The sequence below is a fragment of the Paraburkholderia diazotrophica genome (assembly GCF_900108945.1).
Lineage (GTDB): Bacteria > Pseudomonadota > Gammaproteobacteria > Burkholderiales > Burkholderiaceae > Paraburkholderia > Paraburkholderia diazotrophica.
Genome location: NZ_FNYE01000029.1, coordinates 1 through 56,636, shown reverse-complemented (window position 1 = coordinate 56,636; position 56,636 = coordinate 1). Strand labels below are relative to the sequence as shown.

At 63.7% G+C, this 56,636-nt stretch carries 50 protein-coding genes (1 of these 50 running past the window's edge); 23 read left to right on the top strand and 27 right to left on the bottom strand.

The features are described 5' to 3' along the window. The 4 genes from BMW76_RS28460 to BMW76_RS28445 all read left to right on the top strand — a co-directional run. Nucleotides 1–1,938, top strand: the 3' portion of a protein-coding gene (locus tag BMW76_RS28460) for a lytic transglycosylase domain-containing protein (protein ID WP_090871326.1). It extends 36 nt beyond the left edge of the window; 1,938 of the gene's 1,974 nt are visible here — the last part of the coding sequence; its start codon lies off the left edge, out of view; the stop codon is at nt 1,936–1,938. A gap of 89 nt (nt 1,939–2,027) precedes the next feature. Further along, a complete protein-coding gene (locus BMW76_RS28455) occupies nt 2,028–2,984 on the top strand; it encodes a complex I NDUFA9 subunit family protein (protein ID WP_090871325.1) in 957 nt (318 codons plus the stop codon). A 44-nt stretch (nt 2,985–3,028) separates the two neighbouring features. Further along, nucleotides 3,029–3,676, top strand: a complete 648-nt coding sequence (locus BMW76_RS28450) for a glutathione S-transferase family protein (protein WP_090871323.1) — start codon at nt 3,029–3,031, stop codon at nt 3,674–3,676. Further along, nucleotides 3,673–4,926, top strand: coding sequence for a multifunctional CCA addition/repair protein (locus tag BMW76_RS28445; protein WP_090871321.1), 1,254 nt, complete (start codon nt 3,673–3,675; stop codon nt 4,924–4,926). The genes BMW76_RS28450 and BMW76_RS28445 overlap by 4 nt, the downstream gene beginning before the upstream one ends. 1 nt (nt 4,927) lies before the next feature. On the opposite strand, the gene BMW76_RS28440 is transcribed toward BMW76_RS28445, so the two are convergent. Both BMW76_RS28440 and BMW76_RS28435 read right to left on the bottom strand, forming a co-directional pair. Next, nucleotides 4,928–5,122 (bottom strand): DUF2905 domain-containing protein, encoded by a 195-nt coding sequence (locus tag BMW76_RS28440; RefSeq protein ID WP_090871319.1) that lies wholly within the window; start codon nt 5,120–5,122, stop codon nt 4,928–4,930. Nucleotides 5,123–5,132: 10 nt separating this feature from the next. After that, complete coding sequence (locus BMW76_RS28435) at nt 5,133–6,326, bottom strand: class I SAM-dependent methyltransferase (protein ID WP_090871317.1); 1,194 nt, start codon at nt 6,324–6,326, stop codon at nt 5,133–5,135. 13 nt (nt 6,327–6,339) lie between these two features. Here BMW76_RS28435 and BMW76_RS28430 point away from each other — a divergent pair, with 13 nt between their 5' ends. From BMW76_RS28430 to glmS, 5 genes are all read left to right on the top strand, one after another. Beyond that, on the top strand, nt 6,340–7,155 hold the full coding sequence (locus tag BMW76_RS28430) for an SDR family oxidoreductase (protein ID WP_090871316.1): 816 nt from the start codon (nt 6,340–6,342) through the stop codon (nt 7,153–7,155). Between the two features lie 102 nt (nt 7,156–7,257). Then, nucleotides 7,258–7,653: a dihydroneopterin aldolase gene (locus tag BMW76_RS28425; protein WP_090871314.1), complete on the top strand. Its 396-nt coding sequence runs from the start codon at nt 7,258–7,260 to the stop codon at nt 7,651–7,653. 3 nt (nt 7,654–7,656) lie between these two features. Further along, on the top strand, nt 7,657–8,658 hold the full coding sequence (gene ttcA, locus BMW76_RS28420; RefSeq protein ID WP_090871312.1) for a tRNA 2-thiocytidine(32) synthetase TtcA: 1,002 nt from the start codon (nt 7,657–7,659) through the stop codon (nt 8,656–8,658). Between the two features lie 133 nt (nt 8,659–8,791). Next, on the top strand, nt 8,792–10,153 hold the full coding sequence (glmU, locus tag BMW76_RS28415) for a bifunctional UDP-N-acetylglucosamine diphosphorylase/glucosamine-1-phosphate N-acetyltransferase GlmU (RefSeq protein WP_090871311.1): 1,362 nt from the start codon (nt 8,792–8,794) through the stop codon (nt 10,151–10,153). 56 nt (nt 10,154–10,209) lie between these two features. Next, nucleotides 10,210–12,027: a glutamine--fructose-6-phosphate transaminase (isomerizing) gene (gene glmS, locus BMW76_RS28410; protein WP_090871309.1), complete on the top strand. Its 1,818-nt coding sequence runs from the start codon at nt 10,210–10,212 to the stop codon at nt 12,025–12,027. Between the two features lie 144 nt (nt 12,028–12,171). Here glmS and BMW76_RS28405 read toward each other — a convergent pair whose 3' ends face one another. Then, nucleotides 12,172–13,017, bottom strand: a complete 846-nt coding sequence (locus tag BMW76_RS28405; RefSeq protein ID WP_143062342.1) for a class I SAM-dependent methyltransferase — start codon at nt 13,015–13,017, stop codon at nt 12,172–12,174. Nucleotides 13,018–13,735: 718 nt separating this feature from the next. Here BMW76_RS28405 and BMW76_RS28400 point away from each other — a divergent pair. Further along, on the top strand, nt 13,736–14,002 hold the full coding sequence (locus BMW76_RS28400; protein ID WP_090871409.1) for a hypothetical protein: 267 nt from the start codon (nt 13,736–13,738) through the stop codon (nt 14,000–14,002). A gap of 515 nt (nt 14,003–14,517) precedes the next feature. Here the strand turns inward: BMW76_RS28400 and BMW76_RS28395 are convergent. Together BMW76_RS28395 and BMW76_RS28390 are read right to left on the bottom strand one after the other, a co-directional pair. Beyond that, the gene (locus tag BMW76_RS28395; RefSeq protein WP_090871305.1) at nt 14,518–15,672 is read right to left on the bottom strand and encodes a Gfo/Idh/MocA family protein; all 1,155 of its coding nucleotides are present in this window, start codon (nt 15,670–15,672) and stop codon (nt 14,518–14,520) included. A gap of 30 nt (nt 15,673–15,702) precedes the next feature. Further along, nucleotides 15,703–16,899, bottom strand: a complete 1,197-nt coding sequence (locus BMW76_RS28390; protein ID WP_090871303.1) for a phytanoyl-CoA dioxygenase family protein — start codon at nt 16,897–16,899, stop codon at nt 15,703–15,705. A gap of 130 nt (nt 16,900–17,029) precedes the next feature. Between BMW76_RS28390 and BMW76_RS28385 the strand changes: the two genes are divergently transcribed. After that, entirely contained in the window at nt 17,030–18,118 is a 1,089-nt protein-coding gene (locus BMW76_RS28385) for a LacI family DNA-binding transcriptional regulator (RefSeq protein WP_090871301.1), read from the top strand. A 220-nt stretch (nt 18,119–18,338) separates the two neighbouring features. On the opposite strand, the gene BMW76_RS28380 is transcribed toward BMW76_RS28385, so the two are convergent. Continuing rightward, entirely contained in the window at nt 18,339–19,952 is a 1,614-nt protein-coding gene (locus BMW76_RS28380; RefSeq protein WP_090871299.1) for a sensor domain-containing diguanylate cyclase, read from the bottom strand. Nucleotides 19,953–20,265: 313 nt separating this feature from the next. On the opposite strand from BMW76_RS28380, the gene BMW76_RS28375 reads away from it, so the two are divergent. Both BMW76_RS28375 and BMW76_RS28370 read left to right on the top strand, forming a co-directional pair. Then, nucleotides 20,266–21,447 carry a YbfB/YjiJ family MFS transporter gene (locus BMW76_RS28375; protein WP_407669034.1) on the top strand — a complete coding sequence of 394 codons (1,182 nt, stop codon included), beginning with the start codon at nt 20,266–20,268 and terminating at the stop codon, nt 21,445–21,447. 458 nt (nt 21,448–21,905) lie between these two features. Further along, on the top strand, nt 21,906–22,178 hold the full coding sequence (locus BMW76_RS28370) for a hypothetical protein (RefSeq protein WP_090871297.1): 273 nt from the start codon (nt 21,906–21,908) through the stop codon (nt 22,176–22,178). A gap of 88 nt (nt 22,179–22,266) precedes the next feature. Here the strand turns inward: BMW76_RS28370 and BMW76_RS28365 are convergent, their stop codons facing one another. After that, complete coding sequence (locus tag BMW76_RS28365) at nt 22,267–23,217, bottom strand: DMT family transporter (RefSeq protein WP_090871296.1); 951 nt, start codon at nt 23,215–23,217, stop codon at nt 22,267–22,269. A gap of 336 nt (nt 23,218–23,553) precedes the next feature. Between BMW76_RS28365 and BMW76_RS28360 the strand changes: the two genes are divergently transcribed. Continuing rightward, the gene (locus tag BMW76_RS28360; RefSeq protein WP_090871294.1) at nt 23,554–23,763 is read left to right on the top strand and encodes a hypothetical protein; all 210 of its coding nucleotides are present in this window, start codon (nt 23,554–23,556) and stop codon (nt 23,761–23,763) included. Nucleotides 23,764–23,973: 210 nt separating this feature from the next. Here the strand turns inward: BMW76_RS28360 and BMW76_RS28355 are convergent, their stop codons facing one another. Continuing rightward, nucleotides 23,974–24,261, bottom strand: a complete 288-nt coding sequence (locus BMW76_RS28355; protein ID WP_090871292.1) for a hypothetical protein — start codon at nt 24,259–24,261, stop codon at nt 23,974–23,976. Nucleotides 24,262–24,360: 99 nt separating this feature from the next. After that, entirely contained in the window at nt 24,361–25,116 is a 756-nt protein-coding gene (locus BMW76_RS28350) for a Mut7-C RNAse domain-containing protein (protein ID WP_090871290.1), read from the bottom strand. 103 nt (nt 25,117–25,219) lie between these two features. On the opposite strand from BMW76_RS28350, the gene BMW76_RS28345 reads away from it, so the two are divergent. Further along, nucleotides 25,220–26,089, top strand: a complete 870-nt coding sequence (locus BMW76_RS28345; RefSeq protein ID WP_090871289.1) for an NAD(P)-dependent oxidoreductase — start codon at nt 25,220–25,222, stop codon at nt 26,087–26,089. 171 nt (nt 26,090–26,260) lie between these two features. Next, nucleotides 26,261–26,908, top strand: coding sequence for a LysE family translocator (locus BMW76_RS28340; RefSeq protein WP_090871287.1), 648 nt, complete (start codon nt 26,261–26,263; stop codon nt 26,906–26,908). Between the two features lie 89 nt (nt 26,909–26,997). Here the strand turns inward: BMW76_RS28340 and BMW76_RS28335 are convergent, their stop codons facing one another. Continuing rightward, nucleotides 26,998–28,290 carry an MFS transporter gene (locus tag BMW76_RS28335; RefSeq protein WP_090871285.1) on the bottom strand — a complete coding sequence of 431 codons (1,293 nt, stop codon included), beginning with the start codon at nt 28,288–28,290 and terminating at the stop codon, nt 26,998–27,000. A gap of 95 nt (nt 28,291–28,385) precedes the next feature. Here BMW76_RS28335 and BMW76_RS28330 point away from each other — a divergent pair, with 95 nt between their 5' ends. Next, entirely contained in the window at nt 28,386–29,315 is a 930-nt protein-coding gene (locus tag BMW76_RS28330; RefSeq protein ID WP_090871283.1) for a LysR family transcriptional regulator, read from the top strand. Between the two features lie 251 nt (nt 29,316–29,566). Here BMW76_RS28330 and BMW76_RS28325 read toward each other — a convergent pair whose 3' ends face one another. The 6 genes from BMW76_RS28325 to BMW76_RS28300 form a co-directional block, all read right to left on the bottom strand. Next, nucleotides 29,567–30,403 carry an OmpW/AlkL family protein gene (locus tag BMW76_RS28325; RefSeq protein WP_090871281.1) on the bottom strand — a complete coding sequence of 279 codons (837 nt, stop codon included), beginning with the start codon at nt 30,401–30,403 and terminating at the stop codon, nt 29,567–29,569. Between the two features lie 154 nt (nt 30,404–30,557). Then, nucleotides 30,558–31,805: a DUF2957 domain-containing protein gene (locus BMW76_RS28320; protein ID WP_090871279.1), complete on the bottom strand. Its 1,248-nt coding sequence runs from the start codon at nt 31,803–31,805 to the stop codon at nt 30,558–30,560. Nucleotides 31,806–31,963: 158 nt separating this feature from the next. After that, on the bottom strand, nt 31,964–33,373 hold the full coding sequence (locus BMW76_RS28315) for a DUF2957 domain-containing protein (RefSeq protein WP_090871277.1): 1,410 nt from the start codon (nt 33,371–33,373) through the stop codon (nt 31,964–31,966). 535 nt (nt 33,374–33,908) lie between these two features. Continuing rightward, nucleotides 33,909–34,856, bottom strand: a complete 948-nt coding sequence (gene argC, locus BMW76_RS28310; protein ID WP_090871276.1) for an N-acetyl-gamma-glutamyl-phosphate reductase — start codon at nt 34,854–34,856, stop codon at nt 33,909–33,911. Nucleotides 34,857–35,047: 191 nt separating this feature from the next. Then, on the bottom strand, nt 35,048–35,623 hold the full coding sequence (locus BMW76_RS28305) for a flavodoxin family protein (protein WP_090871274.1): 576 nt from the start codon (nt 35,621–35,623) through the stop codon (nt 35,048–35,050). Nucleotides 35,624–35,761: 138 nt separating this feature from the next. After that, the gene (locus BMW76_RS28300) at nt 35,762–36,379 is read right to left on the bottom strand and encodes a YbhB/YbcL family Raf kinase inhibitor-like protein (protein WP_090871272.1); all 618 of its coding nucleotides are present in this window, start codon (nt 36,377–36,379) and stop codon (nt 35,762–35,764) included. Between the two features lie 265 nt (nt 36,380–36,644). On the opposite strand from BMW76_RS28300, the gene BMW76_RS28295 reads away from it, so the two are divergent. Beyond that, entirely contained in the window at nt 36,645–37,352 is a 708-nt protein-coding gene (locus BMW76_RS28295) for a response regulator (RefSeq protein ID WP_087736228.1), read from the top strand. Between the two features lie 162 nt (nt 37,353–37,514). On the opposite strand, the gene BMW76_RS28290 is transcribed toward BMW76_RS28295, so the two are convergent. Next, the gene (locus BMW76_RS28290; RefSeq protein WP_090871270.1) at nt 37,515–38,201 is read right to left on the bottom strand and encodes an orotate phosphoribosyltransferase; all 687 of its coding nucleotides are present in this window, start codon (nt 38,199–38,201) and stop codon (nt 37,515–37,517) included. 372 nt (nt 38,202–38,573) lie between these two features. Between BMW76_RS28290 and BMW76_RS28285 the strand changes: the two genes are divergently transcribed. Both BMW76_RS28285 and BMW76_RS28280 read left to right on the top strand, forming a co-directional pair. Continuing rightward, the gene (locus BMW76_RS28285) at nt 38,574–39,806 is read left to right on the top strand and encodes an MFS transporter (protein ID WP_090871268.1); all 1,233 of its coding nucleotides are present in this window, start codon (nt 38,574–38,576) and stop codon (nt 39,804–39,806) included. 307 nt (nt 39,807–40,113) lie between these two features. After that, complete coding sequence (locus BMW76_RS28280) at nt 40,114–42,399, top strand: NADP-dependent malic enzyme (protein ID WP_090871266.1); 2,286 nt, start codon at nt 40,114–40,116, stop codon at nt 42,397–42,399. A gap of 103 nt (nt 42,400–42,502) precedes the next feature. On the opposite strand, the gene BMW76_RS28275 is transcribed toward BMW76_RS28280, so the two are convergent. Then, nucleotides 42,503–46,114, bottom strand: coding sequence for an indolepyruvate ferredoxin oxidoreductase family protein (locus BMW76_RS28275; protein WP_090871264.1), 3,612 nt, complete (start codon nt 46,112–46,114; stop codon nt 42,503–42,505). A gap of 349 nt (nt 46,115–46,463) precedes the next feature. Here BMW76_RS28275 and BMW76_RS28270 point away from each other — a divergent pair, with 349 nt between their 5' ends. Next, a complete protein-coding gene (locus BMW76_RS28270) occupies nt 46,464–46,652 on the top strand; it encodes a hypothetical protein (protein ID WP_090871407.1) in 189 nt (62 codons plus the stop codon). 160 nt (nt 46,653–46,812) lie between these two features. Here the strand turns inward: BMW76_RS28270 and hppD are convergent, their stop codons facing one another. Next, nucleotides 46,813–47,910: a 4-hydroxyphenylpyruvate dioxygenase gene (hppD, locus tag BMW76_RS28265; protein WP_090871261.1), complete on the bottom strand. Its 1,098-nt coding sequence runs from the start codon at nt 47,908–47,910 to the stop codon at nt 46,813–46,815. 154 nt (nt 47,911–48,064) lie between these two features. Here hppD and BMW76_RS28260 point away from each other — a divergent pair, with 154 nt between their 5' ends. Further along, nucleotides 48,065–48,580, top strand: coding sequence for an Lrp/AsnC family transcriptional regulator (locus BMW76_RS28260; protein ID WP_090871259.1), 516 nt, complete (start codon nt 48,065–48,067; stop codon nt 48,578–48,580). A 72-nt stretch (nt 48,581–48,652) separates the two neighbouring features. Here the strand turns inward: BMW76_RS28260 and BMW76_RS28255 are convergent, their stop codons facing one another. The 8 genes from BMW76_RS28255 to paaA all read right to left on the bottom strand — a co-directional run bounded on the left by BMW76_RS28255 (nt 48,653) and on the right by paaA (nt 55,129). After that, nucleotides 48,653–49,318 (bottom strand): GNAT family N-acetyltransferase, encoded by a 666-nt coding sequence (locus tag BMW76_RS28255; RefSeq protein WP_090871257.1) that lies wholly within the window; start codon nt 49,316–49,318, stop codon nt 48,653–48,655. Nucleotides 49,319–49,640: 322 nt separating this feature from the next. After that, nucleotides 49,641–50,267: a TetR/AcrR family transcriptional regulator gene (locus tag BMW76_RS28250; RefSeq protein WP_090871255.1), complete on the bottom strand. Its 627-nt coding sequence runs from the start codon at nt 50,265–50,267 to the stop codon at nt 49,641–49,643. Nucleotides 50,268–50,284: 17 nt separating this feature from the next. Continuing rightward, a complete protein-coding gene (locus BMW76_RS28245; RefSeq protein ID WP_090871253.1) occupies nt 50,285–51,097 on the bottom strand; it encodes a DUF1835 domain-containing protein in 813 nt (270 codons plus the stop codon). 216 nt (nt 51,098–51,313) lie between these two features. After that, complete coding sequence (gene paaE, locus BMW76_RS28240) at nt 51,314–52,402, bottom strand: 1,2-phenylacetyl-CoA epoxidase subunit PaaE (RefSeq protein ID WP_090871251.1); 1,089 nt, start codon at nt 52,400–52,402, stop codon at nt 51,314–51,316. Nucleotide 52,403: 1 nt separating this feature from the next. Next, nucleotides 52,404–52,973 carry a 1,2-phenylacetyl-CoA epoxidase subunit PaaD gene (gene paaD, locus BMW76_RS28235; RefSeq protein ID WP_090871249.1) on the bottom strand — a complete coding sequence of 190 codons (570 nt, stop codon included), beginning with the start codon at nt 52,971–52,973 and terminating at the stop codon, nt 52,404–52,406. A 19-nt stretch (nt 52,974–52,992) separates the two neighbouring features. Continuing rightward, nucleotides 52,993–53,796, bottom strand: a complete 804-nt coding sequence (paaC, locus tag BMW76_RS28230) for a 1,2-phenylacetyl-CoA epoxidase subunit PaaC (RefSeq protein ID WP_090871247.1) — start codon at nt 53,794–53,796, stop codon at nt 52,993–52,995. Between the two features lie 9 nt (nt 53,797–53,805). Further along, the gene (paaB, locus tag BMW76_RS28225; RefSeq protein ID WP_090871245.1) at nt 53,806–54,090 is read right to left on the bottom strand and encodes a 1,2-phenylacetyl-CoA epoxidase subunit PaaB; all 285 of its coding nucleotides are present in this window, start codon (nt 54,088–54,090) and stop codon (nt 53,806–53,808) included. A 40-nt stretch (nt 54,091–54,130) separates the two neighbouring features. Continuing rightward, on the bottom strand, nt 54,131–55,129 hold the full coding sequence (gene paaA, locus BMW76_RS28220) for a 1,2-phenylacetyl-CoA epoxidase subunit PaaA (protein WP_090871243.1): 999 nt from the start codon (nt 55,127–55,129) through the stop codon (nt 54,131–54,133). A gap of 159 nt (nt 55,130–55,288) precedes the next feature. Here paaA and BMW76_RS28215 point away from each other — a divergent pair, with 159 nt between their 5' ends. Beyond that, entirely contained in the window at nt 55,289–56,563 is a 1,275-nt protein-coding gene (locus BMW76_RS28215) for an SGNH/GDSL hydrolase family protein (protein ID WP_090871241.1), read from the top strand. Nucleotides 56,564–56,636: the final 73 nt, after the last annotated feature.

The window sequence follows — 56,636 nt, the reverse complement described above, 5'->3', positions numbered from 1 at the left end:
AGTCTGGCGCTTGCCGCGGCGGCACTCGTCGCATGCAGCACGGCTTCCGCCGTCAGGCCCATTCAGCTTTCCCCACCCAACAACGACGACCAGATATTCATGCAATTGCGCGAGGCCGCGCGCAATAACGATGCGGGCCGCGCTGCGCAACTCGCGGCGATGATTCCGGATTACCCGGCGCCTTCGTATCTCGAGTACTTCCAGTTGAAGCCGCAGCTGTTCGACAACCAGGGCCATCCGCGCGTCGACGCGCCCGATGCTCCCGTGCTGTCGTTCCTGCAACGCTACGACGGCCAGGCAATCGCAGACCGCATGCGCAACGACTACCTCGTCGTGCTCGGCGCGCGCCACGACTGGCGCAACTTCGATCAGCAATACGCGCGCTTCGTTCTCGACGACGATACGCAGGTGAAGTGCTACGCGCTCGAATCGCGCGCGGCGAAAGGCGAGAACGTCGCTGACGCGGCGCGCGCGCTGCTCGTCGAGCCGCGCAACTATGGCGACGGCTGTGTCGACCTGATCACCGCGCTCGCGATCAACCAGCAGTTCACCAGCGACGACGTCTGGCAGCAGATCCGTCTCGCGTACGAGCAGAATCAGACGAACACGGGCGCGAAGCTCGTCGATGCTCTCGGCAACAACCGTCCCGATCCGACGCTCTTCGATCAGGCCGCGAGCACGCCGCCGCTTCTGCTTGCGCGCGGCGTCGGCCCCGATCAGCAATCGCATCAGCTCGCGTTGCTCGCGATCACGCGCATGGCCCGCAACGATCCGGCGATGGCAGCCGCAACGTTCGGTTCCGTCGCGCCGTCGCTGACCACGCCTCAACGCGCGATCGGCTGGGGCACGATTGCGTATCAGGCGGCCGCGAAGCAGATGCCGGCCGCCGTCGACTGGTATCGCCTGTCGGCGAACGCGCCGCTGTCGAATCCCGCGTACGAATGGCGCACGCGCGTGGCGCTCCTTGCAGGCGACTGGACGATGGTGCGCTGGTCGATCGAACAGATGCCGCCGTCGCTGCGCAGCCAGCCCGCGTGGGTCTACTGGCACGCGCGCGCGCTGAAGCAGGCGGGCGACGTGACGACGGCGAACCAGGAATTCGAGTCGATCGCACAGGGCTACAACTTCTACGGCCAGCTCGCCGCAGAAGAACTCGGCCAGAAGATCATCGTGCCGCCGAAGACGACCGTCTCCGATACGGAAGTCGAGCAGGCGGGCAAGACACCGGGCTTCGCGCTTGCTCAGAAGTTCTATTCGCTGAATCTGCGTCTGGAAGGCAATCGTGAATGGAACTGGCCGCTGCGCAACATGAACGACCGCCAGTTGATCGCGGCCGCCGAGTACGCGCGCCGTATCGAACTGTACGACCGCGCGGTGAACACGGCCGATCGCACGAAGAGCGAGCACGATTTCTCGCTGCGCTTTCTGTCGCCGTTCCGCGATATCGTCGAGCGCGACGCGCAGTCGAACGGGCTCGACGTCGAATGGGCCTATGGTCTGATCCGTCAGGAGTCGCGCTTCATCATGAACGCGCGCTCGGATGTCGGCGCAAGCGGCTTGATGCAGCTGATGCCGGGCACCGCGCAACTGGTCGCGAAGAAGATCGGCCTCGGTCCTATCTCGCGCGCGCAGATGAACGACATCAACACGAATATCCTGCTCGGCACGAACTATCTGTCGATGATCTACAATGAATTCGACGGATCCGCCGTGCTGGCCACAGCCGGCTACAACGCCGGTCCGGGCCGTCCGCGCAACTGGCGCGCGTCGTTGCCGCACGGTGTCGAAGGTGCGATTTTCGCGGAAGCCATCCCGTTCCAGGAGACGCGTGACTACGTGAAGAACGTGCTGTCCAACACGGTCTACTATGCAGCGTTGTTCGAAGGCCGTCCGCAATCGCTGAAGGCGCGTCTGGGTTACATCTCGCCCTTGCAATGACGGTGCGCCAGGCCGCCGCCGCGTGACACGCGCACGCAGCGGCGCCCGACTTTCAGCCGTTGCCGCGGCTTCCTTCAGGGAGTCGAAAAATGCGACATCAAACCATCGCGATCATCGGCGGTTCCGGCTTCATCGGCAGTCACCTCGTCAACGCACTCGTCGAACTCGGCAAGACGGTGCGCCTCGCCACTCGACGCCGCTATAACGCGCGGCATCTCACGCTGCTTCCCATCGACGTGGTCGAAGTCGATGTGTTCGATCCGATCCAGCTAGCGCGCTTCGTCGAGGGCGCGGATGCCGTGATTAATCTCGTCGGCGTGCTGCATGGTCATCGCGGCGACCCGTATGGCCCCGAGTTCGCGAAGGCGCACGTCGAGCTGCCGACAAAGATCGTGTCCGCATGCGAAGGCAAGGGCGTGCATCGGCTGATCCACGTCAGCGCGATCGGCGCCGACCCGCGTGGACCGAGCATGTATCTGCGCTCGAAGGGCGACGGCGAGCGCGCGATTCACGCGTCGTCGATGCTTGCGTCGACGATCTTCCGCCCGTCCGTCGTGTTCGGTCCTGAGGACCAGTTCCTCAACAAGTTCGCGTTCCTGCAGCGCGTGTTCCCGGTGATTCCGCTTGCGAAGGCCGAGGCGCGCTTTCAGCCGATCTTCGTCGGCGATGTCGCGAAGGCGATCGTCAACGTGCTGGATCTCGACGCATCGACGGGCCGCACTTACGAACTCGGCGGGCCGTCCGTCTACACGCTCGAAGCGCTCGTCGACTACTGCGGCTCGGTGATCGGCAAGCACGCGCGCATCATCCGTCTGCCCGATGCGCTTGCGCGGCTGCAGGCGCTGTCGTTCGAACTCGCGCCGGGCGAGCCCGTCCTCTCGCGCGACAATCTCGACTCGATGAAGATCGATGCCGTGCTGAGCGCGCCGCTCGCGCCCGAACTCGATATCGAGCCGGCCAGCATCGAAACGATCGCGCCCGTGTATCTGACGGGTTCGTCGTTCCGCTCGCGCTTCAACACGTTCCGCGAGAGCGCGGGCCGTTGAGTCCATAAACCCGTCGTTTCCTTCAACTTCACTTTTGGCAAAGCATGAAACTCGTTATCGGTGACAAGAACTATTCGTCGTGGTCGATGCGGCCGTGGCTCGTGCTCACGCATTTCGGCATTCCATTCGAAGAGGTGAGGATTCCATTGGCCGAAGAGCAGACGCAAGCGGCCATCCTCGCGCATTCGCCTTCGGGCAGAGTGCCGTGCCTGATCACCGACGATGGCATCACCGTGTGGGACTCGCTCGCGATCTGCGAGACGCTGGCCGAGCGCTATCCACAGCATGCGATGTGGCCGCGCGATGCCGCCGCGCGCGGGCGCGCGCGCAGCATCAGCGCGGAGATGCATTCGGGCTTCGGCGATCTGCGCTCGAACATGTGGATGAACATCCGCGCGTCGTTCCCCGGCAAGGGCGCGACGCCAGGCGCGCTCGCCGATGTCGCGCGCATCGATGCGATCTGGAGCGAGTGTCTTGAAACGTACGGCGGCCCGTTCCTGTTCGGCGAGTTCACCATCGCCGATGCGATGTATGCGCCTGTCGTGATGCGCTTCAACACGTGGCAGCCGAAGCTGTCGGAGGCTGCGGCCGCTTACGCGCGCCGCGTGACGGAGCAGCCGGCCGTGAAAGCGTGGATCAGCGATGCCTTGCGCGAAGGACATGACATCGCCAAGTACGACATCTGCGCATGAATATCTACGCAGTAGGCGGCGCGATCCGCGACGAGCTGCTAGGCATGCCCGTGCAGGATCGCGATTACGTCGTGGTCGGTGCGACGCCCGAGCAGATGATCGCGAAGGGCTTTCGCCCCGTCGGCAAGGATTTCCCCGTTTTCCTGCATCCGGACACGCATGAGGAATACGCGCTCGCGCGCACCGAGCGCAAGACGTCGTCGGGCTATCACGGCTTCCAGTTTTTCTACGCGCCCGATGTGACGCTCGAAGAGGATCTCGCGCGGCGCGATCTCACAGTCAACGCGATGGCCCGCGAAGTGACGCCGGACGGCGATCTGACGGGCCCGGTGATCGATCCGTTCGACGGCCAGACGGACCTGAAGAATCGCGTGTTCCGGCATGTCAGCGATGCGTTTCTCGAAGACCCTGTGCGCATCCTGCGCGTCGCGCGTTTCTCGGCGCGCTTTGCCGATTTCACCATCGCGCAGGAGACGATGGCGCTGATGCGCAAGATGGTCGATGCGGGCGAAGTCGACGCGCTGGTGCCCGAGCGCGTGTGGCAGGAAGTCTCGCGCGGCCTGATGGAGAAGAAGCCTTCGCGCATGTTCGACGTGCTGCGCGAATCCGGTGCGCTTGCGCGCATTCTGCCGGAGATCGACGCGCTATACGGCGTGCCGCAGCGCGCCGACTATCACCCGGAAGTGGATACAGGCGTGCACGTGATGATGGTGGTCGATCACGCGGCCGCGCAGAACTACGCGCTGACGGTGCGCTTTGCCGCGCTCACGCACGATCTCGGCAAGGCGACCACGCCCGAAGATGTTCTGCCGCGCCACATCGGCCACGAAGGGCGCACCGTCGATCTGCTCAAGCCCTTGTGCGAGCGTCTGCGCGTGCCGAACGAATGCCGCGATCTTGCGCTGCTGGTCGCGCGCGAGCACGGCAACATTCATCGCGTGATGGAGACGAGGTCGGCGGGGCTCGTGCGGCTCTTCGAGCGCTGCGACGCGCTGCGCAAGCCCGCGCGTTTCGCGGAGGCCTTGCAGGCGTGTGAAGCCGACGCGCGTGGCCGGCTCGGATTCGAGGCGGCGGCCTATCCGCAGGCCGAGCGCTTGCGCGAGGCGCTCGTCGCGGCGCGCTCGGTCGATGCGGGCGCGGTCGCGAGCGCGTATGCGGACGACCCTGCGAAGATCAAGGAGGCCGTGCATCGCGAGCGCGTGCGCGCCGTGGCGAAAGCGTTGAACGAAGCGTCGCCGGAAGACGCGTGAATCACAGCAGCCGGGCGATCAGCGACAGCAGCATCGACAGTATCAGCGTCGACATGAACGGAAACGGATACTCCTTTCCGAACAGACGCAGCGTCACATCGCCCGGCATCCTGCCGATACCCAGCTTGCGCAGCCACGGCCAGCACGCCGACAGCACGGCCACGGCGACGAACGTGGTGAGCAGCCAGCGGATCATCGTGTTTGCCTCACAGCGTATGCGAACGGTCGCCGCGCGCGAATGCATCGAGTGTGCCGTCGATGCCGCGCGAAAACGCGATCACTTTGAAGAGCTCGCCCATTTCGGCTTCCGATAGCAGCTTCTGTACCGCGTTCGCGGCGGGCAGAAAGTTGGGAATGTCGGACGGATCGATCGCGCTCAACGCTTCCGTGATGCCCGCGTTCATCAGGAAGCGCGCCTGCGACGTGTAGCCGAGCAGATCCGCGCCCGCATCGACGCCTGCCTCGGCGATGCCCGTGAATTCGACGTGCGACGTGATGTCCTGCAAGCCGGGATAGAGAAACGGATCGCCGTGAGCGCGGTGCCGGTAGTGGCACATCAGCGTGCCTTGCGTGCGCTGCGCGTGATAGTACTCTTGACGCGGAAAGCCATAGTCGATCAGAATCGCCGCGCCGCGCGTGAGCATCGTGCAGACGGTGCGCGTGAAGGCGAGCGCGGCTTCGTGCGTTTCTGTCACGTAGTCGCCATCGCCGTCGATTTCCAGATCGCGCAGGAACGCGGCATCGTGCGTCGACTGAACGGGACGGTCTGCGAAGCGCAATGCGCCGTTCTCGAATGCGACGCCGCGCTCGTGCCATTGCCCGCCGCTGCGCGCGAAGAGCCGCACGGGCATCGCGTCGAGCACTTCGTTGCCCACGACCACGCCTTCGAACTGCTCCGGCAACGCGTCGAGCCACCGCACGCGCGAGGCCATTGCGGGCGCCTGCGCTTCGATCGTCTCCCACTGGCGCTGGCGCAATTCGCCCGACAGATCGACGATCGAGTAGCTGTCGAACTGCGCGTCAAGCTTCGAAAGTGCATTGAGCAAGCCGGACGCCAGCTTGCCCGTGCCCGCGCCGAATTCCATCACATGACGCGTGCCGCTCGCTTCCAGCGCCTGCGCGACGGGCCGCGCGAGCGTTTCCGCGAAGAGCGGCGACAGTTCCGGCGCCGTCACGAAATCGCTGCCATCCTCGGCGCGGCGGCCGAACTTGATCGCGCCGCCGCTGTAGTAGCCCAGTCCCGGCGCGTACAACGCGCGCTCCATGTAGCGATCGAACGGCATCCAGCCGCCGTTCGCATCGATCTCCGCGCGAATCAGCGAAACGAGCGCTTCGGACTGCGCGAGCGCGGTCGGGCCGGGAGCAGGTAAACTATCGGGTTGGTGAGCTTTCGGATTCATCCTTGCATTGTAAATGACCGCCTCGAACGACACTTCCGCCGCCAACGCCCGACGCGAGCGCGTCGTCCTCGTCACGGGCGCTTCGCACCGGATCGGCCGGGGGCTGGCCGTCGGCTTTGCGGCGGCGGGCTGGGACGTGGCGGTGCATTACGGCTCGTCGAAGGCGAAAGCCGACGACGTGGTCGCGGAAATCGCCGCGCTGGGCCGGCGCGCCGTCGCGCTGAGGGCCGATTTGTCCGTCGAGGCGGAAGTCGAGCGGCTCGTGCCCGATTGCATCGCGGCGCTCGGGCGTCCGTCGTGCATCGTGAACAACGCGTCGCTGTTCGACGAGGACACCGCGCTCGACATCGGCTACGCGAAGTTGCTGCATCTGACGTCGATCAACGTCGGCGCGCCGCTCGTGCTCGCGCGGATGTTGCACGAAGTCACGCCCGAGGCGGCGCTGCACGACGAGGCGCTGCGCAGTGCCGTCATCAACGTGCTCGACCAGAAGCTGTACAACATGAATCCGGACTACCTGTCGTACACCGTGTCGAAGGCCGCGCTCGGCACGGCGACCGTCGCGCTTGCGCAGGCGCTGGCGCCGAAGGTGCGCGTCGTGGGCCTCGCGCCCGGTCTCACGCTGCAATCCGGCGATCAGACGGCGGAGAGCTTCGCGGCCGCGCACAAGGTCACGCCGCTCGGCCGCGCGTCGCGCATCGAGGATATCGTCGCGGCCGCGCTGTATCTCGCGGATGCGCGGGGCGTCACGGGTACGACGCTGGTTGTCGACGGCGGGCAGCATCTCGTGCCGCTGCCGCGCGACGTAATGTTTTTGACGGGCGCCTGACCACGAGGTCGCGCCCCACCGGCGCGCCGCGAAGCGCGCCCAATTGCAACTGCGTGCCGCACGCACCCTTTTGCGCACGCACCCTTTTGTACTGGAACGAACATGTCTGCCGCTTTGCTTCATCCTCGGCTCGCTGATTGCCGCCGGCTCTTTCTGCGCAACTACGAGGTGCACATCAACATCGGCGTGCATGAGTTCGAAAAGCGCGGCGAGCAGCGCGTGGTGATCAATGTCGAACTGTTCGTGCCGCTCGCGCTATCGACGCCCGTCGAAGACAAGCTGCGCGAAGTCGTCGACTACGACTTCATGCGCGCGACAATCGCACAGCGCGTGAGCCAGGGGCATATCCATCTGCAGGAAACGCTCTGCGACGACCTGGCCAAGGCGCTGCTCGCGCATCCGCAGGTCCGCGCCGTGCGCCTTTCGACGGAAAAGCCCGATGTTTATTCCGACTGCGATGCCGTGGGCGTCGAAGTCTTCCAGATCAAAGAGGACTGAGCGATGAACGCTCCCGAAACGTTGACGGGCGTCGACGCGAATGCCGCCGGAGCCGAAGCGCCAGCTGACGAGCGCAAGCGCGCGCTCACGCGCCGCGAGCAGAAAGAAGCGTACGAGAACAACAAGCTGTTCAAGCGGCTCGCGCGCCAGGTCGGCCAGGCGATCGGCGACTACAACATGATCGAGCACGGCGACAAGGTAATGGTGTGCCTGTCGGGCGGCAAGGACAGCTATGCGATGCTCGATATCCTGATGCGTCTGCGCGAGCGCGCGCCGATCGACTTCGAGATCGTCGCCGTGAACCTCGACCAGAAGCAGCCGGGCTTTCCGGAACACGTGCTGCCCGAATACCTGAGCAAACTGGACATCCCGTTCCATATCGAGAATCAGGACACGTACAGCATTGTCAAGCGCCTCGTGCCCGAGGGCAAGACGACGTGCTCGCTGTGCTCGCGTCTGCGGCGCGGCATTCTGTATCGCGTGGCGGGCGAACTCGGCGCGACCAAGATCGCGCTCGGCCATCATCGCGACGACATCCTGCAGACGCTGCTGCTGAACCTGTTCTACGGCGGCAAGCTGAAGGGCATGCCGCCCAAGCTGCAATCCGATGACGGCAAAAACGTCGTGATCCGTCCCCTCGCGTATGTGAAGGAAACGGACCTCGAAAAATACGCGGAATTGCGCGAATTCCCGATCATTCCGTGCAATCTGTGCGGCAGCCAGCCGAACCTGAAACGCGCGGAAATGAAGGCGCTGATCCGCGAATGGGAGAAGCGTTTCCCGGGCCGCGTCGACAACATGTTCAATGCGCTATCGAACGTGGTGCCGTCGCATCTGATGGACCACAAGCTGTTCCCGTTCACGAATCTGCGCGCGACGGGCGAAGCCGATCCGCAAGGCGATATCGCGTTCGACGAAGAGCCGTGCTCCACCGATTCCGCACCGGACGGCACGCGGGAGAGTGCGGCGCAAACGATCTCATTCGTGCAATTCGACGATCTCTAACAGATTCGTCAGATCCCCGCAAAGCCTTTCAGCACCGGCATTTGCGGGGATTTGTCGGTCTGCCCGGCAACGTTGGCGTCATGCGCAGCGTGCTAGAATCGCCCACTCCAAACTCGTCATAGATGCCCACGTCATGAATATCGTGATTCTGGCGGCAGGCACTGGCAAGCGCATGCGCTCCGCGTTGCCGAAAGTGCTTCATCCCCTGGCCGGCCGGCCGCTTCTCGCTCATGTCATCGATACTGCTCGCACGCTGAATCCGACGCGCCTCGTCGTCGTGATCGGTCACGGCGCGGAACAGGTCCGCACGGCCGTCGCGGCACCCGATGTGCAATTCGCGTTGCAGGAGCAGCAGCTCGGCACGGGGCACGCGGTGCAGCAGGCCTTGCCGCTGCTCGATCCGTCGCAGCCGACGCTCGTGCTCTACGGCGATGTGCCCCTCACGAAAGCGGGCACGCTCAAGCGTCTGACCGATAGCGCGGGCCACGACGGCTACGGCGTGCTCACGGTGACGCTCGACGATCCCACCGGCTACGGCCGCATCGTGCGCGATGCGAACGGCAAGGTCGAGCGCATCGTCGAACAGAAGGACGCGACGCCGGAGCAGCAGAAGATCGCCGAGATCAACACGGGCATCGTCGTGATGCCGACCAGGCGCCTCGACGGCTGGCTGTCGTCGCTGAAGAACGACAACGCGCAGGGTGAGTTCTACCTGACCGACGTGGTCGAGCTGGCGATCGAAGCGGGCATCGATGTCGTCACCGCGCAGCCCGACGAAGAGTGGGAAACGCTCGGCGTCAACAGCAAGCAGCAGCTTGCCGAACTGGAGCGCATTCATCAGCGCAATGTCGCGGACGAATTGCTCGTCGCGGGCGTGACGATTGCGGACCCGGCGCGTATCGACGTGCGCGGCTCGCTCGAATGCGGCCGCGATGTGTCGATCGACGTGAATTGCGTATTCGAAGGCGAGGTCACGCTGGCCGATAACGTAACGATCGGGCCCAACTGCGTGATCCGCAACGCGACCATCGGCGCGGGCACGCGCGTCGATGCCTATACGCATATCGAAGGCGCGCAGATCGGCGCGCAGGTCGTGCTCGGTCCTTACGCGCGCCTGCGTCCGGGTGCGACGCTCTCGGACGAGACGCACGTCGGCAACTTCGTCGAAGTGAAGAACGCGGTGCTGGGCCACGGGTCGAAGGCGAATCACCTGTCGTATATCGGCGATTCGGATGTCGGTGCGCGCGTGAATATCGGCGCGGGCACGATTACCTGCAACTACGACGGCGCGAACAAATTCCGCACGATCATCGAAGACGATGTGTTCGTCGGCTCGGATACGCAACTCGTGGCGCCCGTGCGCGTCGGCCGCGGCGTGACGATCGCGGCGGGCACGACGGTGTGGAAGGACGTCGAGGAAGGCCTTCTCGTGCTCAACGAGAAGACCCAGGTCGGCAAGACGGGCTACGTGCGCCCGACGAAAAAGAAAAGCTGAAGGGAGCCGCGCGCGAAGTGCGCTGCGGACCCTAACTCTGCAAAGGATCATTGATTATGTGCGGCATTGTCGGCGCGGTAGCGCAGCGAAACATCGTTTCTGTTCTGATCGAAGGATTGCGTCGCCTCGAATATCGCGGCTATGACTCATGCGGCGTCGCCGTGCTCGCGGGCGGCGAGCCGAAGCGCGCGCGCAGCGTGGCGCGCGTCGCGGATCTCGACGAGCAGGTGTGCGAGACGCGCCTCGAAGGCGTGACGGGTATCGCGCACACGCGCTGGGCGACGCACGGCGCGCCCGTCACCGACAACGCGCACCCGATCTTCTCGCGCAACGAACTCGCGATCGTCCACAACGGCATCATCGAGAACTACGAGACGCTGCGCGAAATGCTGCGCGGCAAGGGCTACGAATTCATCTCGCAGACCGATACGGAAGTGATCGCGCATCTGATCCACAGCCTGTATCACGGCGATCTGTTCGCGGCCGTGCGCGAAGCGACGGGGCACTTGCACGGCGCTTACGCGATCGCCGTGCTGCACAAGAGCCAGCCGCATACGGTGGTGGGCGCGCGCCAAGGGTCGCCGCTCGTGGTCGGCCTCGGGGAAGGCGAGAACTTCCTCGCGTCGGACGCGCTTGCGCTGGCGGGCAGCACCGATCGCTTCATGTTCCTCGAAGAAGGCGACGTCTGCGAACTGACGCTCGAAAAGGTCCGCGTGTTCGATCGCGACGGCAAGCCGGCCGAGCGCGACGTCCGCCAGGTCGCGGCATACGGCGGCGCGGTCGAGCTTGGCCCGTATCGCCATTTCATGCAGAAGGAAATCTTCGAGCAGCCGCGCGCGATCTCGGACACGATTCCGCAATCCGATGTGTTCGATGCGTCGCTGTTCGGCGAAGGCGCCGCGAAGGCATTTGAGGAAATCGACAGCCTGCTGGTTCTCGCGTGCGGCACGAGCTACTACTCGGGCCTGACGGCAAAGTACTGGCTCGAATCGATCGCGAAGATTCCGACGCAGGTCGAGATTGCAAGCGAATACCGTTATCGCGATTCAGTGCCGAATCCGAAGTCGCTCGTCGTCGTGATTTCACAATCGGGCGAAACGGCCGACACGATTGCGGCGCTTAAGCACGCGCAATCGCTGGGGCACACGCACACGCTGGCGGTGTGCAACGTCGCCACGAGCGCGATGGTGCGCATGACGGAGTTGTCGTTCCTCACGCACGCGGGCCGCGAGATCGGCGTCGCGTCGACGAAGGCTTTCACGACGCAACTGGTCGCGCTGTTCGTGCTCGCTGCGACGCTCGGCAAGCTGCGTGGCCACATCAGCGCGAAGCAGGAAGCCGACTACATCCGCCAGCTGCGCCATTTGCCCGCGGCGCTCAACAGCGTGCTGGCACTGGAGCCGCAGATCATCGCGTGGTCGGAGGAGTTCTCGCGCAAGGAGAATGCGCTGTTCCTCGGCCGTGGCCTGCACTATCCGATCGCGCTGGAAGGCGCGCTCAAGCTCAAGGAAATCTCGTACATCCACGCTGAGGCGTATCCGGCGGGCGAACTGAAGCACGGGCCGCTGGCGCTCGTCACGGAGGCGATGCCCGTCGTGACAGTCGCGCCGAATGACGCGCTGCTCGAAAAGCTCAAGTCGAACATTCAGGAAGTGCGCGCGCGCGGCGGCCAGCTGTATGTGTTCGCCGATGCCGACACGAAGATCCTCAACGACGAAGGGCTGCACGTGATCCGCATGCCGGAGCACTACGGCTTGCTGTCGCCGATTCTGCACGTCGTGCCGCTGCAGTTGCTCGCGTATCACACGGCGTGCTCGCGCGGGACAGACGTGGACAAGCCGCGCAATCTCGCGAAATCGGTCACGGTGGAGTGAGGCTGTTCGCTCTGCGGTGATGTTGCTGTTGCTGTTGTCGTTTCGCAAGCGTTCCCGATGCGGCGCCAGGTTGGCGGTCGTATCGGGAACGCCTCGAATTCAAGCTCCCCCTTCCTCCATTGCCTGACGTTCGCTCGCGAATGCTCAAGGCTTCGCCGCGCTCGCCAGCACGCACGGCATCGGTATCCGAACCTCGCCGGCGCTTTCATATCGCGCAGCCCCTTCGGTGATAGCCTTCTCGATCGAGTCCAGCGCCTCTGGCGTCTGCGCATTCAGGATCGCGGAAATGCGCACGCCGCCTCGCCTCACCATGTCGAATAGCGCGCCCGGCGCTCGCGCGTGCAAAGTCAGCCCGATTTCCTGGAGATGCGGATCGAGAAAGCCTGCGTCAACGAGCACACGCTTGCATTCGTCCCAGTCGCTGAACCGGAAGAAGGGCGGCCCTGGCGGCAACTGAACATCCATCTGACCATGAGCCTCGATCGCCTTCAGCACGATCGCGAAACCGGCTGCCTTGTCGGGCGTCGACCAATTCGTGAAGCCGACCTTGCCTCCGGGCCGCAGCACCCTGAACGCCTCCAGAAGCGCCTGCTCTGGATTCGAGAAGTGCAGCATCCCAAAGTTGATGCCGACAGCGTCGACACACTCGTCGGGAAACGGCAGGTCTTCCGCGCGGCCGAACCTGAACGTCAGCGCGGGATAGATGCGCCGTGCCTGATCGACCATCGATTCGGCAAAGTCGACGCCGACGGCATCGGCGCCGCGCTTCGCGGCCGACGCGGCGAGATAGCCGGGGCCCGATGCGACATCGAGGAAGCGGGTGCCGCGGCGGACGTCCAGCGCATCGAGCAACGGGCCATGGGACTGAATGGTCAAGTTACCGAAATACGTGTGATAAGGCTGCGCAGCCCGTTCCCAGCCTCGATGTTCGAAGGCGCCGAATTCGCTTTCTTCCATATGGCTTTTCTCCAGACGCTTTATGGCGTTCATGACGATAGCGAGCGATGCCTGTCCGCGACGGCGCGATCATCCCGTCGCCGCGATTTCGCGCGATGAATTCCGTTATAGGCTCCTGGTGCGAGAGTGCAACGATCAATCGATCGCCGTCTGAATTCACGCGGGTCTGACATCCGGATGTCCACACGATGCTCTGGACAACATGGGGATATCGCGGAGGCGATTGCTGTGGACGGATTCTGCGTAAACACGCGGAGCACTCAAACGCGGGAAAAGTTATCCAAGGCTGCCGCCACGGGTCCCACGCTTATGCGCATGGGTATCCGTTTCGCAATCGATTGAACGCAATGCGGATTTGATGCTTGTCCACAGAAAACGGCGATGCTTGTTAACTGCTACTACGTATACATATCGATGAGTTAAAAGCGTTGAGTAATGGATGCGTACCGGGTGAATGTGCAGCAGACGATGGAAATTGCCTGTTCGCTGGACAACACTGAATTGATGAGTCTGTCATGCGTGAACAGCAATCCCGCAGTGTCGGTTTGGCAAAGGCAGTGCAAGCGCGTTGTGTGCGGAGCAGGCCAACACTCGTCGGTGTGAGGTTCCCCTCTTGAGTCGCGCGCGAGAGCCGGCATGTCCCGCGCAGCAAGCCTTACGGCCCCGCGAGCGCTTCATGGGCATGCCCATTGCTTTTTACTGCGTGCCCGCCAATGAAGCGGACCTCATCACATATCAGCCGGAGGCGATCGTGCTTGCAGCAAAACCTTGTACTGCGACGTGTGTCATTGATGGAATGGCGGTCACGCTCACTTTTTTTCCTGACACGGGCGTCCTGCGCATTACGGACAGCACGGGCAGCCGTCTGAGAGAAACACGCTGGTCCGCTTCGTGGGACAGCCTCGTCGCGACGTTCCGCGAACTCAGCGAAACGGACGACGAAGACCGCGCCGATCCCGACGTGCTGTTCGGCAGCGTCTACCGTTCGCACGCGGCGAGCACGCGCTTCGCAACGTGAACGTATCGCGCGACGCTGGCCGCCCGCGAACAAACGGGCGAACAGCGCCACGAATCGCCCTCGCTTCAGTCAATTGATTGCGCGCGCCCGCTCCTATACTTCTTTCCATGGAGCAACGATTCAACAAGCCCCATCGATGCGGTTCCCCTCCGCGTCGTGCGTGACCGTAGGTTGCCTGCAGTTCGATCAGCAGTTTGAAGTCCTCGATTGCAATAGCAGTAGGGCAGTACAGCAGTGGCGCAGTACAGCAGTAGCGAAGTAACGCAGTCGGCAACAGCAGTCGTAGCAGCGGCAAACGAGCAGTCGATTTACCGATTTAGCAGAATGCAGTTGGGGTTAGCAGCAAGGAGTAGGCGCGGGGCCAAATCGAAGCAAAAAGAAGCGTGACCAATAACAGCTTCATGTGATGAGCAGCAGTCGGCAAGCATCCACGCGCCTGTACGATATGACTCATCCACCGAGCCCTGTTCCCCCGCGGAACAGGGCTCTTTTTTTCGGCGCAGACGATCCGCAGATTAAGCGCGCTCGACGTCCTGCCACGTGCCTGCCGCCATGCTCTTCACCGAGGCATCGACGAACGCGAGTCCCTTCACGCCATCGCTTACGCCCGGAAAGAGTGTAGGTCTGTCACCCCGTTCACCTTCACTGATCCGCCCGGCGACACGTTCCGCGAACTCCGTATAAAGATTCGCGAACGCTTCCAGATAACCTTCGGGATGGCCGATGGCGATGCGCGTCGAGCGTTGCGCGCCTTCGCTCATCGTCGGGCCGAGTCTGCGCGTGATGATTTGCTCGAAGCCGTCATGCCGGCGATGAATCAGTCGGTTCGGCTCTTCCTGATGCCATTCGAGGCCGCCTTTGTCGCCGTGGATGCGAAAGCTCAGTCCATGCTCGGAGCCCGCCGCCGCATTCGTCACCCAGAGCGAGCCGCGCGCGCCGTTCTCATAGCGCAGCAGCGCGGAAACGTAATCGTCGATGATGCGGCCGGGAATCGCCGAGCCGACGTCCGCGCACACGCGCGTGACGTCGAGGCCGGTGACGTACGCGCCCAGATGAAACGCGTGCGTGCCGATATCCATCAGCACGAGCGAGCGTCCCGCGCGTCCCTCTTCCGTGCGCCATCCTGCGGGCAGATCGTGCGCAGCCAGGTAGCTTTGCACGTATTGCAGATGCACCTGGCGAATCTCGCCGAGCTCGCCAGCACGGACCATATCGCGCGCCTGGCGCACCATCGGAAAGCCAGAGTAGCAGTACGTCACGCAGAACTCCGCGTTTGTCGCGTCGACGCGCGCCGCGATCTCGCGCGCCTGCGCCAGATCGTTGGCCAGCGGTTTGTCGCAGATCACGTGAAAGCCGTTGTCCAGCGCCATCATGCAGATCGCGTGATGCGAGTCGTTGGGCGTCATCACCGCGACCACGTCGATGCGGTCGGGCCGCGCGGCTTCCGCTTCGATCATCTGCTGCCAGGACGGATACGCGCGTTCCTCGTCGATGCCGAGATTCAACGCCGCCTGCCGCGCGCGCTCTGCATCGGAAGACAGCGCGCCCGCGACGATGTCGTAATGGCCATCCAGTCGCGCCGCAATGCGATGCGTCTCGCCGATGATCGAGCCCGGGCCGCCGCCGATCAATCCAAGCCGAATGCGTCTGCCGATGGTGCTTATCGTCATGTCGTCTCCGTGGTTCGAGTGAGTGTATGACTAGTGCGTCGCGTTGCGGGCTTCGAGATCGCGCAGCGCTTCGGCGAATTTTTCGTCGGACCAGTGTTCATCGAGCGCCGTCGCGAAGATCTGTTGCTGGCTCGCGGGCGCGAGTCCGCCGACGGGCGGATTGCGATCGAGATTGGTCGGAAACGCGTAGCCTTCCGCGCACGATGCGATCACGGCCGCGGCTTCCGTTGCGCCGATCCGCTGTTGCGCGCGCATCGCACGCAACGCGGGAAACACGGCATTGCACATGCGCGTGCGATCGAGCGATTCCATCGCGCGTCCATAAGCCGACGACACCTGCAGCAGATTCGCCATTCGCTGCACGTCGCGCGTGCGGTTCGAACCGGCCGCGTGAAAGAGCGCGGGACTGAAGAAGATCGCATCGCCCTTTTGCAGCGGCAGCTGCGCGTAGTGAGATTCGAAATACTCGCGGAAATCCGCGCGGCGCCACGCGACATAGCCCTGCGGATAACGCTGCGAAAACGGCAGCAGCTTGGTCGGCCCGCTATCGACGGGCATGTCGCTGTGCGCGACGGCGCCTTGCAGCGTCAGCAGCGCCGACATCGAATGCACATGGGCAGGAAAGCGCTGCGCTTCATCGACGGTGAGAAAGCCTAGATGAAAATCGCGGTGTGCCTGTTGCGCCTCACCGCCCGGCCGCACGACGTTCACCTGTGATGTCATCTGGTAGCCGGGGCCGAGCCACGCTTCGGCAGCCGCCATCAGAATCGGATTCGCGAAGTAGCGCACGAACACTTCCGGCGCGGCGAGGCAGAGCTTTTCCTGCGCGTTCCAGATGCGGTCGTTCGCGCCGGCCTTCGCGAAGTGATCGGCGCGGCCGCCTGCCTTGCGCTCGCTTCGAATGATCGATTCGAAGATCGCGGTGGCATCGTCGATCGCGGACGTGTCTGCGTAGGCTCGCTTGAGCACGAACACGCCGGCGCCGTCGAGCAATACGTCGGCCCATTCGGCGAGCAGCTCGAGACGGCGCGATGCATCGGCCACGACAGGCCGCAGCGCTTCGCAGTCGTACACGGGAATCGCCTGTTCGATGGCGGCGGCGAAGCGCGGCCGTGCATGCGCTTCGCGCGAAGTGTCGATCAGCGTCGCGAAGTCGTCGACGGAACAGTCCGCTTCGCGAAACCATGCATGCGCGCCCGATGTAAAACGTCGAGGGTTCTGGCTCATGTCGTCTCCCGTCCCATGCAACCTGATTGCCGGATGTTTCGGATCAGCTTATCGCCAAACTCCGGCGCTGCGTTACCATCGAAACATCAAAAACACATCAAATATGGGCGGCACTTTCGCTCGCTGATCCATGAGTCATCCCTTTCTGATCAAGGAAATCGCGTTGCAGGCGGGGCTCGGCACGGCCACCGTCGATCGCGTGCTGAACGGCCGCGCGCACGTTCGCGAGCACACGCGCCGTCGCGTGACGCAGGCGATCAGGGAACTGGAGAAGCAGCAGATGACGATGGCGACGAGCGGGCGCAAGCTCGTCGTCGATGTCGTCGTAGAGGCGCCGCGCCGTTTCGCCGACGAGATCCGCGACGCGCTCGAAGACACGATTCCGAGCCTGCATCCGGCGATTTTCCGGCCGCGCTTTCTGATGCAGGAGACGATGACGACGGCGCAGGTCGTCGATGCGTTGCGCGCGATCGCGCGGCGCGGCAGTCATGGCGTGTTTCTCAAAGCGCGGGATGTGCCCGAGATCGCACAGGCGATCGCCGAGCTGAAGCAGCGCGAGATTCCCGTCGTGACGATGTTCACCGACATCCCGGCGTCGGAACGCATTGCGTATGCGGGGCTCAACAATCGCGTCGGCGGTGCGACGGCTGCGTATCTGATCGGCCATTGGATCGGCAGGCGCGCGGGCAACGTGCTCGTGACGATGAGCAACGAGCGCTTTCGCGGTGAAGAAGAGCGCGAGGCGAGCTTTCGCGCGACGCTTCGCGAACGCTACGCGCATCTGACGCTGATCGACGCGAGCGGCGGGCAGGGACTCGACGCGGAGACGGAAGGCCGCGTGCGCAAGGCAGTCGAAGCGCGGCAGAAGATCGCCGCCGTCTATTCGATGGGCGGCGGCAACGCGGCGATTCTGCGCGCGCTCAGTTCGCTGAACCAGCACCCGAAGTGCTTCATCGGACACGACCTGGATCGCGAGAACGTGCAGTTGCTGCGCGATCGCGCGATCACGGCGGTGCTGCATCACGACTTGCGGCAGGACATGCGATCGGCGTGTCAGCACGTGATGTGCTTTCACAAGCTGCTGCCTGGGTCGGCGGTAAGCGCGTCGTCGTCGGTCGTGGTGGTGACGCCGGAGAATATTCCGCACGAAGTGGCGCAGCGCTTTGCCGGGCGCGATGAGCGCAGCCAGCGCGAGAGCTGGCGGCCAAACTTCCGTTGAGGCGCGCGGCCTGCCTCACCCGTGCTCCTGGTTTCGATCAGAAAAGAAAAACGCCACGGACAAAAGCCGTGGCGCGCAAATCGTCCCGATGATTCCGACTGCGTGGAGAATCATGGAGAACCTGGAGACGCGAACAAGTCTATGTCGACGCCGCGCGTGGCTATCGCGCGAATAGTGAGCGTTTTTCCCCGCAATTCAAGTGCGTTTCACGCGTCGCGGTTCAGGCATGCCGTTTCGCCGGATCAGCATGATCTGCGTGATCGTGGACCTCATCCGTCGGCGCTTGCGCCTGCGTCCATTCCGCCGATTTCACCTGATTGCGCCCAGCCGCCTTCGCCGCATAGAGCTGCGCGTCGGCGGCGGCGACGAGTTCCGGCGGCGTGCCGCCGTCGGCGGGGCGGCATGTCGCGACACCGATGCTCACCGTCAAGCCGCCGTGATCGGGCGGCAGTTGCCTGACGTGCAACGTCTCGACGACGCGGCGGATTTTCTCGGCGACATGGACGGCTGCATTCGACGCCGTGTCCGGCAGCACGACGGCAAACTCTTCGCCGCCATATCGCGCGACCATGTCGACCGAGCGCCGCGCCACCGACGCGATGCAATCCGCGACGGCCGCCAGCACTTCGTCGCCGGCTGCGTGGCCGTAGGTGTCGTTGAGGCGCTTGAAGTAATCGATGTCGATGAAGAGCACCGACAACGGCGCACCGTTGCGCCGCGCGCGGCGCCATTCCTCGTCGAGATGCAGGTCGAGCGTGCGGCGATTGCTCAGCTTGGTGAGCGGGTCGGTGGCGGCCAGCTCGGCGAGGCGCGCCTGCGCGCGCACCTTGTCGCGCAGCGTGAACGCAAGCGTCCAGCAAACCAGCACGACGATCGCACCCAGCATGAAGGTGAGTCCGCCCGCAATCACACTGCGCGTGCGCCATAGCGTGAGCACATCATCGACGGCAGGCGCGACGACTACCACGAGCGGCGTGCCGGGCACATGCTCGTACGAGTAGATGCGCTGCACATGATCGACGGGCGAATAGTCGATATACGACCCCGCTGTTCCCGTCCGCCTGTCAGCGTACAGCGGAATCCCTTTGACGTTGGTGCCGATCAGGCCTTCGACAAACGGCTTGCGCGCGAGCACCGTGCCATCGTCGCGCAGAATCGCGGCCGTTCCCGCGTCCCCCGTGCTGACCTTGTCGAGCAGCCGCTGCAGATAGGCGATGCGCACTGCGAGCAGCGCGACGCCCGCGAACGAGCCGTCGGGTGCATCGATGCGGCGGGAGAGTGCAAACGAAAGCTCATGACCGCGCAGCCGCGACCGGTACGGATGCGACACAAACAGGCCCGCATGCGGATCGCGCTGCTGAACGATGAAGTAGTCCCGGTCGTCGAACTTGACGGTCTTGTTGACGGGGCCTTGCTGCGTCGCCTTGAGCATGCCTTGCGCATCGACGACATAGGCGCCGCCGAGGTACGCGGCCAGTGTCGCGCGATCGAAGAGCATCGTGCGGCGCAGTTCATCGGGCATCTGCCAGACGGCGGGTTCCTGCGCGCGATGGACGATTTCCTGCAACGACAGGTCATAGATCTCGACGTTGCGCGCGATATCGCTCGAAATCAGCAGCACGAGATTCGCCGACGTTTCGCGTGCATGGTTCAGCGCATCGGTGCGTCCCGAGTAAAGCGTGGCCAGCGTCAGACCCGCCATCGCCGTCGCGATCAGCGTGCCCGCGATGCCCGTCAGGAACGGGCGATTGCCGACCGCTTGCGACACGGCCGCGCCGTGCGTGCGCTCGAGATGGCGAAGCCGGTGACGGATGGCCAGAAGCGGATTCAACACAAGAACGGTCTCTGTAGTGAAGATCGATACGCTATCAGGCTAGCGAAGTTTCCAGCAAGCGCCGCGCCGGCGTTCGATGCGCATCGAATGCGTGCCCACTGAACGCACGCTCGCGATGTACAGTGATAGCCCAACCGATTGACACGAACAACGACATGACGACTGGCTTCGCTCGCCGCAGATTTTCGTGGACCCACATCAGCCTCACCGATCTCATTGAACGAGGCGAGCGGCGGACAAGGGATGAAGCGCCAGCCGGCGAAGCGTCGCGCGCCGCGCAGGACGCTCGCCTGCCGCGCCGCGGACGGACGCTGTGGCTCGCCATCAGCTTGTCGATGGGCAGCGCGATTGCGCTTGGGCTCGCGCGCTTTTCGTACGCGCTGCTGTTGCCTTCGATGAAAAGGACCTCGGCTGGAGCTTCGCGCAAGCGGGCGCGATGAACACGGCGAACGCGCTCGGCTATCTGCTCGGCGCGCTGGCGTTTCCCCGACTGTCGCGGCGCTGGCCGGCGGGCGCGCTCTTTATCGGCGGATGCATTGCGACGGCCTTGCTGATGGCCGCGACCGGCACGCTGTCCGATACGAACACGCTGTTCGCGCAACGTGTCGCGACGGGCATCGCGAGCGCGTTCATCTTCGTGAGCGGCGGCGTGCTGGCGGCGCGGCTCGCATCGTCGAGCCCGCGCGATGCAGGGCTCGTTCTCGGCCTCTACTACGGCGGCACGGGATGGGGCATCGCCGCATCGGCGCTGCTCGTGCCCGCGACGCTCGTGCAGACCGTGCATGGCTGGCAATTCGCATGGTTTGCGCTTGCGGGTGCATGCGTTGCGTTGTCGATCGTCGCCGGCATCGCTGCGAAACGCGTCGACAGGCAGCACGTGTTGCGGACGAGCGCGGCAGGCGAAGCGGCCGCAACAACGCGGCCCGTGTCGATCTTTCGCTATGCGTTCGCGCTGTCCGGCTATGGGCTTTTCGGCGTTGGCTATATCGGCTACATGACATTCATCGTCGCGCTCCTGCGTGGCGGCGGCATGAGCGAAGGCGTCGTGACGGGCTTCTATGTGCTGCTCGGCATGGCGACGATCGTCTCCGCGCGCATCTGGTCGCGGCTGCTCGACCGCATGCGCGGCGGTCAGGCGCTGGCCGTCCTCAATGCGCTGCTTGCATTGGCGACGCTGTTGCCGGCGCTCGTCGCGCATCCCGCCGTCGCGTTTGCGTCTGGGCTGCTGTTCGGCGCGACGTTCCTTTCCGCCGTCGCATCGACGACAGCGTTCGTGCGCCACAACCTGCCCGCCGCGCATTGGGCGCGTGGCATCAGCGCTTTCACGATCGTCTTTGCGTTCGGGCAGATCGTCGGGCCGACGGTGATCGGCTGGGTCTCCGACGGCGCCGGTCTCGAACGCGGCCTCATTTATTCCGCATGTCTGCTTGCAGCGGGCGCAGCGCTTGCGACATGTCAGAGGACATGGGTGCATAAGGCCGATTCGGTCAACTGATCGTTTTCGTCCACGCGCACATGTACGCCGCAACAGCATATTCAATGCCACTTCAGGTGTTGCGCGAGCCGCACGCCGCATGGATTGCGGTCGCCAGCGCACAGACTGCGTGCATCGGCGGGAACACGATGAAAACCGACGAAATGCTCAGTGCTCCCATTCGAATCTGACTGTTGCTATTTCGTCAAAACAACTAGAGAGACGAGAGATCAACGCCTAAAGTTAAAGTGCTTTCTCAAGTCTCTTGTGCAGTGCGGGGGTGCTATGAAACGTAGAAACGCGCGACAACTGGTTCGGCTACTGTCCGACATGCGACACGCGGCGGATTGCAGGGCGCTTCGAGCGGCTGCGACGCAACGGGCGATGGAGCTTGCAGCAGCTGAGGCAGCGGAGGAAGAGCAGGACAAGCCTGACACAGCGCGTGAGGGCTCCCGCGACAAGACGACGTGGAGAACGTCATGAAACCCGCCACCGAGCAGTCGCTGCATTTTCTGGTCGACAAGTGGCTAGGGCCTGTTTCCGCACCTGTGCGCGTCACGCAGGTCGGCCGCACGAAATGGGACAAGACCCGCTACGTGCGCGTCGAGACATCGTTGCCGGACAGCCGGCGCTCGCTCTTCTTCTTTCGTCACGACGACGGCTGCTGGTGCGTCTTTCCGCCGACGCCGAAGAAACGCCGTTCCGACGACGAAAGCTGGCAGAGCGCGTTTGCCGGTCAGGCCGTCGCCTGAGGCGGTTCGTGACTGCACATAATTGCGCGTGAGCGGTCCTGGCTGCCCTTGGGCGTTCGCTCGCGGCGTGATCCCAGCCGGCCGCGCGTCAGGCCGGTTCCGCCGAATCGGGCGACACCTGGCGCCGGCCGCTCCACATCGGCATCACCTGGCAGACGATCAATCCCGCGAGCATCAGCGCGCAGCCGAGCATTGCGCGCGCCGCGAGCGTTTCGCCGAGTACGAGCCAGCCGGCCAGCGCGGCGAATACGCCTTCCATGCTGAAAATCACGGCGGCGTGCGCGGGCGCGGCATCTTTTTGCGCGACCACCTGAATCGTGTACGCGACGCCCACCGACAGCGCGCCGCCATAGAGAATCGTCGGCGCGGCGCGGACGATGTCGGTGAGGCGCAGCGGATCGACGGCGAGTCCGATCACGAGGCTCACGACGCCACACACGACGAATTGCACCAGCGCGAGCGCAAGCGGATCGTGTCGGCGCGCAAAACGGCTGACCAGCACCACCTGGGCGGAAATCACGATGGCACCCGCCAGCTGGAGCCAGTCGCCGTACAGAATCGAAAAATGCTCATCGACGCTCAGGAAGTACATGCCGAGCGCGGCCAACGTTGCGCCGAGCCACACGCCGAGGCCCGTCTGATGGCGCAGCACGACGCCCATCAACGGCACGATGACGACGTACAACGAGCTGATGAAGCCCGCGTTGGCGACTTTCGTGTACTGGAGGCCGATCTGCTGGCACGAAATCGACACGGCGACCAGCAGGCCGAGCAGCGCGCCATCGCGCCACAGCTTGCGTCCGATCGAAACGGCGACTGCAGGCGTCGTTTCCGTCGGGATGCCGGGCTTCCGGCGTCTAGCTAGCGACCAGACGATCAGCACGACGACCGCGCCCAGCAGAAAACGCAGCCCGGTAAAGAGAAACGGTCCGATTGCATCGAGGCTCAGGCGCTGCGCGACAAACGCGCTGCCCCAGATCATGGCGGCGACGAGCATCAGAAGATTCGCGCGCAGGTGTTGGCGGGTGGCGGTTTTCAAGCGGAGATTTCCTGCAAGGCAACTCGTTTCGCGCGATCCACGGCGCATAGGGCGCGCGGTTCTAGAGACGAAACGATGATTCATGACGGCATTGGCGGCAGCCGACATGATACCCAGGCACGCCATTGGCGAAGCGTTGACGGTATGAAAGCATCGAGTAAGCTAAATGTGTCCCCGAAAATACAATCCAACTTTATGGGATGACAAACTGCCTACGCTGCGTGATACTCCCCCGCGGGGAGCCGGGAGGCGCTGCGTGGCCCGGCCGGCTTCACCGTCATGCTGTTCAATTCAACATTTGACTTAAAAGTCGTCAGGTTTTGGGGATAAACACACATGAAGAAGATCATCGCCTCGCTCATCACCGCCTCGCTCGCACTCGTGTCCGTTCAGGCTTTCGCACAGGCATCCGACGCAGCACCGGCAGCCGCTAGCGCCGCCAAGCCGAAGCACGCCCACAAGCAACTGAAGACGCATGGCAAGCGCGCAGGCGTGTCGAGCGCCGCTTCGGCTGCTGGTACCAACGACAAGGGCACGGCGAACTAAGCAGCCCGTTCGTCACGCCAGCCGCGAGCAACTGGCCGGGCGCGCCATCCTGGATGGCCCAGGCCCCTTCGCAGCGCTGCTGGCGTCGCAACAAGAAAGGCCGAAGCGAATGCTTCGGCCTTTTGCATTTTCAGCGCGGGCGGACGTGCCCAAGACGTGCCCACTCACGCAACTGAACGGCTCGCGTCGACCCTTTCGCTTTGCGCCCGTTCACGCGCTCGCTGCGAGTCCGTTGACGAGCAATTCGGCGACCAGCGCGTTCATGCCTTCGGGATGCGTCGCGGCCCGCTCCTTCAACTGATCGACGAGCGCTTGGGGCAGCTTGCACGCAAACGGCACGAGTCCCATCGCCTGATCGAGCTTGCGCTGTTCGCGCCGGTCGAGTTGCGGCTGTTGTGTCGACGCCTTGCCGAAACGGTCGGCGGCGAGAGTCTGTTTCATCTGGTTGCCCAGTTTCAGCGCCTTGTTCTTCTCAAGGTCGAATTTCTTCATTGCCATGCTGAAGGCCTCTAACGAATAAGCAATCCGCCATTGTACGCATCGCGAGCCGCTGAAATGCCGGTTCAACGGCGCCGTGCATGGGCGGCCGGGCGGAAGTCATTGCGCGGCGATCTGCGCGCCCGTCACGCTATCCATCAACGCACGCATTCGCCGCCAGTGCGAACCTTCCCAGAAGACCCGCCGGCAGACGTCGCAAGTCACGAACTGCGAATGCCGCTCGAGCACGCCAGCGGGCGCACGTCCCATCGCTTCGTCCTTTGGAATGCGCCGCAGCGGCGCGTTGCACGTCAGGCACAGGCGAAACGGCCGCGCGCTGCGCGCCAGATCGAGCCGGCCGAAAATCTCGCGCAACTGTGCTTCGGGCTTCAACGCGCGCACATAGCAGCCATGCATGATCGTGCGGCGCTTGAGCAGCTCGCGGTCGCGCGTGAGGACGATGCGGTCTTCGTCGGAGGCGATCGACTCGATGTGCGAATCGGCGTAGTGGTTGTCGTAGAGCGTGTCGAAGCCGGCCAGGCGCAGCAATTGCGCGAGTCCACCGAGATGCGCGTCGGCGACGAAACGCACCACGCGCAAAGGCCGCTCGCGTACGCGCAGCAGCGGCTGGATATCGAGCGCCTCAAACTTCGGATAGACGGCAACGCGATCGCCTTCCTTCAACTGATGCTCGAAGCCGACTGATTCGCCATTCACGAGGATCAGTTCCACTTCCGTGTGCGGCACGCCGAGCGCTTCGATCATATGCTTGGCCGTGGCGGCGCGCGCGCACTCGCAACTGAATGACTGCCGACGCAGTGGCCGCGCCAGGAAGTCGTTCAATTCTTCGTAGAAGCGGAAAGTCGCGGTGACCATGATGCGAGTATCGCACCGCGTCCGTTGCAGTGCCGATGGGCAATTACGAGCACGGCTCGTGCGACTGTGCTCTACTGCGGATTCTGTTGAACAGGAGCTATTGATGGACATCGGTTTTATCGGTCTCGGCGAGATGGGCGCCGCGATGGTCGCAAACATCTTGAAAGCCGGGCATAGCGTGCGCGTGTGGAACCGCTCGCCGGACAAGGCGCAGCCGCTCGCCGGACTCGGTGCGCAGGTGGTCGGCTCGCCCGCCGAGGCTTTCGCCGGAGACGCCGTCTTCTCGATGCTCGCCGACGATGCCGCGCTGCGCGATGTCGTCAGCGCGTCGTTGCTCGAGCATGCGCCGCGCGGATTGATCCACGTGAACATGGCGACGATTTCCGTCTCGCTCGCCGAAGAACTGGCGACAGCGCACGCGAGCCGCGGCGTGCACTACGTGGCGGCGCCCGTGATGGGCCGGCCCGACGTGGCGGCCGCCGCGAAGCTGACGATCGTCGCCGCCGGTCCCGCCGAGGCGATCGACCGCGTGCAGCCGGTGTTCGATTCGATCGGCCAGAAGACGTGGCGCATCGGCTCGCTGCCGCAGCAGGCGAACGTCGTGAAGCTCGCGGCGAACTTCATGCTGGCGTCCGCCGTGGAGACGCTCGGCGAAGCATCGGCGCTGCTGGGCGGTCATGGCGTCGCGATGCAGGATTTTCTCGATGTCATCACGAGTAGCGTGTTCCCCGGGCCGGTGTATCAGGGCTACGGCAAGATGATCGCGGAACGGCGCTATGAGCCGGCCCTCTTCAAGGCGCGGCTGGGCCTGAAAGACGTGCGGCTCGCGCTGGCGGCAGCCGACTCCGTCTCGACGCCGCTGCCGGTGGCGAGCGTCGTGCGCGACAGCCTGATCGAAGCCGTCGCGCATGGAGACGGCGAGAAGGATTTCGCCGTGCTGGGGCAGGTCGCGTCGCGGCGGGCGGGCCGATGACGTTTGATGGCCAGCGGGCCGCCAATCGACTGATTCTGGCTTGAACCGCGTCGCCGCTTGTCGATTGTTGCTGTCATTCGCGGCGGCAAGCGGCGGGCTTCGGCGCGCAACGGGCGGGGCGGGCATAATGTCCGTCCCGCCCGTTTTCCATTTCATCGAGCACGAAGCATCATGAGTCTGCACACCTGGTGGCTGTACGTGGCCACGGTTTTCGTCGTCTGCGCGATCCCCGGTCCGAACATGCTGTTGATGATGACGCACGGCGCGCGCTACGGCATGCGCCAAACGACGGCCACGATGGCCGGCTGTCTGATGTCGCTGATGCTGATGCTGGCCGTGTCCGTCGCCGGTCTTGGCGTATTCCTGAAAGCCTGGCCGGCGATGTTCAACGCATTGCGCCTGCTCGGCGCGGCATACCTGATCTATCTCGGCGTGAAGGCATGGCGCTCGCCCGCGAGCGAAGTCGCGGCGGCGAAAATCGAGTCTTCGCCCGACGATGCCGGCAGCAAGCTCACCCGTTCGCGCGGCTCGCTGTTTCGCAATGGCTTTCTCGTTGGCAGCAGCAATCCGAAGGCGATCCTGTTTTCGGCTGCGCTGCTGCCGCAATTCATCGACGCGTCGCGCCCGACGCTGCCCCAGTTCTCGGTTCTCGTCGCGACGACGGCCGTGCTGGAAATCAGCTGGTACATCGTGTACGCAGGCTGCGGCACGCAGATCGGCGCGAAGCTCAAGAGCAGCAGCGTCGCGAAGGCGTTCAACCGGCTGACGGGCGGCGTGTTCGTCGGCTTCGGCGCAATGATGGCGCTGATGCGCCACTGACGCTTCGCGCTCGCCACGTCGTTCGGCGCGGCGAGCCGGCCACCCATCGTTCGGCGCGCTCGCCCGGTCTTGCGGCGAGCCGCTCAATCTCAATGCCGGGTCCGCCGGGCCGCGCGGTCGACGAATCCGAACAGCAGCACGGCAATCGTGAACGCCAACGCGATCGCGCACACGCCGCTCCATTCAGCCCACGCCCACGCCGTGCCCGCGAGCGCGGCGCCCATCGCCCCACCGACAAAGAAGATTCCCACAAAGAGCGCATTCAACCGACCGCGTGCGGCCGGGTTGATGAGATTGATCGCGCGTCGTCCGAGCGTCTGATCGGTGATGACGCCTGCATCGAGCGCCGCCGCGCCTATGACGAGCAGCGCGAGCGCCACAACGGGATGCGCGGCCGGCGAGAACCCGCCCCAGCCCGCGCCCGCGACACCCAGTAGCAGAACGGCGCCGATCATCACCAGATGCGAGACGATCTGCGTCGCGCGCTCGGCGCCGCGATCGCCGAGATAGCCGGCGAGCGGCGTGACGATCGCGCCCGTGGCGCCCGCCAGCGCGAACGCCGCGATGCCTTGCATGCCGAGCGAAAACGGCGGCTGCGCGAGCCGCAACGCGATGGCCGTCCAGAAGGCGCTGAACGCGCCGAGCGCAAGCGCGGCCAGCGTCGCGCGCCGTTGCAGCACGGGCTCGGTGCGCAGCAGTGTCCACAGTGAGCGCAGCAACTCGGTGTAGCGCGCGTGAGCGAGGGGCGTGTGGTTCGGCAACTGGATGTAGAGGACGAGCGCAAGCAACGCATCGGCGGCCGCTTCGACGCCGTAAAACGTGCGCCACCCGAAGGACCCCGCGATCACGCTCGCAAGCGGACGCGACAGCAGAATGCCGAGCATCAAGCCGCTCATCACGTTGCCGACGGCGCGCCCGCGCCGGCTTTCCGGCGCCATCGACGCCGCCATCGGCACGAGCATCTGGATCACGCTCGACGTGGCGCCCGCCAGAAATACCGACGCCAGAAAGAGCCAGCCCGTCCGCGCGAGCGCCGACAGTGCGAGGAAAACGGCGCAGCACGCGAGCGTCCTGACGATCAGCCGGCGGTTTTCGAGCAGATCGCAGAGCGGCACGAGCAGCAGCAGACCGGCTGCGTAGCCGAGCTGAGGCAGCATCGCGATCAGTCCAGCCAGCTCCGGCGGCAGGTTCAGCGCGCGGCTGACGGGCCCCGTCAACGGCTGCGCCGCCGAGAGATTCACGACGATCACGCCCACGGCGGCGGCAAAAAAGAGTGTCAGCGGCGTGGTCAAGGTCCCCGGCGTTATGGGCAGTCGCGCCGGTGACGGCGAGGGCGGTGTGGTGACGGCACGCGGACAGGAGGTGTCGGCGGGTCGATTCATCGATTGGCTCCGAAGGGTTTCTATCCGACCTATCGTAGGGATGCCGTCGTTATGCGACAATTGAATTATCTCGATAATGTTTATGCGAGGTTGTTTTGAACACGCGAGACTTGCAGGCGTTCGTCGCGGTGGTCGAAAGCGGATCGATGGTGCGGGCGTCGGAAAAGCTGTTTCTCACGCAGCCGGGACTCACGCGCCGCGTGCAGAACCTGGAGGCGATGCTCGGCATCGAGTTGCTCGACCGGCAGAGCAAGCCGCTCAGGCCGACGGCGGCGGGCAACGAGGTGTATGGGCTTGCGCGTACCGTGCTGCGCGCCGTGGACGACCTGATGGCCGTCGCGTCGCCCGACAGTGAGCCGACGGGCGAGCTGAGAATCGGCGTGCCGCCGTTTCTGTCCGAACTCGCGCTGGAGCAGCCCATCGACAGGCTGCGCGGCGCGTTTCCGAAGCTCACGCTGCGCGTGACGGCGGGCTGGTCGCCGGGATTGCTGCAAGGCGTCGAGCGCGCGTCGGCGGATGCCGCCGTCGTGCTGCTGCCGGAAGGCATCCCGTTGCCGGAAGCGCTCACTGCGACGCTGCTCGCGTACAAGCCGACTGTGGTCGTCGCGCCGCGCTCCTTCGGCTTCACCGAGCAGCCGACGACGCTCGCCGAACTGTCGTGTCATCCGTGGGTGCTGAATCAGGATGGCTGCGGGATGCGTTCGGCGCTGAGCCGCGCGATGTCGGCTGCGGGATTGCCGTTCAACGTCGCCGTCGAGGCATTCGGCTCGGAATTGCAGTTGTCGCTCGTCGCGCGCGGCTTGGGCGTGGGGCTCGCGGCGCCAGAAGTGCTCGCGCGCAGCCCGCAGCGCGAGTCGCTGCAAATTCTGGACGTGCCGGATTTTCGCAGCGGCCTGAACGTGTGGCTCGTGCATGGCGCGCTGCCTGGGCGCCTGATCCGGCCGATCGCGTTGATGCGCGACGCGTTGATCGAAAAGCTGGAAAAGGATGCCGCCTGCTCGCCGTTGGCCGGCTCGACGGCATGATGCGGAGCACAATAGATGCACCTGAAGGGTGCAGCGCGGCGCGATGTCGCGAGCGTAGCAGGTAGTGCACCCGCTCTAATTTTGAATGTTGCGTCGCATCACAGGGTTTGCTATAGTTGTTTTTGTCTCCTCCATGTCTCCTCTGATATGGATTCAGCCCGCCAATACGGCGGGCTTTTTTTGCCCGTTTCCTTCGTACTTGCTGCTGCGCGCGCCCGTGCCATCAAAGCCGCTCGCGCGCACACGCGTCGTCAGAATTTGTATGACACCGCGAGGTACGTGATGATCGGATCCGCCTTCAGCTCAGCCTTCGATACGCCCAGTTCCGTGCCGTCCGCCGCTTTGATGATCACCGAAGACGTCGTTTTCAACGGGATATAGGTGACCGATGCCGTCACGCCCCAATGGTCGGTGATGTTGTACATCGCGCCGGCGTTGAAGACGGGCGCCCATGACGACGACGCCTTCGCTTCCACCGACGTCTTGCCCGGTTTGCCCGCGCCCGCGGCGAGAATGGCGCCGAGGTTGTCCTGAGTCGACGTGACGAAGTTGTTGTTCAGCTGAATGTCGCTGAACCAGTTGTACGACACGCCGATGCCGAGAAACGGCCGGAACTTCGCCGTCGCCGACGCGAAGTAGTACTGGAAGATCAGCGCCGGGCTCCATTGCCGTACGCTCTTCACGATGGGATTGACGGCGGGATCGCCGATGTCCTGCTTGCCGAGCGCGCCCGCCGGACCGGGCGGCTGAATCGTGCCGTGCCCGTAGATCTCGAACTTCGGCGGAATACCTGCCACCGACGTCACCGCGATATGGTCCGTGACGAAGTGCGAAAAGACGAGACCGGCGGTGTCGGCATTCGTGGTCGACAGGCTCGTGCCCGGCGACGTGAACGAACTCGGCAGCCGCAACGGCGTGTTGATCGGCACGGGCGCGACGTGTGTCGTGAGCGGCGTGCTCGAATCCTGCGGCATCACGTGGAACCAGCCGAGCGTGACGAGGTTGTCGCCGGCCTTTTGCGCATACGCGTTCTGTGTGGCGAGCGCGACCAATGCGGCAGCCGACGCCGCGACCAAGAGCTTTTTCATTGTCTTCCTCCTGAGCGGGCGGCCTGCCGCGCGGGCGACGGCGTTGTCGGCGCCGTCTGCTCCGCGCCCCGGCCGTCCGCTCTGCCGCGCGGGCAGAGAGACGCGCCGAGGGGCGGTCGCCTCGTTGCGTTTTATGGCGCGCGGCGCGCGCCCATCATTGGACGAAGGCGCCGATCGTGAAGTACGGCGACGACGCGTTCGACAAGTCCAGGAAGCCGAACACGCCCCCCGTGAAGATGAACTTGCCGGTCGGCGCGCTGCCTGCGGCCGCGCTCGCGTAGGTCGACGTGACGACGCCGGGAACCGTCTGCGTGAAGTCGAGGTTCAGCGCCTTGGTCAACGAGGCTTGCGACGGGTTGAACGGATCGAGCAGCGTCGCCTGCGTGCCGACGAGCGCATTCGTCCGGTAGTCGAACTCACTGTCGACGCCGATGTACTCGCCGTTCTGCGAGTTGACGGCGATGCTCGTCTGAGGCGAGAGGATCGAGATACCCGATTCGTCGTCGGCGACGGGACCGCTCAGGCCGTTCTGCGGATTCGGCGTCAGCGACGAATTCGCGACGCCCGTGCGGATCAGGATCGGCACGTTCTGGTTGCGCAGCTTGCCAACGATCATGAAGCCCTTGGCGACGGGCGATGCCGCGAGCGTCGGTTTGCCCTGGCCCTGGAAGTTGTCGGTTTCGAACGCGCCGCTGCCATCGGACGACTGCGCCCAGTTCGCGCCCGGCTGCTGGCACTTGCCGGCGTTGACGCCTGCGTTGTCGCACTCGGTCCAGGTGCCGTCGGCGTTGATCGTGATCTTGGTATCGACGACGGTCGGCGCGAAGTTTTGCGACGGAATCTGGTGATAGCCGAGCTGGTTGTACGTGCCCGCGATGTTGGCAAGATTCGTCTCGATCGACGAGAAGCCGATGAACGGGTAATACGGGAATGTCGTATCCGGCACCTTGCCCTGGCCGAAAATCCCGTCGAACTGGATCTCGGCACCCGGAATCGTGCCGCCCACCACGCCTTCGCCGACGAAGATGCGCGCCGGACGGTTCGGATCGAGACTCGCGCCGTTCAGGCGCAACGCGCACTGGTTGAGCTTGTTGGTGGGCAGCTGCGTTTCCTGGGTGAGCGTGCCGGAGGCCGATTGTCCCTTGCGGGTGGGCGCGACCGTTCCCTTCGTCGCAGGTATCGGCGATTCGACGTAGGTGACTTGCCACGTCATCTTTGTCGTGTCGAGTTGCAGCTTGACGAGTTCGCCGTCGCCGCCGCCGCCCGTGAAGGTCGTGTCGTAGTCGAGTGACGAAGGGCAGAGGCGGGCTTCCGTCGGCGGCGGCCCTTCGCTGCCCGAACCGCCGCAAGCCGCGAGCAACGGCGCTGCAAAAGCGAGCGCCGAAAGAATCTTCCAGTTCATTGTGCCTCCCTGTCTTGTTGTTGGCAGCCGGCTCCCGGTCCAGCCGCCTTTCGGTCTTGTGATCTAGCGGTGCTGCCGTGCTGCGGTCGTTGTGTCTTGCTGCACATGTTGTTGTCGGGTTGCCTTTTGTGGTCGTGTCGCCGCGTCGCTCATTTGCTTCACTTGCTGATCTGCGCGCCGACGCTGAAGTACGGCGAACTGGCCGTGTCGGCGTTGGCGGAAGTCGGCGCGATGCCGCCGTTTTCCGTGCCTTCGATGAAGATCGCGTAGAGTCCGCCCGCGGCGATGGCAAGGCCCGCTTTGCCCTGCGTGTCGGCAACGTTCACGATGCCGGGATTGCCGACGCCGTACTTCAGCGCGAAGCCGCTTTCGGCTGCTTGCGTGGTCGGATTGATGAAGGTACCGAGGCCGCCCTGGATCAGCGACGCGGTGTACCTGAAGTTCGAGTCCGCGCCGACATAGCCGCCGTCGAAGCCGCCCGACGCGAGCGGCGTCGCGCTCGCGAGCATCGCGATGCCGGATTCGTCGTCGACCTGCGCGTCCAGCGGAATGGCGCCCGTGCCGGTGAACACATAGCCCGTGCGCACGACAATCGGGACGGTGGCGCCGTTCAACTGGCCGAGGATCATATGAGCCTTCGATGTGCCCTTCTGGCCGAGCAGCGGCAAGCTGAACTGGTTTTCGATGCGCGGCGCGTTGTTGCTGTCGAAATAGCCGTTGGCATTGAGCGTCAGCGGGTCGCCCGTCGACAGGCATCCCGTCGAGCTCGTGTTGCCTGCGGTGGGTGCGGGATTCGTTGTGGACGAGCACGCGCCGTTTGCGTCGAACGTTTCGGACGTGCTGGTTGCGGCCGCCGCGTAGTTCGCCGATGGCTCGATGTGATACAGCAGGCCGTTGTAGGTGCCGGCGAGCTTCGAGAAATCCGTCGTCGTGCTCGCGAAGCCGAGGAACGGATAGAAGTCGAAGTGCCGGCTCGGCACGGCGCCGACGTTCTGGTAGGTCAGGATGTTCTTGCCGGCGTACGACACGTCCGCGCCGGGAATGCCGCCGCCCGCGACGCCTTTGCCGACGAACACAATCGGCGGGTTCGCCGATGAAAACGATGTGGTGTACGTCGAGCCCGTCGACGGCGCGGTGCCCGTGGCCAGCGTCAACATAAACGCGCAGCGCGTCTGCTCGGCGTTGGGCAGCATGCCTGCGGGCGGATGCATGACGGCGCCCGTGACGGTCGTGCCCGCGCGCGTCTCGTCGACCTGTCCCGTCGACACGGGAACCGGCGATTCCAGAAACGTCAGCGTGTACGTCATCTTCACGGCGTCGATGTGCAGCGAAACGACTTCGCCGCTGCCGGCTCCACCCAGGTAGGTGCTCTTGCCGATGTCGGCATCGGCCGGGCAGAGCGCGCTTGCGCTGGCCATCGATGTGGGCGGCCCTTGCACGCCGCAGCTCGATCCCGAGCACTGACTCGTCTGGATCGAGCCGGGGTTATCCGCTTTCCCTCCGCCACAGGCGAGCAAAAAAGGCGCGCTGGCAATGGCACATGCCAGCCCTCTTGAAATGGCGTACATGCTGTTGTCTCCCTGTTGGCCAGAGTTGCGGCTTTAGCGCGTTACTCCGATCCATGTTTGCCTGCTGATCTAATTTGCGAGCTAATTTCGCTGCGGGATTTAAGGCTGTCAATTGAACGAATCGTCTAAAAAGTCCGATTCAAACAGCGCATTTTTCGCGGAGAGTCGTATGGCGCTTCGAGGCACGCGTTTTAAAACAAAAACGCATTCTTTCGACGGTGGGCGGATTTCTGCCTGTTGTCGCTCCGCCTTTACTGGCGGGCGAGAGGGCAAAATGGCTCCATCATCTTCGAACGTTCGTTCGCAAAAAATCCGGAATTTCCCTATGCGGTAATAGATGCGTAATAGAGAAGGGAGGGGAGCAGTAAGTGCCGGATTTCAGGAGTGCTGGTAATAGTGGGAAAAATGAAAGGAATTACGCCGCGTTTAATTAACCGTTTTAAATCGCGAATCGGCGATCGTAAAAGAAAAAGCCGGCGTTTGAATGCCGGCTTTGTGATGCTTGGGGACGGTAGTGCCGTCCGCGAGCGATCGGTTAGCGTTTCAATCCCGTCGCTTCATCGGCGCCGATCGCGAGATTCATGCACTGGATCGCCGCACCCGACGCGCCCTTGCCCAGATTGTCGAGTCGCGCGACGGTGACGAAGCGCTCCTCGCTGCCGAACACGAACAGGTCGACGCGATTCGTGTCGTTGTTCGCCTGGACGTCGAAGAAGCCGCTGTCGAGATTGTCGTCCGCATTGAAGGGCGCGACGCGCACGAACTGCTCGCCGCTGTAGTACTCCGCGAAGAGCGCCTGCACTCCTTGCGGCGTGGCCGGCTTCGCAAGCTGGCTCGGCGTGAAATACGTCGTCACGGCGAGGCCCTTGAAGAAGTTGCCGACGATCGGCGTGAAGACGGGCGGATGCTTCAGGCCCGTGTGCGCTGCCATTTCCGGCAGGTGCTTGTGCGTGAGGCCGAGCGCGTACGGGCGCGGGCTGTCGAGCTTCGCGTTGCCGCCCGCTTCGTAGTCCGCAATCATTTTCTTGCCGCCGCCGCTGTAGCCGGTGATCGAATAGCTGTGCGCCGCGAAATCCGCCGACACCACGCCCGCCTCGACGAGCGGACGCATCGCAAGCACGAACGCCGATGCGTGGCAGCCGGGCACTGCGATGCGCCTGGCCGTGCGCAGACGCTCGCGTTGCGCGCGGGCCAGTTCGGGAAGACCGTACGCCCAGTCGGCATGAGTGCGGAACGCCGTGCTCGCGTCGATGAGCACGGTGCGGCCGTTCTCGACGAGCGACGCCGATTCGCGCGACGCGACGTCCGGCAGGCACAGGAACGTGACGTCGGACGCATTGATGAGGCGACGGCGCTCGTCGATGTCCTTGCGCTTCGCTTCTTCGATGCGGAGGATTTCAACGTCTGCGCGCTGCGACAGGTATTCGAAGATTTTCAGGCCGGTCGTGCCTTCCTGTCCGTCGACAAAAACTTTCGTGCTCATCTCGATCTCGCTGGCTTACGGAAAACGGGGCGCTCACTGCGCCGGAACGCCATTTTAAGGCTGCTTGGCGGCGCGTGTGCGGCGCGTCTGCAGATTCGGCGAAAAACACGTTGCGCCGCAACAGTGACGGCGGCATGACAGACCGTGCTGCCGGGACGCGATCAGGACGCATCAGCATGCGCGGCGCCCGCCTATGCCGGCTGTCCCGCCTTCCAGCGCGCCGTCACGGCCGCAATGCGGGCGCCGAATACTTTCGCCGTTTCGATGTCGCCGGGCAGCGGCGCTTCTTCGGGCGTGGCGTCGGCGGGTGACTGCGACAGCAGCCCGGTGAAGCCGCCGACGTAGTTCAGATCATTGCGCGTCGCCGCTTTCGTGTTGGACGGCATCATGCCCGTGCCCGCCCAGATCATGCTGTGCTGCATCGCCAGCGTGACGAAATACTGGATCGTCGAGAACTTGTCGCCGTTCATCGTCGCCGAATTCGTGAAGCCGGCGGCAATCTTGTCCTTCCACTTCTGGCTGAACCACGGCTTGGAACTGGCGTCGGCGAATTTCTTGAAGTCGGCGGACGGACCGCCCATGTACGTGGGCGCGCCGAAGATAATCGCATCGGCTGTGTCCAGTGCGGCCCAGCCCGCGTCGTCGAGCTCGCCGACGGCGATCAGTCTTGCGTCGGCTCCGCCGTCGAGCGTGCCGGCGAGAACTGCTTCCGCCAGCTTCTTCGTGTGGCCGTAGCCGCTGTGATACACGATGATGATCTTCGACATGGACAACTCCATCGTTTCAAGAAATGACTGGCAAGGGCAGAACGCTGCAGGCCTATTCTGTCATTACGAGCAAGCTGTTTAGACGCCATGAGAAAACACGGCGTCACCTGATCGCTTTTGAGACCGCCTTGGAAAAGGCTAGCGGCCGTACATGACGGTCATGCGGGCGTAGCCGAGCGTCGCGGTGCTGATCTCGTGGTCGAACATCACCGAAGGGCGTCCCTGCGCGAGCCTGAGATTGGGCGCACTCAGCGCATAGACGGTGATGACGTAGCGATGCGGCTTGCCGGGCGGCGGGCAAGGGCCGCCGTAGCCGTCGATGTCGAAGTCGTTGCGCGCTTCGACGGCGCCGAGTTTCTTAAGAAAGCCAGACCCGCTGGCATTTTCCGGCAGCCGGTCGACATTCGCCGGAATGCCGACGACGGCCCAATGCCACCAGCCGCGTCCAGGCGCATCGGGATCGAACATCGTGATCGCAAAGCTGCGCGTGCCGTCGGGCGGGTTATGCCAGCTGAGTTGGGGCGAATGATTGTCGCCCTTGCAGTCCTCGCGATCGAATACCTGCGCGTTGTTGACCATGCCGCCGGCGCGAAAACTGGTGCTTGTGACGGTGAACGCATTGTCGGCGAAGACCGCGGATGCGTGAACCGCGCACGCGAACGCGATGGTGGACGTGACCCGCGATGGCGCGAAAGACAGAAACGGCAAGAGCGAACGGGACGAAGCAGGCGTAACGACCGGGCAACGCAAGCGCATGTGCCGAATCTCCTGTCAGGCTCGTAAAGAATTGTCCTTACGAAGGATTATTGTCCTTTTTTATACCCAAGCGACAAATCGAGTCTAACATTACATCTTATAAAAGCATTCATGCTTGGTAAGCGGCCAGTATGGCCTGAAATCGGCTATAGTCGCTGCAATCGTCTGCAGTACATGCAAGCAGACAAGTCCTAGAAATTTAGAACTAAGAAACAGTTTCATGACTGAAGTTTCGCAGCGTGGATTGTCAGAACAAGGGAGGGCCATGCAAGATCCCATCAGGGTCGTGGTTGCGGACGACCATCCGGTCATTCTCTTTGGTGCCGAGCAGGCGTTGCTCAAGTTCCAGGGTATCCGCGTGGTCGCGCGCGCGAAGCAATCCACCGAGCTAGTGAAGTTGTTACAAACGACGCCCTGCGACGTGCTGGTCACCGATCTTGCCATGCCCGGCGGGCATTACGGCGATGGTCTTCCATTGATCGGTTACTTGCGTCGGAATTTTCCGGACCTGCCTATTGTGGTCCTGACGATGCTCGAAAACGCCGCGTTGCTTAAGCGGCTAAATGAGCTTGGCGTGACTTCCGTGGTGAACAAGTCGGACGATCTGAGCCATATCGGGCTGGCGGTGCAGCACGTCAGCCGGCATCTCGAATACATGAGTCCGTCGGTGAAGGCGTCGCTCGACACGCTGCGCATGAACGCGGGTGGCAAGAGCGATGAAGTGATCCTGTCGAAGCGCGAGCTCGAAGTAGTGCGGCTCTTCGTTTCGGGCATGACCATCAAGGAAATTTCCGAGCAACTGAATCGCAGCATTAAGACGATCAGTACTCAAAAGAACACGGCGATGCGTAAGCTCGGTCTCGAGCGGGATTCCGAACTATTTCAGTATGCGCAGAGCAACGGCTTGATGAATCTGTCGTCGTATGCGCCGGGCGAGGCCGACGACGGAGGTGCTGCGCCGCAACAGTCTTAGGCGTGTCGTCAGAGGCGTGGGAGCGCTTCTGAATCCGGTCGACGCGAATCTTGGCTTGCCAAAGGAAAAGGCCGCCTGTCTTGCGGACAGGCGGCCTTTTTGTTGGCATCGCCGGTCGCGCGCGGGCCCTCACGATATCGGCCCGGCGCATGATGCGGACAATTACTGCGGAGCAGCCGTCGCACCGCCGTGTGCTGCCGACCACTCGGCGGGCGCGTGCAGGAATTTCTCGACTTCGTCGAGCGTCTTCGTATCGAAGTAGCCCTTTTCTTTCGCGACGCGCAGCACGTCCCACCACGTGGCGAGCGCGTGCAGATCGACGTCGATGTCCTTCAGCACGGACACGCTTTCCTTGAAGATGTTGTAGTGGAACAGCACGAAGCAGTGGTTCACCTGCGCGCCCGCCGTGCGCAGCGCGTTGATGAAGTTGATCTTGCTGCGGCTGTCGGTGGTCAGGTCTTCCACCAGCAGCACGCGCTGACCTTCCGTCAGCAGACCTTCGATCTGTGCGTTACGGCCGAAACCCTTCGGCTTCTTGCGCACGTACTGCATCGGCACCATCAGGCGGTCCGACAGCCATGCGGCGAACGGAATGCCCGCCGTTTCGCCGCCGGCGACGGCGTCGATCTGCTCATAACCGACGTCGCGCAAGATCGTCGCTTCCGCCATCTCCATCAGGCCGCGGCGCACGCGCGGATACGAGATCAGCTTGCGGCAGTCGATGTACACCGGGCTCGCCCAGCCAGAAGTGAAGATGTACGGTTTTTCCGCGTTGAAATGCACTGCCTGGACTTCCAGCAGCATTTTTGCGGTCGTGTCGGAGATCGTCTGGCGATCGAAGCCTGTCATGGGCGAATCCTTGGGTGGTGAGCTGGGAGGCGGGCGCGCGGCCCGATGGCGCAGCAAGCGTGGCGTGACCAGATGTGGCACCTGGCGCCCAGTTGGGCGAAACACGCCGAACAGTTGAAAAACTGACGGGATCACTGCGCGCGTAGCCGGTTATTTTACCCGATTCGGACTTCTCCCAGGGCGCCCGGACGCGCGAGCCGCCGTCGCACTGGCTATCCGGGCGCTTCGCCTATGCTTTTTGGCCAGGTTGTGACGGCAGATCATGGCCTTTACACTCACGCGACATTTCCACCGCAAGTTTCAGCGATGGCCGCGCGGCCAACGGCTCCATCTGCCGTTTGCACCCAGCTACGCCCGCAAGGACCGCCGCACATGAACGTCGCCTCTTCGCCGAATGTCGTCACGCAAGATACACGCCCCGGTTATGCCGTGCGGGCGCTGATCGCGTCGGTGCTCGGCTACGCGATGGATGGCTTCGACCTGCTGATCCTCGGCTTCATGCTGCCCGTGATCGCCGCCGATCTGCAGCTTACGTCGACGCAAGCCGGCTCGCTCGTCACCTGGACGCTGATCGGCGCAGTCGCAGGCGGTCTGATTTTCGGCGTCTTGAGTGACTATTTCGGCCGCGTGCGCATGCTCACGTGGACGATCCTGATCTTCGCGATCTTTACGGGCCTGTGCGCGCTCGCGCAGGGCTACGGCGATCTGCTCGCGTACCGGACGATCGCGGGCGTCGGTCTGGGCGGAGAGTTCGGCATCGGCATGACGCTCGTCGCCGAGGCCTGGCCGGCGGCACAGCGCGCGCGTGTGTCGTCGTATGTCGGGCTTGGCTGGCAACTTGGCGTGCTCGCCGCGGCGTTGCTGACACCGCTGCTGCTGCCGTTGATCGGCTGGCGCGGCATGTTCGCGCTCGGGCTGCTGCCCGCCGTGGTGTCGTTTTTCGTGCGGCGGCGCGTCGAGGAGCCGGCGCTTTTCACCCAGCGAATCGCGCGCGGCATGCGCAAGGCACCTGTGAAACTGCTCGTCGCCGATGGCCGCACGAGGCGCGCGAGCGCAGGCGTCGCGATTCTCTGCTCGGTGCAGAACTTCGGCTACTACGGCCTGATGATCTGGCTGCCGACCTATCTGTCGAATACATTCGGCTACTCGCTGACGCGCTCCGGTCTGTGGACGGCGGTCACGGTGCTCGGCATGGCCGTCGGCATCTGGCTGTTCGGCAACGCCGCCGACCGCTTCGGCCGCAAGCCGGCGTTTCTGTTCTATCAGGCGGGCGCCGTCGTGATGGTGTTCGTCTACGCGCACCTGAGCACGCCCGCCGCGCTGCTGATAGGCGGCGCGTTGATGGGCGTGTTCGTGAACGGGATGATCGGCGGCTACGGCGCGCTGATTTCCGAGCTATACCCGACGGACGCCCGCGCCACCGCGCAAAACGTGCTGTTCAACATCGGCCGGGCGGTGGGCGGCTTCGGCCCCGTCGCGGTCGGCGCGCTCGCTGCGCGCTTTTCGTTCGGCGCGGCGCTCGTCGCGCTCGCGTCGATCTACGTGCTCGATATCTTCGCGACGCTCTTTCTTATTCCCGAACGCCGCGGCTCAGCGCTCGAATGACCGTGTCTGGCGAGCGCCCGCGCGCAAGCTGAAAAGTACTTCCATGTCGCGCCGCAGCACGAGCTGGCGCGGCTCCGGCTTATCCGTCCGGTACAAAACCTGGCCCGAACTGACTCATCCGGGGTGTACACTAACCGACCCGAAAAAGCTCAGCGCCGCCTGCTTTCCGCTGAGGTTTGACGCCGCGCCCAACGGGCGCACGCGAGAAACGCCGCCGTCGGGCACCGACCCGGCGACGGCCAGCGCAGCACGTGACGTAGCGATGTATCGAGCCGGACCCAATTATTAACGTCTCGCAGGTTAGAAAATGGACGAACAACTGAAGCAAAGCGCTCTCGCGTATCACCAGAATCCGAAGCCCGGCAAGATTTCGGTCACGCCGACCAAGCCGCTTTCGAACCAGCTGGATCTGTCGCTCGCGTACTCGCCGGGCGTTGCAGCCGCGTGCATGGCCATCCACGACGAGCCGCTCGACGCACAGAAGTACACGTCGCGTGGCAACCTCGTCGGCGTGGTCACGAACGGCACGGCAGTGCTGGGCCTCGGCAACATCGGACCGCTCGCCGCGAAGCCCGTGATGGAAGGCAAGGGCTGTCTGTTCAAGAAGTTCGCCGGCATCGACGTGTTCGATATCGAGCTGAGCGAATCCGATCCCGACAAGCTCGTCGAAGCGATCGCGATGCTGGAGCCGACGCTCGGCGGCATCAACCTCGAAGACATCAAGGCGCCCGAATGCTTCTACATCGAGAAGAAGCTGCGCGAGCGCATGAAGATTCCCGTTTTCCACGACGACCAGCACGGCACGGCGATCATCGCATCGGCGGCGATTCTCAACGGCCTCAAGGTGGTCGGCAAGAAGCTCGAAGAAGTGAAGCTCGTGTGCTCGGGCGCGGGTGCGGCGGCCATCGCGTGTCTGGATCTGCTCGTGAACCTGGGCCTGTCGAAGAAGAACGTGCTCGTCGTCGACTCGAAGGGCGTGATCTACGAAGGCCGCGGCAATCTGGACCCGTCGAAGGAGCGCTACGCGACGCATACCGACGCGCGCACGCTCGCCGACGCGATCAAGGGCGCCGACGTGTTCCTCGGGTGCTCGAGCGCCGGCGTGCTGAAGCCGGAAATGGTCAAGGAGATGGGCACGCAGCCGCTGATCCTCGCGCTCGCGAACCCGGAGCCGGAAATCCGCCCGGAAGAAGCGAAGAAGGTGCGCCCGGACTGCATCATCGCGACGGGCCGGTCGGACTATCCGAACCAGGTCAACAACGTGCTGTGTTTCCCGTTCATCTTCCGTGGCGCGCTGGACGTCGGCGCGACGACGATCACGGAAGATATGAAGCTCGCGTGCGTGCGCGCGATCGCCGAACTCGCGGAAGAATCCGATCAGGGCGATGAAGTCGCGAAGGCCTACGAAGGCCATTCGCTGGAATTCGGCCCCGACTACCTGATTCCGAAGCCTTTCGATCCGCGTCTGATCATCAAGATTGCGCCCGCCGTTGCGCAGGCTGCGATGGACTCGGGCGTCGCCACGCGTCCGATTCAGGACATGGACGCCTATCGCGAGCAACTGGGCGCGACGGTCTACCGCTCGGGCATGGTGATGCGGCCCGTGTTTGCCGCTGCGAAGGCGCAGCCGGCGCGCATCGTGTTCGCGGAAGGCGAAGACGAGCGCGTGCTGCGCGCTGCGCAATTCGTGCTGCTCGAAAAGATCGCGAAGCCGATCCTGGTGGGTCGCCCCGGCGTGATCGAGATGCGTCTGAAGAAGATCGGCTCGAAGCTCAAGTGCGGCGAAGACTTCGAGATCGTCAATCCGGAAGACGATCCCCGTTACCACAAGAGCTGGCAGGCGTATCACGAAATCGGCGCGCGCGAAGGCGTCACGCCGGAAGTCGCGAAGGCCGCGATGCGCAAGTTCAATACGCTGATCGGCGCGATTCTCGTGCATCTCGGCGATGCGGACGGCATGATCTGCGGCCTGATCGACACGTATCACGAGCATCTGAAATACGTCGAGCAGGTGCTGGGCAAGGCCAGGCACGTCGACAACTTCGCCGCGATGAACCTGCTGATGCTGCCGGGCCGCAACCTCTTCATCAGCGACACCTACGTGAACGAGGTGCCGACGGCCGAACAGCTCGCCGACATGACGATTCTCGCCGCGCGCGAAATCGAGAAGTTCGGCATCGTGCCGAAGGTCGCGCTGCTGTCGAATTCGAACTTCGGCAGCGTTCCGTCGGCGACGTCGGCTCGCATGTCGGCGGCGCGCAAGCTGATCGCCGAACGCGCGCCGCATCTCGAAGTGGACGGCGAAATGCACGGCGACGCGGCGCTGTCGGAAGCGGTGCGCAAGGCGGCCTTCCCGGGCACGACGCTCACGGGCGAAGCGAACCTGCTGATCATGCCGAACGTCGAAGCGGCGAACATCACATACAACCTGCTGAAGATGATCGGCGGCGAAGGCGTGACGGTTGGTCCGTTCCTGCTGGGCGCGTCGAAGCCGGTGCACATCCTGACGCCGGCCGCGACCGTGCGCCGGATCATCAACATGACGGCGATCGCTTCGGCGAATGTCAATGCGGAGCGGCAAGCCGCGAACTGAGCGCTTCCCGCTGGATGATCGCTAGATGAAAAAAGGGCACCGCGAGGTGCCCTTTTTGTTGCTGCCGGTATTGCGTCACCGGCCTGCCCGGAAGACTTCTGCGTTATGCGACGTGCTGCTGCTCGACGCCGCCCGTCGGCGAGCGCCACTTCGCGAGCAACGCAGCCCACTTCGCGCGCACGCCCTTCAGATTGTTCTCCTTCACGTGGCCGTAGCCGCGAATGCCGTCCGGCAGATTGGCGAGCTCGACGGCCAGTGCGCGCTTGTCAGCCGTCAATCCGCCGATCAGCTCACGCACCAGCGTTTCATACTCGACGATCAACGCACGTTCGGCGCGGCGCTCTTCCGTCTTGCCGAACACGTCGAGCGCCGTGCCGCGCAGGAACTTCAGCTTTGCGAGCACGTGCATTGCGTTGAGCATCCACGGACCGTACTGCTTTTTCACCAGATGTCCGTGTGCGTCCTTCTTCGCCGTCGACGGCGGTGCGAGATGGAATTTCAACTTCCAGTCGCCTTCGAAATTCGCCTTCAGCTTCTCGACGAACGCCGGGTCCGAATACAGGCGCGCCACTTCGTATTCGTCCTTGTACGCCATCAGCTTGTGCAGATTCTTCGCGACCGCTTCTGTCAACGGCATCTGGCCGTCGGCGGCTTCGAGCTTCGTTTCAGCGGCCCGCACTTCGTCGACCAGCTTGCGATAACGCGCCGCGTAAGCGTCGTTTTGATAAGCGGCCAGATACTGCGCGCGCTTGTCGATCAGCGTATCAAGCGCCTTCGGCGTATGCAGCGAAATGATCTTCGCGACATTCGACGTATTGTCGTCGTCGACGCGGTTCTGCGGCCGCGCGAGCTTGCGCACGGCGTCGAGATCGTGCGCCGCGCGGCGGCCCCATTCGAATGCCGCACGGTTCTTCTCGACCTGCACCGCGTTCAGTTCGATCGCGCGCATCAGCGACTCGTGCGTGAGCGGCAGCCAGCCTTTCTGCCACGCGTAGCCGAGCACGAACGGATTCGTGTAGATCGCGTCGCCGAGCAGCGCGACCGCGAAATGGTTCGCATCGACAGCCGCGACGTTCTCGTCACCGGCAGCCGCGCGCACGTCCGTGTCGGCGCTCGCGCCAGGGAAGCGCCAGTTCGGGTTCTTGATGAACTCGGCCGTCGGCGTCGGCGCGCTGTTCAGCACGACGTGCGTGCGGCCGTTCTGCATCCGCGACACGCATTCGTCGCCCGCTGTCACGATCGAATCGCAACCGATCACCAGATTCGCTTCGCCCATCGCGATGCGTGTCGCGTGGATGTCGGCGGGCTGGTTCGCGATCTGCACGTGGCTCATCACGGCGCCGCCTTTCTGCGCGAGACCCGTCACATCGAGCACCGTCACGCCTTTGCTTTCGAGGTGCGCGGCCATGCCGAGCAGCGCGCCGATCGTCACGACACCCGTGCCGCCGACGCCCGTCACCAGCACGCCGTACGGCTTGCCGATCGCGGGAATCTCGGGGTCGGGAACGGGCGGCATCGTGTCGCCCGATGCACCTGACGCACCCGACGCCTTCGGCTTGCGCAGCTGTCCGCCTTCGACGGTCACGAAGCTCGGGCAAAAGCCCTTCAGACACGAGAAGTCCTTGTTGCAGGTCGACTGGTTGATCTGCCGTTTCGTGCCGTACTCGGTTTCGAGCGGCTCGACCGACAGGCAGTTCGACTGCACCGAGCAATCGCCGCAGCCTTCGCACACGGCTTCGTTGATCACGACGCGCTTCGCCGGATCGGGATACGCACCGCGCTTGCGGCGGCGGCGCTTCTCGGTCGCGCAGGTCTGGTCGTAGATCAGGATCGTCGTGCCTTCGATCTCGCGCAACTCGCGCTGCACGTCGTCGAGCAGGTCGCGATGGTGTATCGCGATACCCGGCGCGAGGCCGACATTCGCGCTGTACTTCTCGGGCTCGTCGGTGACGATCACGATCTTTTTCGCGCCTTCCGCTGCGAGTTGATGCGTGATCTGCGGCACGGTCAGCGTGCCGTCGACGGGCTGGCCGCCCGTCATCGCGACAGCGTCGTTATACAGAATCTTGTACGTGATGTTGGCCTTCGACGCGATCGCCGCGCGAATCGCAAGCAGGCCCGAGTGGAAGTACGTGCCGTCGCCGAGATTGGCGAACACATGTTTGTCGTTCGTGAACGGCGCCTGGCCGACCCACGCGACGCCTTCGCCGCCCATCTGGCTGAACGTGCTCGTGCTGCGGTCCATCCACACGGTCATGTAGTGGCAGCCGATGCCCGCCATCGCGCGCGAGCCTTCGGGCACGTTCGTCGACGTATTGTGCGGGCAGCCCGAGCAGAACCACGGCTTGCGTTCGGCTTCGACGCGCGGACGCGCCAACGCCTTTTCCTTCGCTTCGATCACGGCGATGCGCGCCGCGATACGCGCACGCACGTCGGACGGCAGATCGAACTTGTCGAGACGCGTCGCGATCGCCTTTGCAATCAGCGCGGGCGACAGTTCGTAGTGCGCGGGCAGCAGCCAGTTGCCCATCGGCACCGACCATTCGCCGCCTGCGCCGTCCTTCTCGTCGAACTTGCCGAACACGCGCGGACGCTGCGCATCCGGCCAGTTGTACAGCTCTTCCTTGATCGCGTATTCGAGAATCTGGCGCTTCTCTTCGACGACCAGAATCTCTTGCAGTCCGCGCGCGAACGCCTGCGCGCCTTGCGCTTCGAGCGGCCACACGCAGCCGACCTTGTACAGGCGAATGCCGATGCGCGAGCAGGTCTCGTCGTCGAGGCCGAGATCGGTCAGCGCCTGGCGCACGTCGAGATACGCCTTGCCGCCCGTGATGATGCCAAAGCGCGCATGCGGCGAATCGATCTCGATCCGGTCGAGCTTGTTCGCGCGCACGTAGGCGAGCCCGGCGTACCACTTGTAGTCGAGCAGACGCGCTTCCTGCACGAGCGGCGGATCGGGCCAGCGAATGTTGAGACCGCCTTCGGGCATTTCGAAGTCGGACGGCAGAATGATTTGCGTGCGGTGCGGATCGATATCGACGGAAGCCGACGACTCGACCACGTCGGTCACGCACTTCATCGCGACCCACAGGCCGGAGTAGCGGCTCATCGCCCAGCCGTGCAGGCCGAAGTCGAGATATTCCTGCACGTTTGACGGAAACAGCACGGGCAGGCCACATGCCTTGAACAGGTGTTCCGACTGGTGCGCGAGCGTCGATGATTTGGCGGCGTGATCGTCGCCGGCGAGTACGAGAACACCGCCGTGACGCGACGAGCCGGCCGAGTTGCCGTGCTTGAACACGTCGCCCGAGCGATCGACGCCGGGGCCCTTGCCGTACCACATCGAGAACACGCCGTCGTGTTTGGCGCTGGGATAGAGGTTGACCTGCTGCGAGCCCCACACGGCTGTCGCGGCGAGGTCTTCGTTGACGCCGGGCTGAAAGACCACTTGATGCCCGGCGAGGTGCTTCTTCGCCTTCCACAGCGCCTGGTCGAGGCCGCCGAGCGGTGATCCGCGATAGCCCGAGATGAAGCCGGCGGTATTGAGTCCGGCGGCCTTGTCGCGCTCCTGTTGCAGCATCGGCAGACGCACCAGCGCCTGAATGCCGCTCATGTACGCGCGGCCGCGTTCGAGCGTGTATTTGTCGTCGAGCGTGACGGAAGTCAACGCGGCTTCGAGCGAGGCTCGCTGACCAGCGTCTAGCGGGGCATTCATTATGTGTACTCCTCCAACCCAGTTTGGGATCGCCAAAACCTTCAGGGCCTCGGCATCTTGTGAATGCTCTGGCCGGGGTCGCCATATTGACGGCTTTTTTGCGATGGTAGCACTGGTAAAAACCCGCCGCTAATCGTTGAAAACACCACAGTGCGGGATGGCTCACGCAGGAAAATGTCGCGCGTGTGACGTGGCGGAATCTTTTTGGTGTGCCGCTGTAACAGCGTGTAAAAGCTTGAAACGACAGGAACGGGGCTTGAAATGCCGGTCTAAACTCCCCACCTGCATGAATCGCAACGTTCCGCATGCCGCGGAGCTTCGCTGTGCAGGAGTCGAAAAAGGAGTACGCATGAACACGAAACACATCCAGACCTTCCTGATGGTCTCGGCAGCATTCTTCGCGATGAGCGCGCCCGTGCACTCGAGCAGCGCCAGTTCGCTGGTGAATGCCATCACGCGCACCGCGCCGGTGGCTGCGGCAACGGTCGCCGTGAACCGGCAGCGCTCATCCGACGACGACACGGAGCAGCGTGGCTGACGCGCGATGGCGAGCGGCCGGCTGGGCCGCCCGCGTCTGAACGAACAGCGGGAGTCGGCGGACCGAGGGGCACCGACTCTTAAATCCCAAAATGAAAAAGGCGAGGATCGTACGATTCCTCGCCTTTTTCTTTGTCCGGCGTGAGCCGCCAGAACGTGCGTTACGCCTTGTCCTGCACGACCCCGCGACGAATCTGATCCAGCTCGATCGATTCGAACAGCGCCTTGAAGTTACCCTCGCCGAAACCCTGGTTGCCCTTGCGCTGGATGATCTCGAAGAAGATCGGTCCGATCTGATTCTCGGTGAAGATTTGCAGCAGCAGGTCGTCGTGCGCGCCGTCAATCAGGATCTTGCGCTTGCGCAGTTCGTCCAGCGGCTCGCCGTGGTTCGGCACGCGGCGGTCGACGAGCTCGTAGTATGTGTCGATGGTATCGAGCAGCGAGATGTTCGACGCGCGCAGGCCGTCGACCGTCCTGTAGATATCGCTCGTGCCGAGCGCGATGTGCTGAATGCCTTCGCCGTGGTACGCGTCGAGATATTCCTGGATCTGGCCAGCCGTCTCCGAGCCTTCCTCGTTGATCGGAATGCGGATCTTGCCGCACGGCGACGTCATCGCCTTCGACTTCACGCCCGTCACCTTGCCTTCGATGTCGAAGTAGCGCACTTCGCGGAAATTGAACAGGCGCTCGTAGAACTCGGCCCACTCCTGCATGCGTCCGCGATGCACGTTGTGCGTCAGGTGATCGATATAGGTGAGGCCATGGCCGGTCGCGTTCGGATCGGCGCCCGGAATCGGCTCGAAGTCGACATCGTAGATGCTGATGTCGCCGATGCTGTGCGGCGCCGCGCCGTTCTTGCCGCGCCAGCGGTCGACGAAATAGATCAGCGAGTCGCCGATGCCCTTGATCGCGGGGATGTTCAGCTCCATCGGGCCCGTCTTGTTGTCGAAGCCCCATGCGCCCAGATCCAGCGCGCGCTTGTAGGCCTTGGCGGCATCCTGCACGCGGAACGCAATCGCGCAGATCGACGGGCCATGCAGGCGCGCAAAGCGCTGCGCGAAAGAATCCGGCTCGGCGTTGACGATGAAGTTGATGTCGCCCTGGCGGTACAGCGTCACGTCCTTGTGACGATGCTTCGCGATCGCCGTGAAGCCCATGCGCTCGAACAGCTTGCCGAGCGCGACGGGGTCGGGCGCGGTGTACTCGATGAATTCGAAACCGTCGGTGCCGACGGGATTTTCCCAGGTGGGAACCTTCATATCTGTCTCCTCAAATGCGGATTTCCGATGCGCGTCGCGCGATTCGATGAAGAACAGTGTAGTTGCCGATGCCCGAAGAATGCTTGCGAATTTAAGCGTCGTTCACTACGCTGACGCTACTTTCTGGCTCTTTGCCGGCTTGGGATAGCAGAAGATGGCTCAAATTGAGATAGATGCAATCGACCGGCGAATTCTCGCGATTCTTCAGGAGAATGGACGGCTGTCGAACCAGGAGATCGCGGATCGGGTGAATCTGTCGCCGAGTCCGTGTCTGCGCCGCATTCGCAGGCTGGAGGAAATCGGCGTGATTCGTGGATATGTTGCGCTCCTGGATGCGCAGATGCTGGGGCTGGATCTGCTCGCCTACGTCAACGTGCGGCTGGAAAAGCGCGGCGGTCCCGCGCTCAGCGCGCGCGCCGACGGCACGCCGGGGCGCGCGGGCGCGACGCATTCGGAACTGTTTCGGGCGGCGGTGCAGGGTTGGCCGGAAGTGGTCGCCTGCCATGCGATGACGGGCGACATGGACTATCTGCTGCGCGTGCAGGTCCGCGATATGGCGCATTTCTCGCGATTCGTGCAGGACCAGTTGCTGCGGCATCCGTCGGTGATCGACGTAAAGTCGAGCTTCTCGCTGGAGAAGTTCAAGGAGACCACTTCGTTGCCGCTGTGAGGGACGGCGCGCGAAAACAAGAAGGGCGGCTCGTTGAAGAGCCGCCCTTTGGGATTTCCCGGTTCTCGACGCCTACGCGGCAATCGCGGTCGGAATGAACGATTCGATGAGCTTCGAGGTGCTGCGCGCCTGGCGCTTGAGCACGTAGTCGAAGACGGCTGCCTGTTCCTGCAGCATTTCCGCGATGATGCTGTTCTGGTCGGCGGGCGCGAGCGTCAGATATGCGTCCGCTTCGCCGTATGCGTATTCGATCTTCATGCCGGCTTTCTTGGCGATGTGCATCATCGTCGTATTGCGCGACAGACAGTGGATGTACAGCGTCGTCACGCGCGTGTTGCGGCTGCGGATGGCGGCGCGCTCGAAGAGCTTCGTGCCGATGCCTTGACCGCGCACGCTTTCCGACACCGACACGCCGAATTCAGCAGTGCGTGTGTCGCCCTCGGCGGGCAGATAGGCCAGATGGCCGACGCCGACCAGTCGCAGATGGCAGTCGAACACGCCGAACACGGTGTCGCGGCCGAAATCCAGCGTGCGGACATAGTTCTCGATCACGTGGTCCGGCGTGATCTGGCCGAAGCGCAGCAGGCGATCTTCTTCGCCCAGTTCGAGGAAGTGGGCGAGCAGGCGCTTGCGGTCTTTCTCGCCGAGCTCCCGGACCAGAACAGGCGCGCGGCCGGCGACGGTCATCAAGCGATCGACGACGATCGGCTCGGTGGCGCGGACAGTTTGCTTATTCACGGTGGGTTCTCCTTTAGCTAGGCGGCATGACGCGCCGCAATAAGCATTCTAATGGAAAACCCGGAGTCGACCTAGGGAAAACCCGGAAGGAAATCGAGTGCGCGGTCTAAAATTGCATTGCTTATTTTTATAACTTATTGATATTTAAGGATAATTCATAGAATGAAGGTGCGGCAGCGATGCGTCGCCTTGCCGCAACGAGGGCACGTATATTGCTGCGTCGCGACATCATTTTTTCAATGCCAATGGGTGCGCGCGTCTTGGCAGGCGCGCGCATCGGAAGTGCTGAAGCCGCTGTCTTCGTGAACGCAACGGCCGTGCGTCAGTTGCGATCCGCGCCTGCGGCCTTCGACTTGAGCAGCCCGTGGTCCACCATCTCGACGACCTGCTCGGCGAACTCCTGGTAGCCCATCCGGCCGCCCGGCTTCAGCCAGGTGAAAGTCCAGTTGATCATCCCGAACACCATCATCGTGAGCGCGGTCTGGTTTTCGCGGTTGACACGCTCGGGATAGGCGCGCGCCAGTTGCCGCGCGAACGCGGCGACTACGTCCCGCTGACGGTTCAGGATGATTTCGCGCTGCGCTTCGACCAGATATTTGACGTCGTTCAGCAGCGCGACGTGCCGGCTGTGCGACGTCTCGTATTCGGAGAGGAAGGCGCGGATCAGTTCGGCGAACGCATCGCGTTCGGTGAGTCCGCGCCGCTGGCTCGCGCCCTCGACCTCGGCAATGATCAGCATCAGCCGCTTTGTGTAGCGGTCGAGCAGATCGAAGAGAATCGCTTCCTTGCTCTCGTAGTAGTGGTAGAGGCGCGCTTTCGATGTGCCGCTCGCTGCGGCGAGGTCGGCCATCGACGTGCTCGGATAGCTTGTTTGAGCGAATTTCGCAGCGGCCAGTTCGAGAATCTGGTCGCGCTGGCTCTCGTGATCTGGGGCTCGTGTACGGGCCATAATTGTTCTGGTTTGTCTCAAGCAGGAGAAAAGGAGTCGCGCACGACATTCATTTCGAGCGATCGCCAGACGGTCGGATCGCCGCGTAGTTGCAGCTGGCCGTCAGCGGCGAGCTCGCGTAGACGCCAGAGCACGATGACGTCGCTGACCAGCAAGCCGTTGTTCGCCGTCATCACGGCAGCGGCGACGCGCCCGGCGGATTGCCAGCCATCGGCGGCGTGTTCGAGGATCGACGCGTCCAGTTCGGCGAACGTGCCGCTCGAAAACGTGTTGTCGTGCCATCGGCGCAGTTCGGCGTTGGCCTGCTTCACCTCCTGCCATTCGAGCGCGAGACGCCCGATGCGCAGCACCGAAATCGGCGCGGCCGTAGCGAGCCGCTGTTGCAGCACGGCCGGAGCGAACATGCCGACGGACGTTGCCCGGTCGGCGCGGCGGTGCGCGGCGCGGTCGCCCGTCAGATCGTCGATGCAGACACGCGCTTCGTTCAGCCGTTGCGGCATCTCGCGCAGATGGAAACATACGCGGCGCAGCGTCAACTGATCGGCGCAGCTTTGGCCATGCCATACGACGACGTGCGTTGTCGCGCCGACCACCGCTTCCAGTTCGCTCGCCTGCGCGTCGAATTCGGCCGCGAAATTGCGTGTGATGTCGCCGGTGACGCGTCGCCAGAAGTCGGCGCGCAGATGAGGCGCTTCGTCGATGTCGCGCAACGGACCGACGGCCAGGTCGTCGCGCAATGCGAGCACGGCGTCGGCGCGGCCCGCGTGGCTGAGCGCTTGACGCAGGGACTCGGCGGCAACGTCGCCGTTGGTAATGTGAATCGTGCTCATCGTGATTGACGGGGCGGTTCGATCGCCGCTCGATTTCAGTTCAGGCGTGTGCTTTGCCCGGACAACGGAAAAGGCCGCTCGTCGAGGAAAGGACTTTCCTGTGACGAGCGGCCCCTAGTGTAAGCGGATCGCGGATGTGCCGAAAGCGACTGGCGTGCGCACACCATGCGCGGCGCGTGCACGGCAGGCGCGGCCGCGCCGCGCTTCGCGTAACGGTCAGCGTTCGTCGTAGCTGACCACGATCTTGTCGCTGACGGGATGGCACTGACAGGTGAGCACGAAGCCGTCGCGGATCTCCTGTTCCTCCAGCGTGTAGTTCTTTTCCATCTTCACTTCGCCTTCCAGCACCTTCGCGCGGCAGGTGCAGCAGACGCCGCCCTTGCACGCATACGGCAGCGCCAGTCCGGCTCGCAAGCCCACATCGAGCACGCTCAAGCCCTGATACGGCAGACGCAGCTTGCGCTTCTTGCCGTCGAGGACGATTTCGAGGTCGGCTGTCGGCGTGTCGTCGGTGATTTCGGCGGCGGGTACGCCAGCCTGAGGCAACGGCGTCCCGAAACGCTCGACGTGCACCTTTTCCTGTGGAATACCCGCGGCCTTCAAGGCGGCTTCGGCGGCGTCCATCATCGGCGCGGGACCGCAGATGAATGCTTCGTCGATCGCGCCAGGCGGCACCAGTGTTTCGAGAAACGACGCGCACTTCTGCTGATCGAGCACGCCATTGAACAGCTCGACGTCCTGGATGTCATCTGACAGCACGTGGTACAGCACGAAGCGGTTCATGAACCGGTTCTTCAGATCTTCGAGTTCCTCGGCGAACATGATCTGGTCGATGCTGCGGTTGCCGTAGATCAGCGTGAACGTGCTGCGTGGCTCGATCTCCAGCGTCGTCTTGATGATCGCGAGCACGGGCGTGATGCCCGAGCCGCCCGAGAACGCGACGTACTGCTTGCCGTGGTCTGCGTTCAGGTGCGTGAAGAAGCGGCCGTCGGGCGTCATCACGTCGATCGTGTGGCCGGGTTGCAGCGTGTCGAATGCGAAGTTCGAGAAGCGGCCGCCGCGCACGCGCTTGATGCCGATGCGCAGTTCGCCGTCGCGGTCGTAATCGGTGACGCCGACGCAGATCGAATACGAGCGGCGCGTCTCTTCGCCGTCGATGTGTGTTTTCAGCGTGACGAACTGGCCCTGCGTGAAGCGATACTGCTCGCGCAGTTCGACGGGGATTTCGAAGGCGACGGAGACCGCGTCGGCGGTTTCAGGCCGCACTTCCCGGATGCGCAGCGGATGAAATTGCGGAGTGGCCATATCAGTAGGGTTTGAAATAGTCGAAGGGTTCGCGGCAGTCGACGCAGCGATACAGCGCCTTGCATGCCGTCGAGCCGAATTGCGCGAGGCGTTCGGTGTGCTTCGAGCCGCAGCGCGGGCAGGCGGGCCCCGGCAGCGAACGCGGAACGAAGCGGATCACTTTCTGTTGCGCGCCCGCGCCTGCATTGCCGGTGGGCCCGGCGCTGCCGCAGTTGCCCGTCGGCGGCGCGATGCCGTAGGCGTGCAGTTTTTCGCGGGCATCATCGGTGATCCAGTCGGTCGTCCACGCGGGCGCGAGCACGGTTTGCACGCGGTACGGCGCGAGACCGGCGGCGTCGAGCGCATGGCCGATGTCTTCCGCGATCTGCGACATCGCCGGGCAGCCCGAGTAAGTCGGCGTGGTGACGACTTCGAGCGCGCCATCGGCGGCGCGGCGCACGTCGCGCAGAATGCCCAGTTCGCGGATCGACACGACGGGGATTTCCGGATCGGGCACCGCTTCGAGCACGGCCCACGCCTCGCCGAGCGCGCGGTCCGTTGCAATGGCTGCTGTTTGGGCGGTCGAAGTCATCGTCTCACTCACCTTTGGATTACCAGCTTGCGCCCGGATGCTGGCGCGCGAGGCTTTGCATTTCCGCGAGCAGGAAGCCCATGTGCTCCGAGTGCTCGCCGTGCTTCCCCGTCGTGATGTGCTTGACGGGCTCCGGCAGCGTGAGCGTCGCGTCGTCGAGCGCGCCCCGCACATCTTCGAGCCACACCGCTTCCAGTTCGGCCGTTTTCGGGCCGATGCCGGCGGCGGCAATTGCGTCTTCCGTCGTGTCGGCGCTGAAGAACTCGCGCGTGTATGGCATCAGATAATCCAGGGCAGCCTGCGCGCGGCGATGCGATTCGTCCGTGCCATCGCCGAAACGCACGAGCCATTCGCGCGAGTGATGCACGTGATACTGCGTTTCCTTGATCGACTTCGCAGCGATCGCGGCCAGTTGCTCGTCCGACGAACCCGTCAGCGCGGACCAGACGTGCAGCATCAGCGTCGAGTACAGGAAGTTACGCACGATCGTGACCGCGTAGTCCTTGTCCGCGTGCGCCGTGCCCGCGAGCGGACCGACATGCGGCAGCTCGACGAGCGTGTAGTTCGCGAACTCGCGCTCGGCGCGGAAGAACGCGAAGTCGTCTTCCGTGCGGGTCTTGCCGGTGAGCGTCTTTTCCAGTTCGGCGGCGTGCGTATACAGCAGACGCGCCTGACCGATCAGGTCGAGGCTCATGTTCGACAGCGCGATGTCTTCTTCGAGAATCGGGCCGTGGCCGCACCATTCCGCGTTGCGCTGACCGAGGATCAGCGCCGTATCGGCGAGGCGCAGTACGTAGGCGAGGTGTTGGGGCGTGATATTCATGACGCGCGCTTACATGTGGTTGACTTCGTCGGGGAGCTGGTAGAACGTCGGATGACGATAGATCTTGTCGCCAGCCGGTTCGAACAGTTCGGCCTTTTCGTCAGGCGCCGATGCTGTGATCGCCGACGACGGCACCACCCAGATGCTCACGCCTTCCTGGCGGCGTGTGTAGACGTCGCGCGCCATGCGCAGCGCCATCGCGGCGTCGGCCGCGTGCAGGCTGCCGCAATGCTTGTGGTCGAGTCCCTGCTTGCTGCGCACGAAGACTTCCCAGATCGGCCATTCCTTGTTCATCGCTATCTCCTTCCTGTCCTTCCAGATTCGGGGGCGCCGCTCAGGCGGCGTGTTGCTGCGCGCGCTGGCGCTGTTTTTCGGCATGGGCGAGGGCGGCTTCGCGGACCCAGGCGCCGTCGTCATGCGCCTTCACGCGCGTGGCGAGGCGTTCCCGGTTGCACGGGCCGTCGCCGTTGACGACGCGCCAGAATTCTTCCCAGTCGAGATCGCTGTAATCGTAGTGGCCGCGTTCATCGTTCCACTTCAACTTCGGATCGGGCAGCGTGACGCCCAGCACCTTGGCCTGCTCGACGGTCGCGTCGACGAATTTCTGGCGCAGGTCGTCGTTCGTGATGCGCTTGATGCCCCACTTCGCCGACTGATTGCTGTGGACGGAATCCTTGTCACTCGGACCGAACATCATCAGAACGGGCCACCACCAGCGGTTGACCGCCTGCTGAACGAGTTCGCGCTGGGCGTCGGTGCCCTTCATCATCGCGAGCAGCGCGTCGAAACCCTGGCGCTGATGGAACGACTCTTCCTTGCAGATGCGGATCATGGCGCGCGCGTACGGGCCGTACGTGCAGCGGCACAGCGGAATCTGGTTCATGATCGCCGCGCCGTCGACCAGCCAGCCGATCACGCCGACGTCCGCCCAGGTCGGCGTCGGGTAATTGAAGATGCTCGAGTATTTCGCCTTGCCTGAATGCAGCGCGTCGATCATCTCGTCGCGCGACACGCCGAGCGTCTCGGCTGCGCTATATAGATAGAGGCCGTGCCCGCCTTCGTCCTGCACCTTGGCCAGCAGGATCGCCTTGCGCTTGAGGCTCGGCGCGCGCGTGATCCAGTTGCCTTCCGGCAGCATGCCGACAATTTCAGAATGCGCGTGCTGCGAAATCTGGCGAATCAGCGTCTTGCGGTACGCGTCGGGCATCCAGTCTTGTGGCTCGATCTTGCCGTCGGCGGCCATCACTTCATCGAAGCGCGCCTGTTCGGAAGAGCCGTTGGCCGCGTCGAGCGGCGCGACGTTGCCAGGAATGTCGAGGGATTGCGTGTACATGTCGAACGCTCTCGTCCTAGTGGTATGTGTTCGGCAGTATAAACCAACCGTCCGGTCGGTTAATCAATTTTTCGAGATGAATTGGTAGGGGTTTGCACTATGCGATCGTGCACAATGGGCGGCTTGCGTCCTCAACCCGTTTTCCAATAATCAGTCGAAATGATCACTCGTCCTCTCGCGGTTCTCTGCGGCGCCGTTGTTTCTTCGCTTGTGTTCGCCTCGGCGCCAGTCTTCGCGGCCGGCGCGCAGACGCCATGGGTCACGGTCTGGGCTACGGCGCTCCAGCCGATTCCGCAAATGTCCAATCCGCCCGCGCTGTACCGGACGCCCGACGTCGCAGGAGGCACGGTTCGGCAGATCGTCTATCCGACGCTGTCGGGCGACGTTGCGCGCGTCCACATCAGCAACGCGTATGGAAAGACGCCGCTCGTGATCGAGGATCTGCGGATTGCGCGCTCGGGTGTCGGGGCCGGCGCGGCCGTGCAGAGCGGTACGGACGCGCGGGTGATGTTCGGCGGAAAAGCGGCGGTGAGCGTGCCTGCCGGCGGGGAGATCGATAGCGATCCCGTGCGGATCGGCATCTCGGCCGGCGTAGCGTATGCCGTCAGCAGTTATATGGGGCGTGAACAACGGATCGTCGCGTGGCATCGGGTTTCGAATCAGGTCAACTATGTGTCGATGCCCGGCAACCATGCGGCCGATGCGTCAGCCGACGCTTATCGCCAGCGATTTACCCAGTTCGCATGGGTGACGGGGTTACAGGTGGAGGCGCCTTCGTCGGCGACGGTCGCAGCAATCGGCGATTCGATCACGGACGGGATGCGCTCGAGCCTGAATCAGAATCGTCGCTGGCCTGACGCGTTAGCGCGCCGGCTGGTTCAGAGCGGCGACACGACGACGGCGGTCGTCAATCTTGGGATCAGCGGAAACCGGCTGCTGAGCGACTCGCCTTGTTATGGAGACGCGCTCGCGTCGCGCTTCGGCCGCGATGTGCTGGCCAAGCCAGGCGTGAAGACCGTGATCCTCCTGATCGGCATCAACGACATCAACTTTGCTGCGATGCCGGCGCGCGCTGGACTCGATTGCGACTTTCCGCATACGGCCGTTACATCGGAGAGTCTGATTGCAGGCTACAAGCAGGTCATTGCGGCGGCGCACGCGCGCGGCATGCGCATTTTCGGGGCCACATTAACGCCGGCGGATTTGCCGCCGCAGCGCGAGGCAATCCGTTCGGCGGTCAATCAATGGATTCGGACGGGCAGGGCGTTCGACGGCGTCGTAGATTTCGATGCCGCGCTGCGAGATCCTGCAGAGCCGACGCGCCTCCAGCGTCCATTCGACAGCGGCGATCACATCCATCCCAGCGATGCAGGTTATGCGGCAATGGCCGCCGCGATTCCGCTACCGGCGGTGCTGGGCGCGCCTCAAAGGTGAATTGTTAAAAAACTTCCATCACACCCTTGTCATTGATCCGTGGATGACCTAAGATTCGCGTCCTTCGTTCGGG

Bases quoted from the DNA above. Each gene is read 5' to 3' on its own strand.
- BMW76_RS28350 (WP_090871290.1), bottom strand. From the start codon at position 25,116: ATGGTCACCGCGACTTTCCGCTTCTACGAAGAATTGAACGACTTCCTG.
- BMW76_RS28385 (WP_090871301.1), top strand. From the start codon at position 17,030: ATGAGTCATCCCTTTCTGATCAAGGAAATCGCGTTGCAGGCGGGGCTC.
- BMW76_RS28320 (WP_090871279.1), bottom strand. From the start codon at position 31,805: ATGAACTGGAAGATTCTTTCGGCGCTCGCTTTTGCAGCGCCGTTGCTC.
- BMW76_RS28280 (WP_090871266.1), top strand. From the start codon at position 40,114: ATGGACGAACAACTGAAGCAAAGCGCTCTCGCGTATCACCAGAATCCG.
- argC (WP_090871276.1), bottom strand. From the start codon at position 34,856: ATGAGCACGAAAGTTTTTGTCGACGGACAGGAAGGCACGACCGGCCTG.
- BMW76_RS28450 (WP_090871323.1), top strand. From the start codon at position 3,029: ATGAAACTCGTTATCGGTGACAAGAACTATTCGTCGTGGTCGATGCGG.
- BMW76_RS28455 (WP_090871325.1), top strand. From the start codon at position 2,028: ATGCGACATCAAACCATCGCGATCATCGGCGGTTCCGGCTTCATCGGC.
- BMW76_RS28270 (WP_090871407.1), top strand. From the start codon at position 46,464: ATGAACACGAAACACATCCAGACCTTCCTGATGGTCTCGGCAGCATTC.
- BMW76_RS28325 (WP_090871281.1), bottom strand. From the start codon at position 30,403: ATGAAAAAGCTCTTGGTCGCGGCGTCGGCTGCCGCATTGGTCGCGCTC.
- BMW76_RS28260 (WP_090871259.1), top strand. From the start codon at position 48,065: ATGGCTCAAATTGAGATAGATGCAATCGACCGGCGAATTCTCGCGATT.
- BMW76_RS28285 (WP_090871268.1), top strand. From the start codon at position 38,574: ATGAACGTCGCCTCTTCGCCGAATGTCGTCACGCAAGATACACGCCCC.
- BMW76_RS28300 (WP_090871272.1), bottom strand. From the start codon at position 36,379: ATGCGCTTGCGTTGCCCGGTCGTTACGCCTGCTTCGTCCCGTTCGCTC.
- BMW76_RS28275 (WP_090871264.1), bottom strand. From the start codon at position 46,114: ATGAATGCCCCGCTAGACGCTGGTCAGCGAGCCTCGCTCGAAGCCGCG.
- paaA (WP_090871243.1), bottom strand. From the start codon at position 55,129: ATGTACACGCAATCCCTCGACATTCCTGGCAACGTCGCGCCGCTCGAC.
- BMW76_RS28405 (WP_143062342.1), bottom strand. From the start codon at position 13,017: ATGAACGCCATAAAGCGTCTGGAGAAAAGCCATATGGAAGAAAGCGAA.
- BMW76_RS28440 (WP_090871319.1), bottom strand. From the start codon at position 5,122: ATGATCCGCTGGCTGCTCACCACGTTCGTCGCCGTGGCCGTGCTGTCG.
- BMW76_RS28445 (WP_090871321.1), top strand. From the start codon at position 3,673: ATGAATATCTACGCAGTAGGCGGCGCGATCCGCGACGAGCTGCTAGGC.
- glmS (WP_090871309.1), top strand. From the start codon at position 10,210: ATGTGCGGCATTGTCGGCGCGGTAGCGCAGCGAAACATCGTTTCTGTT.
- BMW76_RS28215 (WP_090871241.1), top strand. From the start codon at position 55,289: ATGATCACTCGTCCTCTCGCGGTTCTCTGCGGCGCCGTTGTTTCTTCG.
- BMW76_RS28390 (WP_090871303.1), bottom strand. From the start codon at position 16,899: ATGAGCCAGAACCCTCGACGTTTTACATCGGGCGCGCATGCATGGTTT.
- BMW76_RS28435 (WP_090871317.1), bottom strand. From the start codon at position 6,326: ATGAATCCGAAAGCTCACCAACCCGATAGTTTACCTGCTCCCGGCCCG.
- BMW76_RS28245 (WP_090871253.1), bottom strand. From the start codon at position 51,097: ATGAGCACGATTCACATTACCAACGGCGACGTTGCCGCCGAGTCCCTG.
- BMW76_RS28335 (WP_090871285.1), bottom strand. From the start codon at position 28,290: ATGAATCGACCCGCCGACACCTCCTGTCCGCGTGCCGTCACCACACCG.
- BMW76_RS28360 (WP_090871294.1), top strand. From the start codon at position 23,554: ATGAAGAAGATCATCGCCTCGCTCATCACCGCCTCGCTCGCACTCGTG.
- glmU (WP_090871311.1), top strand. From the start codon at position 8,792: ATGAATATCGTGATTCTGGCGGCAGGCACTGGCAAGCGCATGCGCTCC.
- BMW76_RS28395 (WP_090871305.1), bottom strand. From the start codon at position 15,672: ATGACGATAAGCACCATCGGCAGACGCATTCGGCTTGGATTGATCGGC.
- paaC (WP_090871247.1), bottom strand. From the start codon at position 53,796: ATGAATATCACGCCCCAACACCTCGCCTACGTACTGCGCCTCGCCGAT.
- BMW76_RS28425 (WP_090871314.1), top strand. From the start codon at position 7,258: ATGTCTGCCGCTTTGCTTCATCCTCGGCTCGCTGATTGCCGCCGGCTC.
- paaD (WP_090871249.1), bottom strand. From the start codon at position 52,973: ATGACTTCGACCGCCCAAACAGCAGCCATTGCAACGGACCGCGCGCTC.
- paaE (WP_090871251.1), bottom strand. From the start codon at position 52,402: ATGGCCACTCCGCAATTTCATCCGCTGCGCATCCGGGAAGTGCGGCCT.
- BMW76_RS28315 (WP_090871277.1), bottom strand. From the start codon at position 33,373: ATGTACGCCATTTCAAGAGGGCTGGCATGTGCCATTGCCAGCGCGCCT.
- paaB (WP_090871245.1), bottom strand. From the start codon at position 54,090: ATGAACAAGGAATGGCCGATCTGGGAAGTCTTCGTGCGCAGCAAGCAG.
- BMW76_RS28295 (WP_087736228.1), top strand. From the start codon at position 36,645: ATGCAAGATCCCATCAGGGTCGTGGTTGCGGACGACCATCCGGTCATT.
- BMW76_RS28305 (WP_090871274.1), bottom strand. From the start codon at position 35,623: ATGTCGAAGATCATCATCGTGTATCACAGCGGCTACGGCCACACGAAG.
- BMW76_RS28290 (WP_090871270.1), bottom strand. From the start codon at position 38,201: ATGACAGGCTTCGATCGCCAGACGATCTCCGACACGACCGCAAAAATG.
- BMW76_RS28430 (WP_090871316.1), top strand. From the start codon at position 6,340: ATGACCGCCTCGAACGACACTTCCGCCGCCAACGCCCGACGCGAGCGC.
- BMW76_RS28355 (WP_090871292.1), bottom strand. From the start codon at position 24,261: ATGGCAATGAAGAAATTCGACCTTGAGAAGAACAAGGCGCTGAAACTG.
- BMW76_RS28370 (WP_090871297.1), top strand. From the start codon at position 21,906: ATGAAACCCGCCACCGAGCAGTCGCTGCATTTTCTGGTCGACAAGTGG.
- BMW76_RS28340 (WP_090871287.1), top strand. From the start codon at position 26,261: ATGAGTCTGCACACCTGGTGGCTGTACGTGGCCACGGTTTTCGTCGTC.
- ttcA (WP_090871312.1), top strand. From the start codon at position 7,657: ATGAACGCTCCCGAAACGTTGACGGGCGTCGACGCGAATGCCGCCGGA.
- BMW76_RS28345 (WP_090871289.1), top strand. From the start codon at position 25,220: ATGGACATCGGTTTTATCGGTCTCGGCGAGATGGGCGCCGCGATGGTC.
- hppD (WP_090871261.1), bottom strand. From the start codon at position 47,910: ATGAAGGTTCCCACCTGGGAAAATCCCGTCGGCACCGACGGTTTCGAA.
- BMW76_RS28250 (WP_090871255.1), bottom strand. From the start codon at position 50,267: ATGGCCCGTACACGAGCCCCAGATCACGAGAGCCAGCGCGACCAGATT.